This window comes from Levilactobacillus namurensis, assembly GCF_032197885.1.
Classification (GTDB): Bacteria; Bacillota; Bacilli; order Lactobacillales; family Lactobacillaceae; genus Levilactobacillus; species Levilactobacillus namurensis_A.
Genome location: NZ_CP134159.1, coordinates 1,842,496 through 1,900,166, shown reverse-complemented (window position 1 = coordinate 1,900,166; position 57,671 = coordinate 1,842,496). Strand labels below are relative to the sequence as shown.

General features: G+C 46.8%; 50 protein-coding genes, 2 pseudogenes and 1 CRISPR repeat array (2 of these 53 only partly in view). Of the genes and pseudogenes, 44 read left to right on the top strand and 8 right to left on the bottom strand.

What is annotated here, in order from left to right:
• The 4 genes in view from RIN67_RS09210 to RIN67_RS09195 are tightly spaced (at most 18 nt apart) and all read left to right on the top strand, a layout consistent with a single transcriptional unit that may run on beyond the window.
• Positions 1-543 carry the 3' portion of a YveK family protein gene (locus RIN67_RS09210; protein WP_264999328.1) on the top strand. Its footprint begins 258 nt before the window's first position, so 543 of the gene's 801 nt are visible here — the last part of the coding sequence; its start codon lies beyond the left edge, outside the window; the stop codon is at positions 541-543.
• Between the two features lie 9 nt (positions 544-552).
• Positions 553-1,308, top strand: a complete 756-nt coding sequence (locus RIN67_RS09205) for a CpsD/CapB family tyrosine-protein kinase (protein ID WP_264999327.1) — start codon at positions 553-555, stop codon at positions 1,306-1,308.
• A complete protein-coding gene (locus tag RIN67_RS09200) occupies positions 1,305-2,087 on the top strand; it encodes a tyrosine-protein phosphatase (RefSeq protein WP_264999326.1) in 783 nt (260 codons plus the stop codon). The genes RIN67_RS09205 and RIN67_RS09200 overlap by 4 nt, the downstream gene beginning before the upstream one ends.
• 18 nt (positions 2,088-2,105) lie before the next feature.
• On the top strand, positions 2,106-2,360 hold the full coding sequence (locus RIN67_RS09195) for a sugar transferase (RefSeq protein WP_264999325.1): 255 nt from the start codon (positions 2,106-2,108) through the stop codon (positions 2,358-2,360).
• A gap of 131 nt (positions 2,361-2,491) precedes the next feature.
• Here RIN67_RS09195 and RIN67_RS09190 read toward each other — a convergent pair whose 3' ends face one another.
• Positions 2,492-3,718, bottom strand: coding sequence for an IS110 family RNA-guided transposase (locus tag RIN67_RS09190; RefSeq protein WP_313872918.1), 1,227 nt, complete (start codon positions 3,716-3,718; stop codon positions 2,492-2,494).
• Between the two features lie 231 nt (positions 3,719-3,949).
• Between RIN67_RS09190 and RIN67_RS09185 the strand changes: the two are divergent.
• The 13 genes and pseudogenes from RIN67_RS09185 to RIN67_RS13420 all read left to right on the top strand — a co-directional run.
• Positions 3,950-4,429 (top strand): annotated as a pseudogene (locus RIN67_RS09185) (sugar transferase); the annotation flags it as partial.
• Between the two features lie 14 nt (positions 4,430-4,443).
• A complete protein-coding gene (locus tag RIN67_RS09180) occupies positions 4,444-5,220 on the top strand; it encodes a glycosyltransferase (RefSeq protein WP_265000368.1) in 777 nt (258 codons plus the stop codon).
• The gene (locus tag RIN67_RS09175; RefSeq protein ID WP_265000367.1) at positions 5,214-6,215 is read left to right on the top strand and encodes a stealth family protein; all 1,002 of its coding nucleotides are present in this window, start codon (positions 5,214-5,216) and stop codon (positions 6,213-6,215) included. The genes RIN67_RS09180 and RIN67_RS09175 overlap by 7 nt, the downstream gene beginning before the upstream one ends.
• Positions 6,216-6,386: 171 nt before the next feature.
• Positions 6,387-7,484, top strand: a complete 1,098-nt coding sequence (locus RIN67_RS09170) for a hypothetical protein (RefSeq protein ID WP_265000366.1) — start codon at positions 6,387-6,389, stop codon at positions 7,482-7,484.
• Between the two features lie 15 nt (positions 7,485-7,499).
• Positions 7,500-8,492, top strand: coding sequence for a capsular polysaccharide synthesis protein (locus RIN67_RS09165; protein ID WP_265000365.1), 993 nt, complete (start codon positions 7,500-7,502; stop codon positions 8,490-8,492).
• The gene (locus tag RIN67_RS09160; RefSeq protein ID WP_265000364.1) at positions 8,489-9,352 is read left to right on the top strand and encodes a glycosyltransferase; all 864 of its coding nucleotides are present in this window, start codon (positions 8,489-8,491) and stop codon (positions 9,350-9,352) included. The genes RIN67_RS09165 and RIN67_RS09160 overlap by 4 nt, the downstream gene beginning before the upstream one ends.
• 22 nt (positions 9,353-9,374) lie before the next feature.
• The gene (gene rfbA, locus RIN67_RS09155) at positions 9,375-10,244 is read left to right on the top strand and encodes a glucose-1-phosphate thymidylyltransferase RfbA (protein WP_265000363.1); all 870 of its coding nucleotides are present in this window, start codon (positions 9,375-9,377) and stop codon (positions 10,242-10,244) included.
• Positions 10,245-10,260: 16 nt separating this feature from the next.
• On the top strand, positions 10,261-11,700 hold the full coding sequence (locus RIN67_RS09150; RefSeq protein ID WP_265000362.1) for an oligosaccharide flippase family protein: 1,440 nt from the start codon (positions 10,261-10,263) through the stop codon (positions 11,698-11,700).
• Positions 11,693-12,274, top strand: coding sequence for a dTDP-4-dehydrorhamnose 3,5-epimerase (rfbC, locus tag RIN67_RS09145; protein ID WP_265000361.1), 582 nt, complete (start codon positions 11,693-11,695; stop codon positions 12,272-12,274). Before RIN67_RS09150 ends, rfbC begins: the two co-directional genes overlap by 8 nt.
• Before the next feature lie 9 nt (positions 12,275-12,283).
• Positions 12,284-13,315, top strand: coding sequence for a dTDP-glucose 4,6-dehydratase (gene rfbB, locus RIN67_RS09140; protein WP_265000360.1), 1,032 nt, complete (start codon positions 12,284-12,286; stop codon positions 13,313-13,315).
• 16 nt (positions 13,316-13,331) lie between these two features.
• Positions 13,332-14,177, top strand: a complete 846-nt coding sequence (gene rfbD / locus RIN67_RS09135; RefSeq protein WP_265000359.1) for a dTDP-4-dehydrorhamnose reductase — start codon at positions 13,332-13,334, stop codon at positions 14,175-14,177.
• A 98-nt stretch (positions 14,178-14,275) separates the two neighbouring features.
• Positions 14,276-15,307: an LCP family protein gene (locus RIN67_RS09130; RefSeq protein ID WP_265000358.1), complete on the top strand. Its 1,032-nt coding sequence runs from the start codon at positions 14,276-14,278 to the stop codon at positions 15,305-15,307.
• 487 nt (positions 15,308-15,794) lie between these two features.
• Positions 15,795-16,296, top strand: a pseudogene (locus RIN67_RS13420) (IS30 family transposase); the annotation flags it as partial.
• Positions 16,297-16,616: 320 nt separating this feature from the next.
• Here RIN67_RS13420 and RIN67_RS09120 read toward each other — a convergent pair.
• The 4 genes from RIN67_RS09120 to RIN67_RS09105 all read right to left on the bottom strand — a co-directional run bounded on the left by RIN67_RS09120 (position 16,617) and on the right by RIN67_RS09105 (position 20,637).
• On the bottom strand, positions 16,617-17,288 hold the full coding sequence (locus RIN67_RS09120; RefSeq protein WP_265000355.1) for a glycosyltransferase family 4 protein: 672 nt from the start codon (positions 17,286-17,288) through the stop codon (positions 16,617-16,619).
• A gap of 219 nt (positions 17,289-17,507) precedes the next feature.
• Positions 17,508-18,431, bottom strand: coding sequence for an IS30 family transposase (locus tag RIN67_RS09115; RefSeq protein WP_182151142.1), 924 nt, complete (start codon positions 18,429-18,431; stop codon positions 17,508-17,510).
• A 68-nt stretch (positions 18,432-18,499) separates the two neighbouring features.
• Entirely contained in the window at positions 18,500-18,739 is a 240-nt protein-coding gene (locus RIN67_RS09110; protein ID WP_265000400.1) for a hypothetical protein, read from the bottom strand.
• 926 nt (positions 18,740-19,665) lie between these two features.
• On the bottom strand, positions 19,666-20,637 hold the full coding sequence (locus RIN67_RS09105; protein WP_265000399.1) for a GIY-YIG nuclease family protein: 972 nt from the start codon (positions 20,635-20,637) through the stop codon (positions 19,666-19,668).
• A gap of 617 nt (positions 20,638-21,254) precedes the next feature.
• On the opposite strand from RIN67_RS09105, the gene RIN67_RS09100 reads away from it, so the two are divergent.
• The 3 genes from RIN67_RS09100 to RIN67_RS09090 all read left to right on the top strand — a co-directional run bounded on the left by RIN67_RS09100 (position 21,255) and on the right by RIN67_RS09090 (position 25,075).
• A complete protein-coding gene (locus RIN67_RS09100) occupies positions 21,255-23,270 on the top strand; it encodes an ATP-dependent nuclease (protein WP_265000398.1) in 2,016 nt (671 codons plus the stop codon).
• Positions 23,271-23,287: 17 nt separating this feature from the next.
• The gene (locus RIN67_RS09095; RefSeq protein ID WP_265000397.1) at positions 23,288-23,536 is read left to right on the top strand and encodes a UvrD-helicase domain-containing protein; all 249 of its coding nucleotides are present in this window, start codon (positions 23,288-23,290) and stop codon (positions 23,534-23,536) included.
• Between the two features lie 117 nt (positions 23,537-23,653).
• Positions 23,654-25,075, top strand: a complete 1,422-nt coding sequence (locus tag RIN67_RS09090) for a UvrD-helicase domain-containing protein (protein WP_313825914.1) — start codon at positions 23,654-23,656, stop codon at positions 25,073-25,075.
• Positions 25,076-25,168: 93 nt separating this feature from the next.
• Here RIN67_RS09090 and RIN67_RS09085 read toward each other — a convergent pair whose 3' ends face one another.
• Entirely contained in the window at positions 25,169-26,146 is a 978-nt protein-coding gene (locus RIN67_RS09085; RefSeq protein WP_265000288.1) for a polyprenyl synthetase family protein, read from the bottom strand.
• 104 nt (positions 26,147-26,250) lie between these two features.
• On the opposite strand from RIN67_RS09085, the gene RIN67_RS09080 reads away from it, so the two are divergent.
• The 15 genes from RIN67_RS09080 (at position 26,251) to RIN67_RS09010 (ending at position 45,435) form a co-directional block, all read left to right on the top strand.
• The gene (locus tag RIN67_RS09080) at positions 26,251-27,162 is read left to right on the top strand and encodes a 1,4-dihydroxy-2-naphthoate polyprenyltransferase (RefSeq protein WP_265000287.1); all 912 of its coding nucleotides are present in this window, start codon (positions 26,251-26,253) and stop codon (positions 27,160-27,162) included.
• 101 nt (positions 27,163-27,263) lie between these two features.
• Positions 27,264-27,839 carry a xanthine phosphoribosyltransferase gene (locus RIN67_RS09075; protein ID WP_265000286.1) on the top strand — a complete coding sequence of 192 codons (576 nt, stop codon included), beginning with the start codon at positions 27,264-27,266 and terminating at the stop codon, positions 27,837-27,839.
• A 116-nt stretch (positions 27,840-27,955) separates the two neighbouring features.
• Positions 27,956-29,122: an ATP-grasp domain-containing protein gene (locus tag RIN67_RS09070; protein WP_265000285.1), complete on the top strand. Its 1,167-nt coding sequence runs from the start codon at positions 27,956-27,958 to the stop codon at positions 29,120-29,122.
• Positions 29,123-29,421: 299 nt separating this feature from the next.
• The gene (locus RIN67_RS09065) at positions 29,422-30,738 is read left to right on the top strand and encodes an AAA family ATPase (RefSeq protein WP_369075931.1); all 1,317 of its coding nucleotides are present in this window, start codon (positions 29,422-29,424) and stop codon (positions 30,736-30,738) included.
• Positions 30,739-30,780: 42 nt separating this feature from the next.
• The gene (locus tag RIN67_RS09060; protein WP_265000283.1) at positions 30,781-31,326 is read left to right on the top strand and encodes a hypothetical protein; all 546 of its coding nucleotides are present in this window, start codon (positions 30,781-30,783) and stop codon (positions 31,324-31,326) included.
• 272 nt (positions 31,327-31,598) lie between these two features.
• The gene (gene pcrA, locus RIN67_RS09055; RefSeq protein WP_265000282.1) at positions 31,599-33,854 is read left to right on the top strand and encodes a DNA helicase PcrA; all 2,256 of its coding nucleotides are present in this window, start codon (positions 31,599-31,601) and stop codon (positions 33,852-33,854) included.
• Positions 33,855-34,336: 482 nt separating this feature from the next.
• Positions 34,337-36,388, top strand: coding sequence for an NAD-dependent DNA ligase LigA (gene ligA, locus RIN67_RS09050; protein WP_265000281.1), 2,052 nt, complete (start codon positions 34,337-34,339; stop codon positions 36,386-36,388).
• The gene (locus tag RIN67_RS09045; RefSeq protein WP_265000280.1) at positions 36,381-37,547 is read left to right on the top strand and encodes a CamS family sex pheromone protein; all 1,167 of its coding nucleotides are present in this window, start codon (positions 36,381-36,383) and stop codon (positions 37,545-37,547) included. The genes ligA and RIN67_RS09045 overlap by 8 nt, the downstream gene beginning before the upstream one ends.
• A 176-nt stretch (positions 37,548-37,723) precedes the next feature.
• Positions 37,724-38,029 carry an Asp-tRNA(Asn)/Glu-tRNA(Gln) amidotransferase subunit GatC gene (gene gatC / locus RIN67_RS09040; RefSeq protein ID WP_024748224.1) on the top strand — a complete coding sequence of 102 codons (306 nt, stop codon included), beginning with the start codon at positions 37,724-37,726 and terminating at the stop codon, positions 38,027-38,029.
• Positions 38,030-38,032: 3 nt separating this feature from the next.
• Positions 38,033-39,502 carry an Asp-tRNA(Asn)/Glu-tRNA(Gln) amidotransferase subunit GatA gene (gene gatA / locus RIN67_RS09035; protein WP_265000279.1) on the top strand — a complete coding sequence of 490 codons (1,470 nt, stop codon included), beginning with the start codon at positions 38,033-38,035 and terminating at the stop codon, positions 39,500-39,502.
• On the top strand, positions 39,502-40,923 hold the full coding sequence (gene gatB / locus RIN67_RS09030) for an Asp-tRNA(Asn)/Glu-tRNA(Gln) amidotransferase subunit GatB (RefSeq protein ID WP_024748226.1): 1,422 nt from the start codon (positions 39,502-39,504) through the stop codon (positions 40,921-40,923). The genes gatA and gatB overlap by 1 nt, the downstream gene beginning before the upstream one ends.
• A 20-nt stretch (positions 40,924-40,943) precedes the next feature.
• Entirely contained in the window at positions 40,944-41,975 is a 1,032-nt protein-coding gene (locus RIN67_RS09025; RefSeq protein ID WP_056944619.1) for a diacylglycerol kinase, read from the top strand.
• A gap of 80 nt (positions 41,976-42,055) precedes the next feature.
• On the top strand, positions 42,056-43,426 hold the full coding sequence (gene rlmD, locus RIN67_RS09020) for a 23S rRNA (uracil(1939)-C(5))-methyltransferase RlmD (RefSeq protein WP_265000278.1): 1,371 nt from the start codon (positions 42,056-42,058) through the stop codon (positions 43,424-43,426).
• 1,136 nt (positions 43,427-44,562) lie between these two features.
• Entirely contained in the window at positions 44,563-44,724 is a 162-nt protein-coding gene (locus RIN67_RS09015; protein ID WP_313872919.1) for a hypothetical protein, read from the top strand.
• A gap of 183 nt (positions 44,725-44,907) precedes the next feature.
• Positions 44,908-45,435 (top strand): GNAT family N-acetyltransferase, encoded by a 528-nt coding sequence (locus RIN67_RS09010; protein ID WP_265000276.1) that lies wholly within the window; start codon positions 44,908-44,910, stop codon positions 45,433-45,435.
• A 307-nt stretch (positions 45,436-45,742) separates the two neighbouring features.
• On the opposite strand, the gene RIN67_RS09005 is transcribed toward RIN67_RS09010, so the two are convergent.
• The gene (locus RIN67_RS09005; RefSeq protein WP_313872918.1) at positions 45,743-46,969 is read right to left on the bottom strand and encodes an IS110 family RNA-guided transposase; all 1,227 of its coding nucleotides are present in this window, start codon (positions 46,967-46,969) and stop codon (positions 45,743-45,745) included.
• Positions 46,970-47,361: 392 nt separating this feature from the next.
• Positions 47,362-47,633: direct repeats of the CRISPR family, unit length 28 nt; unit sequence GTGTTCCCCGCGTATGTGGGGGTGATTC.
• A 193-nt stretch (positions 47,634-47,826) separates the two neighbouring features.
• Between RIN67_RS09005 and RIN67_RS09000 the strand changes: the two genes are divergently transcribed.
• The 4 genes from RIN67_RS09000 to RIN67_RS08985 all read left to right on the top strand — a co-directional run bounded on the left by RIN67_RS09000 (position 47,827) and on the right by RIN67_RS08985 (position 52,023).
• On the top strand, positions 47,827-48,108 hold the full coding sequence (locus RIN67_RS09000; RefSeq protein ID WP_146155116.1) for a hypothetical protein: 282 nt from the start codon (positions 47,827-47,829) through the stop codon (positions 48,106-48,108).
• A 165-nt stretch (positions 48,109-48,273) separates the two neighbouring features.
• A complete protein-coding gene (locus RIN67_RS08995) occupies positions 48,274-49,854 on the top strand; it encodes an amidase family protein (protein ID WP_313825916.1) in 1,581 nt (526 codons plus the stop codon).
• Positions 49,855-49,860: 6 nt separating this feature from the next.
• The gene (locus RIN67_RS08990; protein ID WP_313825917.1) at positions 49,861-50,508 is read left to right on the top strand and encodes a DUF5776 domain-containing protein; all 648 of its coding nucleotides are present in this window, start codon (positions 49,861-49,863) and stop codon (positions 50,506-50,508) included.
• Positions 50,509-50,631: 123 nt separating this feature from the next.
• Positions 50,632-52,023 (top strand): MFS transporter, encoded by a 1,392-nt coding sequence (locus tag RIN67_RS08985; protein WP_265000251.1) that lies wholly within the window; start codon positions 50,632-50,634, stop codon positions 52,021-52,023.
• A 68-nt stretch (positions 52,024-52,091) separates the two neighbouring features.
• Here RIN67_RS08985 and RIN67_RS08980 read toward each other — a convergent pair whose 3' ends face one another.
• Positions 52,092-52,961, bottom strand: a complete 870-nt coding sequence (locus tag RIN67_RS08980) for a LysR family transcriptional regulator (RefSeq protein WP_265000250.1) — start codon at positions 52,959-52,961, stop codon at positions 52,092-52,094.
• Positions 52,962-53,077: 116 nt separating this feature from the next.
• On the opposite strand from RIN67_RS08980, the gene RIN67_RS08975 reads away from it, so the two are divergent.
• The 5 genes from RIN67_RS08975 to RIN67_RS08955 all read left to right on the top strand — a co-directional run.
• Positions 53,078-53,968 carry an aldo/keto reductase gene (locus RIN67_RS08975; RefSeq protein WP_265000249.1) on the top strand — a complete coding sequence of 297 codons (891 nt, stop codon included), beginning with the start codon at positions 53,078-53,080 and terminating at the stop codon, positions 53,966-53,968.
• A complete protein-coding gene (locus tag RIN67_RS08970) occupies positions 53,965-54,831 on the top strand; it encodes an aldo/keto reductase (RefSeq protein ID WP_056944604.1) in 867 nt (288 codons plus the stop codon). Before RIN67_RS08975 ends, RIN67_RS08970 begins: the two co-directional genes overlap by 4 nt.
• Positions 54,832-55,092: 261 nt before the next feature.
• Entirely contained in the window at positions 55,093-56,529 is a 1,437-nt protein-coding gene (locus RIN67_RS08965) for a gamma-glutamylcysteine synthetase (protein ID WP_265000248.1), read from the top strand.
• A gap of 27 nt (positions 56,530-56,556) precedes the next feature.
• A complete protein-coding gene (locus RIN67_RS08960) occupies positions 56,557-57,450 on the top strand; it encodes a LysR family transcriptional regulator (RefSeq protein WP_107740442.1) in 894 nt (297 codons plus the stop codon).
• Positions 57,451-57,598: 148 nt separating this feature from the next.
• Positions 57,599-57,671: the beginning of a flavodoxin gene (locus RIN67_RS08955; protein WP_265000247.1), read on the top strand. 476 nt of this gene lie beyond the right edge of the window; the window shows 73 of its 549 coding nt (coding positions 1-73); its start codon is at positions 57,599-57,601; its stop codon lies beyond the right edge, outside the window.

Below are 57,671 nucleotides of genomic sequence, written 5' to 3'. Positions count from 1 at the left end.
CCGACAGTGCTGAAGAGCGTCCAGAAGAAAGTTGGAAATTATCCGGGGTACCCTGGCTCACTTGGTAAGCTAAAAAGTGCCATCTCAATTAGTAGTCAACAAAATTCTCAGGTCTTCTCGGTGACGGTGAAGACTAGTGATGCGCGAACTTCAGCAGCGATTGCTAATGCAACAGCTAAGGTCTTTAAGAAAAAAGTTGTTAAGATCATGAGTGTACATAATGTCTCGATTGTTTCAAAAGCAGCGCCAAATTTTGATGCTGTAAGTCCGCGGAAGAAACTTAACCTAATGGCGGGATTTGTCATTGGAATCATCTTGGGAGTTGGTTTTGCCTTTGTTCGCGAATTAAGTGACAAGACCGTTTCCGATGATGCGTTTATTACCGATGATTTAGGTCTAGTGAGCTTAGGACTGGTAAGCGAAATTGATGAAAAAGAGATTACCAAGCATCAACAACGGAAGCAACGGCGATTCAAACAAGATGTCTTAATTACTGGAGACAATGGCACGATTGAATCACGGGAACAACATAGAAGGGTCTAGGTGAAATAAATGGCATGGTTTAAACGTAAGCCTAAAAAGCTCGATAATAATAGTTTGAAGTATGGTGTTGGATTGGTTACCTACGATGATCCTTCCGGGATGGTTTCAGAACAGTTCAAGACGATTCGGACGAATATTCAATTTTCTTCAGTGGGTGAAGAACTGCATTCGATTATGTTTACGTCATCAGAGCCTTCCGAGGGTAAGTCAACGGTTAGTAACAATGTTGCAGTTACCTATGCGGATCAAGGTACCAGAGTAATTTTGATGGATGCTGATTTGCGGTGTCCTACGGTACATAAAACCTTTGGGGTTAGTAACCGGTTTGGTTTGTCGGGGTATTTAGCCGGTAATGCGTCATTGGATGAAATTATTCAACCAACTATGGTGGACGGCTTGTCTGTGATTTCGAGTGGACCAGTTCCGTCTAATCCATCTGAGCTATTGACGAGTTCTAAGATGGCAACTTTACTGGATGATTTAAAAGAGAAAGCAGATCTTCTGATTGTCGATGCACCACCGGTAAATACGGTTACGGATGCGCAATTACTGGGCGCACGGGTTGACGGCACAATCTTGGTGGTCCCGCAGGGAATCGCTGTTAAGGCAGGTGTCCGGCGAGCAAAGAAGTCTCTGGAGATTGTTCATGCTAACATTTTAGGGGCCATTATGAATCGTGTGACGGCACAGAAGTCTGGTGGCTATTATGGTGGTTATTATGGGGGTAACTACGGTGGCTACTATGGAACGGAAGATAAGAAATGAACGGATTAATTGACTTACATTGTCATATGTTACCGGGGGTTGATGATGGGGCAAAAGACTTACCCTTTGCTTTAGATATGGCTCGGGCAGCAGTTGACGAGGGAATTAGTCATATCTTACTGACACCGCACCATATGGATGGCGATTATACCAATCATCGGGCAGATGTTTTGAATCGGGTTGCTAACTTTCAGCAATCCATCCGGAATGCCGAAATCCCACTAACGGTGTTTCCGGGACAGGAAGTACATCTAACAGGGGATTTGTTAAAAGCTATTGATGCTAACGATGTTCTATATATGGATGAGGGTGGACGATATCTTCTGCTTGAGTTGCCACATAGTGGTGTTCCAGAGTATACAGAAGATATGATCTTTGAATTGAAAACTCGGGGAATTACACCAGTAATTGCACATCCAGAGCGAAATCATGGTTTCCAAAAGCATCCTGATAAATTATATGATTTTGTCACGATGGGATGTCTAACACAACTGACGAGTAGTAGCTATTTAGGAATTTTTGGCAAAGATGTTGAAAAGCTGACGTCAAAAATCATTGATTCTGGAATGGGATATATCTTTGCTTCAGATGCCCATAACTTCAAAGGTCGTCGATTTGTGATGAAAGAGGCTTTTGACAAGCTGGTAAAAGAAAAGGGTAAGGATTTTGCGGAGCACTTCAATGCCAATGCAAAAGCAATCATCAATGGGGATGATGTATCACGGGGAACGGCGCAGCGAATCTCGTCGTTGAAGAAAAAAAGGTTCTGGCTATTCTAGTGTAGGAGCTGGCAGTTTATGGAATATAGCGAAGGAAAGGTTAGACCAGTTGCGGTTGATACCGAATATCAACAACATCGTTATGGATACCGAGTTGTTAAACGAGTCTTTGATTTTATAGCCAGTCTCATTGGTTTAATTTTATTGTCTCCGGTTTTTTTGATTGTAGCAGTAGTTATTAAGATTGAAAATCCACATGGACCGATTTTTCTACGTTTTGTCAATAAAGATGTTGTTAAATCAATGTTTTATGATGAGAAATTTAGGGTCTAGGTTCCGGAACGATGTTCTTCGTTCCGGAGCCTAGGCCCTATTGCTATTATTTTAGTGATTTATAGCCAGCTAAATAAGCCTTGGAGGTATCAAATTTTTTTCAAGGCTGGTATTATAAACTATAATGAATGTTACTTCGATTGAGGGCTCAGCTCATAGGAGTAAGGTTGATTCGTTTTTATCAGGTATAGGATTGTTTTAATAAGACGATCCATTTGACGGACGATGAGTTTCTTCTTTGAAGAAGAAGCTTCTCGTCTTTTTTCGTATGCATCGCGAATATGATTGTCGCCCATCTTAGGATTAAGCATAAGAACGACCGTCCAATACAAGATTCGGCGTGCATGGGGATTACCGTGTTTGGTGATATGGCGAGCGGATTGATGGTCACCGGAGTCAACTTCCGTTGTGTCCAGGCCGACATAGCTGTTCAATTGCTGACGGGTATTGAACCGTCGGATATCACCTAATTCACTAATTAGCCGAATGGCGGTACTGCCACCAATACCAGGGATTGTTTGAAGAAGCGTAAACTCTGACAAGGATTTACCTAAGGCCATCATGCGCACGACCTGCTGGTCCTGCGCTGCTTCTAGGGTGAGAACTTGTTCCGCCAAAGCTTTCATTTGCCGCGTGTTATCCGAAGTAACGGGTACGGCGTCACCATTCTGAGCGGCCAGTTTCCATAACTTTCGTGCGGCATCGTGAATACGCCTAGCGTTCATCCCTTTGAAATGTGCTGCTGATATTCGTGCTTCTAACGCGTTAAGGTCGCCAATTTCACGAACGATTTGTGCATGCGGGAAGAGTGTTAGGATCTTCCAAGCCAGCTTTGTATCGAAGTTAAAGCCACCCTTGGAGGCCCCAAATGACGCAAATACAAGCTGTAAGACACGATGAGCTCGATTGCGGGCCCGTTTCTTATCCTCATTGAGTTGGTCGTAATAACGGTTCATATCCGTTAATTCACGATAGATGGGATCCTGTTTGTAAGCTAGAAGATAGGGCTCTAACTGTTCGGTAAACTCGGTAATCGCCAATCGGCGCGCATCACGTTGATCGTTTTTTCTCATTCGCGTACCAGTGGCGATGCGATTCTTAGCCGCCAGGGGATTTAAAATATGGTAATTCAAATTTTCTTGTTGAAGGAAATACTCTAAGCGCCGGGAGTAAACACCAGTCGCTTCAAAGACGATTTCCGCTTTTCCGCCGAACTGAAGCACGACGTGTTTCAGTTCATTAAATCCCAGTGCATCTAGAGGGACGGTCAGTTCTTTGGCGACGATTAAATCCGTCGCCACCGCAACGTTAGCTTTGTTTTTACTGACATCGATTCCAATAATTGTTCGCATAATCATATACTTGTCTTTCTGAAGTCTTCACGTCAGTTTTAGTAATCTCGTTTTCAAAACACGGCTTCGAGAGCCCAAATACTTTGATCAAATTGACTAAAACCAGTGAAGCGGCCATTTTTTATTACGGTCTCAAGGACCCAAAGCGCCCACGGCCTGTCTTCACTACCACTATAAAGTAATAGAGGCATAGGAGCACCCCGTCGGGTAACTTCTATGCCTCTAAGCTTAGTATTTTTTTATTCGCAAATTCGTTTGGGAAAGCATAAGGCACCTTTTAAAATGTATAAATTTCGTTCAATGGTAGTGGATGCTGATAAGATGCTCAATAAACTTGTTGATAAAAACGAAGTCGATGGTGCAATGTTTAAGATGAAAGATGACCCTAGAGTCACGAAGGTTGGAAAATTCATTAGAAAATACAGTGTTGATGAGTTACCACAATTAATGAATGTTCTTTTAGGACAAATGAGTTTGGTTGGGCCACGTCCGCCTCTTCCTAGAGAGGTTAAAGAATATACAGATTATGATAAACAGCGGTTACTTGTTAAACCAGGGTGTACGGGATTGTGGCAAGTTACTGCAAGAAATAGTGTTGGATTTAGTGAAATGGTTGATCTAGATCTGAGGTATATAAATCAACGTAGTTGCCTTTTTGATTTATATGTATTGGTTAAAACAGTAACTGTATTTTTTAAACCCAATGGGGCATATTAGTTAAGGAGAATTTGATGGTATCTGTTTCTGTAACTACAGTTCTTTATAATAATAGCAATGATCAAATTGAAAAATTTGTTCTCAATATGCTATCTGTTATGCGAGATTTCGATTGCAAAATTTATCTAGTAAATAATTCTTCTGAAAATGATAGACTTAGAAAGTTCTTAAAAAAATACAAGGATAATAGAATATGTGTAATTAACTCTTCTAAAAATGGGGGGGTTGCATACGGTAATAATGCGGTACTAAGTAATCTTAAAAGTGATTATCATTTTGTTGTTAATCCTGATGTGTACGTAAGTGATGATGTTCAAATAAAAAAGATGATAAATTATATGGAAAGTAATCCACAATATGGATTGCTTTCTCCATTGATTAAATTTCCGAGTGGCAAAATCCAACACTTATTAAAAAAAGAAGCGACTATTGCAGATATGGCGCTTAGATTTATTGGGCTTCCAATTTTTAAGAAGAGAAAAGCCCGATTTGTTAATTTACCGGATGGATATTCTAGTATTCATGATGCCGAGAATGTTCCCGGATCTTTTATGCTTTTTAGAACTAGTATATTTGAATCAATTGGCGGCTTTGATGAATCCTATTTTTTGTATATGGAAGATAGTGATATAACAAGGAAAGTTAATCAGGTATCCAAATCTGTTTTTTTCCCAGATGCTTTTGTATATCATGAATGGCAACGGGAAAATAGGAAGTCTGTACGTGGCGTGATTCAAATGTTGCGTAGCATGAAAATCTATTTTAATAAGTGGGGTTGGAAGCTTTGGTAGAACATTTTAACGTTGATTTTGTTGTTACTTGGGTTAATGGACAAGATAAAACCTGGCTTGAAAAGTATAATAAATATAGTGACGAAGATACTTTAGATGTAAAAAATGCTAGATTTCGTGACTTTTACATATTTCAGTATTGGTTTAGGGCCGTGGAGAAGTATGCTCCTTGGGTTCATCATATTTTTTTGGTTACAGATCGTCAGGTTCCAACATGGCTAAATGTTGATAATAAAAAATTGACTGTGGTGGATCATTCACAATTGATTGATGCTAAGTATCTTCCAGTTTTTAATTCAAGTGCAATTGAACTTAATTTATATAAAATCCCCTCTTTGTCAGAGCATTTTGTTTACTTTAATGATGATATGTTTTTGAATAGGCCCATCAAAAAAACAGACTTTTTTTCGAAGTCTGGATTGCCAAAAGACACTGCAGGATTAAACGCGATTCAACCCATGTTTGATTTCGATTATATTCATGAAAATAATATGCGAATAATCAACCAAAACTTTAATAAAAAAGAAGTTATGAAAAAACACTTTTTTAAATTTATTAATCCTGTCAATATGGAACTAAATATTTACACAATATTGCTGTTTTTCTGGCCTAGATTTACTCGCTTTTTTGATTTACACTATCCTTACTCATTACGTAAGTCTAAAATGAAAATGGTAATTCAAAGTAACCATTCTGCTTATGTACAAACTATGAATGATAGATTTAGGTCTAAACAAGATATTACAATTTGGCTAGTGAGATACTACTCCTTGGTTAATGGGGAGTTTTCAGTTCGAAGTCCTAGAGTAGGAAAAATATATGATTTATATACTAATTTTGATGCGGCAAATAAAGATATAAGAAATGGAAAACATAAAATGATTGTTATTAATGATGATGCTAATATTGATCATAAAATGTTTAAGAAAATATCACATTCATTACGGCAGACTTTTGAGGGGAAATTCCCCGATAAGTCATCTTTTGAAAATTGAGGTATGATTTTGGGAAAATTCGACAAAACTTTTTTAGCATTTTTTTTACTAATTCAAGCTAATCTATTTGATTTGGTTAATTTACGATCGGTGTCGGGTTTGATATCGTATCCGCAAAAGAAACTACTGGTTTTGATTATTTTTATATATATTTTTTTAAGAGCTATTTTTGTGAAGTCCAAATCTGATTTCAGAATTGATAGACGTTTCACCTTATTTACTAGCCTGATGTTATTTACTTGGGTTTTAGTTTTGTTTGGAACTAGCTCCAAATTTGATCAATCACTATTTTCGACATTTCTAGTAGGGTATTTTTTCTTAATTTTGTTTTTATACTTTCCTTATACTAGTTTTCTTAATAATTGGGATGCGTGGGTAGATTTTGTTAAAATGTTTTCCGTGTTCTCTTTGATTTTATCTATAACCAAGATGCTACAATCTTGGTTAATTGTTCACTCTGATGTTAGGTATCCTTTTTTAAATTCTAATTTAGACTTTATGTCAGCTTCTTCTTTGAGGTATGTGAAATTAGGATTCACGCGTATTCCTTCAGCGTCAGATTTTGTTTTTTACGCAACTCTTTTCTTATTGATTTTTCATCTTATTCATAAAAGAGTGTTTTCAGGTATGACTACATACCTAATTTTAGGAATAAATACGCTGTATATAGTATTCGTAGGTCAAACGCGGTCGTACATTGTGTTATTGCTCATAGTATACATAATAGCAGCCTTTATTAGGATTAAAGAGAAATTTGATTTTTCTTTAATCTTAATGATAATAATTACATTATCTGTTCCTGTAATACTACTTATATTGTATGTTATTAATAGGCTTTTGTATGGGGATGCTAATCGAGTAAGTTCTCTTTCTATTCGGTTAGAAGCGGTTAAATATTATATATCTAATCTGAGATTTAGTGGTTGGTTTTCAATGGGATTTGCTAGAGACTCTGTTTATGGTAATTTAATTCACAATCAATATGTTACTAATTTAGGGCAAGTGGTTACTTATAATTATGACGATGTAGGTATAGTTGGTTTTCTAGCACAATTTGGCTTAGTTGGTATTGTTGATATGGTCATATATGCTGTTACTTTGATGGTAAGCTTTATCAAATCCAGAAAAAAGGAAATTAGTTTTTTGATAATTGTGGTGATTCTTGGAAGCTGTATTAATCTTTCTCTACTTGATCCCCAACGAATATTCTACTTGCCGATGGTGTTAGTGATGCTGGACTTTATTTCGTCAAGTAAGTATAGCTCTTAGGAGGGAGCGCTGGTTATGAAAAAGGTCAGTATTATTATCAAATGTTTTGGTATTGTAAAAGGAATTAAGTATATTTCTATAAAGTTAATTGGGCTGTTCTTGCGTATGATTTTTAGATTACTAGGTAGTAAAATGGATGGATTTGCTTCTGTTTTGAAGAGAGTAGCTTCTAAGACCGATGAAATGATAGAAGATTATATTTATGAAAAATATAAGCCCATATTTTATAAATACTCAAAATACCGTGAGGAGGGGGTAGTACCTTCCCAGAAGATATTATGGACGGTATGGCTTCAAGGAGAGGCAAATCTTCCTTATGCAGTTTCTGAATGTATAAAGTCTATGAAGCGTAATGCAGGTGAGTATACTGTACAGGTAGTGTCTTTGGAAAACTTGAATCGATATCTAGATGTTGACTCAAGTGTTATTGAAAGTTTTAATGAAGGACATATTTCTGCTGCCCATCTAAGCGATTATTTACGGGTTATGCTTCTGAAAAGATATGGTGGGGTTTGGTTAGACGCTACTCAGTACATGGTTCGACCGCTTCCGGATGATATATGGAACTTTGAATTGTTGGTCTGGAATAAAGTACGCGACATTACCTCCCGTAATATGTATGTGGCAATTCCGTTTGTTGAAAAATTCAACAATGGTTTTCTAGTTGGTAAAAGAAACTCATTATTTTATAGCTTTGCAGCTGATATAACGTTTGAATTACTTAGTGATCCTATTTTAAAAATCGATTATTTTTCTAATTTCAAAGCTTATTTTGCAGGTGTAAAAAGGATTCCTGAATTGAAGAAGCAATGGAGTAGAATGGAACCTGTAAATCAGTATGGACTACTTACAAGGCAACTTTGGAATAAGCCAATAACGCAGAATGTTGCCAATTTGATTGATAAGGATGAAAATATCTTTTTTGTTTTTACATATAAGCTCGTTTGGAAGAATAGTGTTAATGGTGTAAAAACAGTACAAGAATATATATTGGAGAGTTACCAATGAAAATCGCAATTTTATTGAATTATGTTAATTATAGACAGACGGTGGCATGTTGCGATAATCTATTAATTTCGGGAATGGACGAAGTTGTTATTGTAGATAATGCATCAAATAATGGATCATATCAGTTCTTGAAAGATAAGTATGGGGTAAGTGAAAGTGTTCATGTTATAAAGTCGAAAAAGAATTTCGGGTATGCTCAGGGAAACAATATTGGGCTTAAGTATGCTGAAAGTCGATTCCAATTGCATGAGCAAAATTCCATATTTATTGTTAATCCGGATGTCGTAGTTTCAGAAAAAACGATTAACTATTTGGATAATTTCGTAATGAGAACACCAAACGCTGGTGCTGTGACTGCGCTGATAAACGGAACGGTTAACTCAGCTTGGCATCATATGACCCCATTGAGTTCTTTTATATATAATTCATGGATATTGAAGTGGATTTTATTAAAAATGGGATTTAGGGAAGGTAGTTTTTATAGGGAGAGTAGTAATGAGGATGCATTTATCCCAGTAGATGTTGTTACGGGAGCTTTTTTTTGCATTAAACAGAGTGTTTTTAAAAAGATTGGGTACTTTGATAGTGGTACATTCCTTTATTATGAAGAAGAAGCATTATATTGTAGATTGCTGGATGACGACTTTCAAAATTATTTATTAAATTGCGTGAATTTTGAACATGTAGGTCGAGGATCTACTAGCTTGAAAAAATTGTCCTTTAAAAAGATAAATGATTATAGCAGGCTATATGTAGTTTCAAAATACTATAATGCGGGAAGTTTTTACAAGAGAATGTACCATGTTGTAAATGCTGTAGATAATTTCATTCTAATTTTGTTGAGAAGAGTGTCTTCTTGAAATGCAAGGGAGTAATTAAAGTATGAAAGGAATAATTTTAGCGGGTGGATCAGGAACCAGACTTTATCCGATAACGAAGTCAATATCAAAACAATTAGTGCCAGTATACGATAAACCCATGATATATTATCCGCTGTCCACTTTAATGTTAGCAGGGATTAAAGATATTTTAGTTATATCCACGCCGAGAGATCTTCCTCGGTTTGAGGATTTATTTGGTGATGGTAGTTTTTTGGGATTAAATATTTCCTATAAGGTTCAAGAACAACCTAAGGGGTTGGCTCAAGCATTTATTATTGCCGAGGACTTCATTGATAATGATACGGTGTGCTTGATACTGGGTGATAATATTTATTATGGTGGTGGATTATCTGAACTTCTTCAAAGTGTTTCAAGTAAGAAGGTTGGAGCAACTGTATTTGGGTATCATGTTAATGATCCTGAGAGATTTGGTGTGGTATCTTTTGATAAAGATAAACATGTAAAATCTATTGAAGAGAAGCCAAACCATCCAGCTAGTAATTATGCTATAACAGGAATGTATTTTTATGATAATCAGGTCGTAGATATTGCTAAAGGACTTAAACCGTCTAGACGTGGTGAGTTAGAAATAACAGATATTAATCAAACATATTTGCGTGAGGGCTTGCTGGATGTGAAATTGATGGGACGTGGTTTTGCATGGTTAGATACGGGAACCCATGATTCACTTCAGGAAGCTAGTAATTTTATTGCAACGGTTGAGAAAAGGCAAAATTTAAAAATCGCTTGCCTAGAGGAAGTAGCTTATCGTATGGGGTATATTGATAAAGAAGCAGTCTATAATTTGGCTCAGCCTCTAAAAAAGAATGACTACGGTCAGTACTTGTTAAGACTTATAAATCGTGTATAGAAAGAAGGTTTGATATTTGAAAGTCATAAAGAATTATTTCTATAATAGTTCATATCAAATTTTCTTAATTATTTTACCAATTATTACGCTTCCATACGTGTCACGAATTTTAGGCCCAACGTATTTAGGGATAAATTCATACACGTATTCCCTGACTAATTATTTTGTCTTGTTTGCGGTTTTAGGAACAACCGTTTATGGGCAACGCGAAATTGCATATTTAAGAAATAATAGGCGAGGAAGATCAGTCCTATTTTGGGAATTAGAGTTTTTAAATCTGCTCACTACAGGGATTTCTTTCCTCGTACTAGTGATGGTAATATTTGGAATGCCTAATTACCATATCTTTATGTGGGCTTACTCTATAAACGTGATTGCTAACGTTTTTGATGTGTCTTGGTTATTTATGGGTACTGAGCGATTCTCGGTTTTGGTAATCCGAAATTTTTTTGTTAAAATCACCTCGGTCGTGTTGATATTTACTTTAGTTAAAAGTAGTGATGATTTAATTACCTATGTGCTAATTAACTCGCTATCTGTTCTTTTCTCTAATCTTTTGTTGTGGCCGTATTTAAAGGAATTAATATCGTTTGATGTAAAAGTATTATTACCGGATATGCACCCATTTCAACATCTTAGAGGTACGATTGCACTGTTTGTCCCGCAGATTTCCATAACGTTGTATACCGTATTAAATAAGATCATTCTAGGATATATGGGTAAAATTAGGGAAGAAAGTTATTTTGACAATTCTGATAAAATTGTGAGGTTAGTATTTACTGTTTTGACATCGTTGTCCACTGTTTTAATGCCCGTTGTTGCAGGTGAAATATCTAAGGGAAAAAGTGAAAATGTTCAAAAATTGTTAAAGTTATCGTTATCATTTAGTTTGTTTATTGTCTTCCCCTTATGTTTTGGATTAATTGCTTTGTCTTCACAATTAATCCCCTTGTTTTTAGGTAATCAGTATAGGGGAGCTATTATTTTACTTCAGATACAGTCCGTTATATTGATACCGATGACTATTGCTAACGTGATAGGTAATCAATACTTGGTTCCGTCAAGAAAGAGTAGACAATTAAACGTATCGATTATCACAGGGAGCATCTTTAATATTCTAGTAAGTTTTCCACTAATTTATTATTATGGAGCTCTAGGTGCTGCTTATGCAATACTTATGTCTGAATCATTAGTTACTGTTATGCAAGTAATTCAGGTAAAAGGTATGTTGTTATTTAAGGGAATGGGCGGAGATTTAGTGAAAGCTTTTATGTCTGCATTGGTTATGGGGCTGGTGGTTTTACTTGAGCAATCATTGCTCTCCGGTTGGATATCGATTATCTTTGGAATAGGATTGGGCGTAGTGGTTTACGCTTGTGTGTTGTTAATGTGTCGAACGCGTTTAGTAAAATATGTAGTAAAGGAATATAAAATTAGGAGGAAAACTTTTGGGTAAATTAAAAATTACAACAACTAAATTACAAGATGTTAAAATTATTGAACCAGCAGTTTTCGGTGATCACCGAGGTTTCTTCACGGAAACTTATTCTGATCGAGACTTTAAAGAAGCTGGAATTAATTTCAACTTTATTCAAGATAATCAATCATTATCCGCCCATGCTGGCGTGTTGCGGGGATTGCATTTTCAACGTGGTAAGGCGGCTCAAACAAAGCTAATTCGGGTTGTTACAGGCGCTGTATTAGACGTGATTGTTGATGTTCGTAAGGGTTCACCTACATATAAGCAATGGGAAGGTTATATTATTTCTGCAAGTAACCATCGTCAATTGTTGGTTCCTAAGGGATTTGCACATGGTTTTGTAACGTTAACGGATAACGTTAACTTTCTATACAAGTGTGATAATTACTATGATGCGGAAGCTGATGGTGGTTTTTCATTTAAGACGCCGGAATTAGGAATTGATTGGCCAATTGATTTTGATAAGGCGATTACCTCTGAAAAAGATGCTCAGCAACCAACTTTTACTGAATTTGAGAAGAACAATCCGTTTGTTTATGGTGAAATCTAGGAGGCAGTTATGAATAATTTAATTGTTACTGGTGGAGCTGGGTTTATCGGTTCGAACTTTGTCCATTATGTTGTTAAGCATCATTCCGAGGTCAAGCATATTACGGTACTTGACAAGCTTACCTACGCAGGAAACCGAGCTAATTTAGCGGGACTTCCGAAAGATCGGGTGGAGTTGGTTGTCGGGGATGTCTGTGACGCTCCCTTAGTGGATAAATTAGTTCAGAATGCAGATGCGGTTGTGCATTATGCAGCTGAAAGTCATAATGACAATTCATTATTGGACCCGTCACCATTCATTCAAACCAACATCATTGGAACTTATACCCTTATCCAGGCTTGTCGTAAGTATGATGTCCGGTACCACCATATTTCTACAGATGAGGTCTATGGTGACTTGCCACTACGAGAAGACTTGCCAGGTCATGGTGAGGGCAAAGGTGAGAAGTTTACGCCTGAATCACGATACAACCCTAGCAGTCCTTATTCTTCATCTAAGGCTAGTTCTGACCTATTGGTTCGAGCCTGGGTTCGGTCTTTTGGCTTAAGAGCAACAATTTCTAATTGTTCGAATAACTATGGTCCTTACCAGCACATTGAGAAGTTTATTCCTCGGCAAGTAACGAATATTTTAAGTGGAATTCGACCAAAACTTTATGGTAATGGTAAGAACGTACGTGATTGGATTCATACAAACGATCATTCTCGTGCGGTTTGGTTGATTTTAACTCAAGGTGAAATTGGCGAGACCTACTTAATTGGTGCCGATGGGGAGAAGAATAACAAAGAAGTTTTGGAAGCAATCCTAAAACTAATGGACCAACCAGCGGATGCTTATGATCAGGTTAAGGATCGTCCAGGGCACGATATGCGGTATGCTATTGATTCCACTAAATTACGTCAGGAGCTAGGGTGGGAGCCGGAATTTACAGATTTTGAAAAGGGACTTCGGCACACTATTGATTGGTATCGTGAGCACGAAGACTGGTGGAAAGCTGAAAAGGCCGAGGTAGAAGCCAAGTATGCTAAGAATGGACAGTAGACAGTGAGGGATTAAAGTGACAATTCTAGTTACAGGAGCTTCTGGGCAATTAGGAACGGAACTTTGCCATTTATTAGATTCTCGAAACATTGAATATATGGCTACTGATTCTAAACAGTTGGATATTACGAATACGCAGGCAGTTAATCAATTCTTTGATGACTATAAGCCTGACTTGGTTTATGATTGTGCCGCCTATACGGCTGTAGATGCAGCCGAGGAAGAACCGGGAAAGACGATCAATCAACGGGTAAACGTTGATGGAACTCGTAACTTAGCGGTGGCGGCTGAACGGGTTGGGGCAACGTTAGTCTATATCAGCACAGACTACGTTTTTGATGGAACAAATACGGGAATGTATGATGAGTCGGCGCAGACTAATCCGAAGAATGAATATGGACGGGCAAAACGTGATGGTGAAAATCTAGTTCGTAAAATTATGTCTAAGTACTATATTGTACGGACTTCCTGGGTTTTTGGTCAGTATGGTAAGAACTTTGTATACACGATGCTCAGATTGGCTGAGACACATGATGAATTATCCGTCGTTGATGATCAAGTCGGTCGGCCTACTTGGACTAAAACGTTGGCTGAGTTTATGACATTTCTGATTGAGAAAAGTCCGGATTACGGATCATATCAACTGTCGAACGAAGGACAATGTTCTTGGTATGAATTTGCTTGTGAGATTTTGAAGGATAAGGACACTGTGATTCATCCGGTGGATTCTACCCAATTTCCGCAGAAGGCGTATCGGCCGAAGCATTCTGTTATGGGCTTGAAAAAGGTGCAGACGCTTGGTTTCAATATTCCAAGCTGGCAAGAAGCTTTAGCAATGTTTAAGCATAATGTTGAAATGTAGTTTATGATTCAGTGGTAACATTAAAATAGTTGCTTAAGGGGTTCATGTGTAACTCGGCTGATCTTTTGAGCAATATAGAATGTTTGGAGGGGTTAGCTATGCAACATCGAAGAAAATCACATAAATTGAGAAATACCATTTTAGTAATTATTTTGGTTCTTATCGTTGGTGGGGGAGCGTATGCAGCCCACCGTTACCGAAGTGTTAAGGATTCAATTAACAGTTCTTTTAAAGCTTCAGGGGTTACTAAGCAGCGAAATGTTAGTGAACAGATTAAGGATAAGAAGCCAATTTCAGTTCTCTTAATGGGAACCGATACGGGTGCCTTAGATCGTACATATAAAGGCCGGACTGATAGCATGATGGTTATCACGCTTAATCCGCAAAACGATAAGACTACGATTACCAGTATTCCGCGGGACACAGCCGTTTCCATTCCTGGATTTGAAGGTCGTGCACCTTCTAAGATTAATGCGGCCTATGCCTGGGGAAGTTCGAAGACTAGCATTAAGACCGTTCAACAGATGCTTAATGTTCCCATTGATTTCTATGCTTTGATTAACATGGGTGGCATGAAGAAGGTTATCGATGAAGTTGACGGTGTCGATGTTACGCCAACGTTAACGTTTAAGTATGAAGGGTACACTTTCAAGAAGGGCGCTAAGACCCACATGGATGGTGCGAAAGCCTTAGCTTACTCCCGGATGCGGTACGATGATCCTAACAACGACTATGGTCGGCAGACACGTCAACGGACGGTATTGATGGCTTTGGTCAAGAAGAGTGGGTCTATTTCCACCCTGATGAACCAATCCTTCATCAACTCCTTATCCAGCCAAATTCAGACCGATTTGACGTTTGATAACTTGACTTCGTTAGCCAAGAATTACCGTTCCGTCGATAAGACAGTTAAGGAAACCCACTTGCAGGGTCACGGTAAGGAAATTGGCGGCCAAGATATGGAAGTCATGCACAAGAAGGAATTACAACGGGTGACGAACTTTATTCGTAAAGGCTTAGACTTGAAGCACGCGGATACTGGATCAGCCGCAATCTTCACGTCAACGTCTGATAGTTCCAGCAGTTCTAGCAGCTCTGAGAGTTCTACTACGACGAACTACGGCTACTAAAAGGTACGTACAACAAAGCGAGAGCATCTCAATCGAGGTGGCTCTCGCTTTGTAAGCAGTAAACAACCGACCGGATTTAAAGCCAGCTCAATACGTTCTATGATTACCTCATCATAATTAAATGGTGAGGTGTTTTTGATGAGTGAAAAACCAGATATTGTTCAAGTTCGAGTTGGTCATTACCAATCCAGTTTCGAATACACGTCCAACTAAAGCGCTACAACTTAAAATAGATGACAATAAATCAGTGATTGTTTACAACGGCGAGTTTTAAAATCAAGTTAGCCACTTGGACAAAATAAATACACCAAGACAGAAAAGTCCGGTATCGTTGGAGTTCCTACAACAAACAATGAAAGAGGCCTTTTGTCTTGATGCAAGAACAGCTTACCATATCTCGCCCTAAGGGTCACCATCTAACTGCGTTTGAACGCGGAGAAATCGTTACGATGCACAATGGCGGTGACTCTAACTAAACAAGTGTCCGTTGCTTGGGCACAGCGTTGACGAACGACCAGTTGTGGCGAATACGCGCCATGAATTCGGCCACTTCGAGATTGATACCGTAGTCGGTAAGTGTAACGGTCATGAGAGCGTTGTCCTAACGCTGATTGAACGCCAAACTCGAATGGCCATCTTGCGACTCATCAATAGTCGTGAAGCGGACTCAGTGGCGTATGCCATGCAAGAAATCAAGCAATAGTACGGACCTGTCATCCAGTCCATCACGGCCGACAACGGCCCTGAGTTCACCACGCTTACTGAAGTCATGGACGATATCGCACCGGTCTATTTCGCTCATCCTTACACGTCTAGTGAGCGCGGGACCAACGAAGTCCATAACTGGATGATCCGACAAGACTTACCTAAGGGGCTGTCGTTAGACGCGGTCAGTCCCGCACAAGTCGCCTGGACGCAAGCTTCCCCGGCGACTGTTCGGTTATCAGACACCAGCCGAACGCTTTCAAACCGCACTCGGTGGTAAGTAGATTCATTCAGTGATACCTATTGGTTTGATTAAGTTTTGACTAGTGGCTAACTTGTTCTTGTAATTCTCGGGCGTTAATTAACTGCCCAAAACCCACATTTTTAAACCGCCATAAACCTACATTTTATAACTGCCCTTGACAGTTGGTAGTCTTTTGTTGGGTCCATTTATGGGCTGCCGCGTGTGATGAGTCCTTCTAGGGCTGTAAAAAAACCACCAGCTATGCTGGTGGTTTTTATTGAATGCAAGAGCTTTAAGTTCATTAATACCATAAATTCAGCACAAGGCAATACGGTTGGTTATTTGTTGCTTATGAAATGTCTATTTCTGTATGATTTGTAGCATTCTTTTGGCAACCGAATCCCATGAATAACTTTCGGTAATTTCATTAGCCTTTTGTTCAGCCATTTTTTGAAAGATTAAGTTATTAAAAATCTCTTTCATTGCCTGATAAGTTTGTTGAATTTCATCGTTCCCGGGGTTAATTAAAATACCACTACCTTCTTTTACAAAGTAAGGCATTTCAAAGCAATTTCGTGCGATTATTGGCAATCCATTTTCCATAGCTTCTACAAAAACCAAGCCAAATGCTTCAAAACGAGAAGGCATAACAAAAAAAGTTGCTTGCTTCATCAAACGGGATACTTGTGAATAATTAATTGGGCCTAAAAATTGCATTCCAGAAATATTCTGATATTTGTTAGGAATTTCTTCAGGCCCAGCTATAATTAATCGAAATTTGGGATCTTCCGTATGTAATTTTTTAAAGGCTTCTATAACGATATCCCCACCTTTTCTATAAAAATCATGACCGATAAATAAGGCGGTGTGGTTATTTCGTAGAATATTATTTTGAGTTATGGCTGGTATGTTGGCACCAGCACCAACATAGTGGACATCATATTTTCCTTGGCTTTTTAAAAATTTTTCTAGCCAATGTGACATTGTAAAAATGTGGGTATTTAGACTGTAAAAATTTTCTTGCCATTCCATTCGTTTTTGAAAGTGCAATTAGTTAATATTTTGAAAACCGCTGTAATTATACATCTCTGGATTGTGTTCTTTAAGATATTCTAAGGCACTAAAGCTTAAATCTTGATAGATATAGGAGTTAGGTAGTTTTACCATATCCCCGATTTGGATTATATTTTTAGTGTTTGAAATTTTTTGAGCTAAGTAATTGGCAGATTGCAAGAAATAACTTGAACGAATTTAGTGACGTAGATTAAGCAAGAAGATCTCGATTGGTGTATGCCAATTAAGACATTTAAGTGGCCGTGAATTCAGATACCAATTGATTTGAACCAGTTGGTAATCACTTAGTTCTTCAATGGCTTGTCCCTTGGGAATAAACCGTCGCAAAACTCGGTTACGGTTCTCATTACTACCGCGTTCATGTGGTGAATAAGCATGGGCAAAATAAACCTGAGTACCTGTTAGCTGTTCAATTGTCTGGTAGTTAGCGAACTCTTTACCATGATCCACAGTAAGCGTCTTGAGCTTGTCTTGAAGTTGACTAGCTAGTTCAAGTACGGCTTGAGTCATGGACTGACTGTCGCGACCATGGAGCCGTTTAACAATTGTCAGGCGACTTTTACGCTCCACAAAAGTAGCCACAGCTTGACCTTTACGTTTACCAGAAAGTACGGTATCAGCTTCAAAGTGGCCGAATTCCTGGCGAGTTTCGACTTTATGAGGCCGCTCCTCAATGGAGCGGCCGTGATTGAACGTACCACGCTTTTCTTTAGCACGATGACGACGAATTCCATGATCAGGCAAATCGGGCAACTGTATATCAAGCCATCCTTGATCAATCCAGTTATAGACTGTCTTGTAGGCAATCCCCACCACATGGGCAACTTGTTCAGGGGACCACTTCTGGACTTGAATCTTTTCCTCGATCAAGTGTTTAAGGTTTTTAGTGAGCGAAGACTTCCGCCCCCGTTGACTAACCTTTCGTTCAAAGTCAGTTTGCGCTAGCCCAGCCTGGTACTCACTATTTAGCCGGTGAAGTTCGTTAAAGATGGTGGTCTTACTAAAGTCTAAGTAGTTAGCGATGTATCGCAAGGAACGTCCTTCCTTATGAAGCGTTTCAATGACAACACGGTTCTGGAATGATAAAATAGTGGTGCTCATCAAGGTCCTTCTTTCTAATGGATTGTGTGGTAACACCATTAAAGACCTTGATGGGTTTTTCTGTCTACTTAAATGTTCAACTTAAATTTTACAATCTGCCAATTACTTTCTCTGTTGAGTGTTTTTATATCAAAGTGGTTATTTGTTCTCATTAGTTTTAGCCTTACTTTTTGTAAGAAGTTTTCTTGTGGTGCATCAATGCGATTTACGTTAGTGTATTTTTTTAAAGCTTCATATAGAGAGTATGTAGTACCTGACCAAGTGCTTTTCTCGTCATTTATGTTCCAACGTGCAATATAGTTAATCATGGGTTAGTTCTCCTTTGTGGAATGTGTCATTTATGTATATATTACATGAATATTGTGGTTCTCGACCTGAGAATTAGTAAACTTGTTGGATAGGAAAATTTAATTATCCGAAGTGTTTTTTGGGGAGTGCTGTAGGGAAGCTGATTTTTTGCGAATCTCTAAAACCTAACTATTTTAATTATTGCACTTTAGACTGATTTGTGGAACGTTAAACTTTAAGAACACTAAATTATAAAAGCGTTAGATTAGAGTATGAGACTTGGAAGGGTATGGTTAAAATCGAAATTATTAGTGTCGATTAATTATTTATTAAATGCGTATTTAATATGTAAAATATTCTTTAGAAGTATAACGATAAGCTTGAATGTTACACTAATAGTGAATTAGGTAAAAGCTTAAGCGGAGATTGGACATTACATAAATTTATTCGTGGAACTTGGTGGCATTGTGATCGTAAAGGGCATTACAGTAAAATCAGGTTAACGGCCCAAAAATCAAGATGCGCCAAAGCGGGCAACACTTTACAGAAACGATGCATAGTCGCAAGGCGGACGCCTCATCGAGTAAGGGATTCCATCCGTACTGGGTCTTCATTTCACAACGGATTCATGGCTGGACTAACGTCTATGGTTGGAATCAAGGGTCTGGCGATGGGGATTACTATAAAGTAGTTCACAAACGTTACCACGGTAAGCAAATACGCGTTTTGAAGCAAGGTGGGGGCTCCGGAATTGTCACCAGCGAACGTGACTATCCTACTAAGCAAATAGCTAAGCATTTTAAGAGTAACCACACAGCGTATTAAATTGAAAACAGGCAATGAACTCCCAGTTAGTCCATATGGCGGTTCATTGCCTGCTTTAGGTTATTCTAATGTGCTGAGTACTAAAGAGATTGTGCCGGGGATTGATGGCAATTTATGTAATCTATTGTTTGGAGTAACTTTCACGGAAAACAACGTGCTTATTTTTCTCTAGTTCCTTTTGTCGGCAATCTAAGTAGGCCTCTGCGTCGTGACTGTTGGCACAGTCAGTTAAGATAACGGCTTCTTGAACCGTGGTGAACGGATGTCCTGAGTCTAAGGATGGTGTGATATTAAAGTTATCGGTTGCCAATCTTTTAAAAGCAAAATTAAGGCTTTTGCGGAGTCGGTGGAAGAGTAAGTAGTTGTTATTCTGAGAAATCGTGATAGCGATAATAGCATCAGCCGGGGCATTCATAATCGCTGATTGCCGTTGTTTGGGCAGGTATTTTATGAGGTAGTCAACTGATGACGTTGGAGTATCGGTTGAGGGGGTGGTTGTAGGCGTAATGCCGACTTCTTGGGCCGTATAGCCAAACTTGTGCTGGTTGTCTGGAAGGCTCAAGAAGTATTTGAGCTGGCTGGCTTTGGTGGCAGTGAAGGCCCCACCTCTGACAGCTTGATAGCCATATTGTCTCATTAACCGTAGTGTTGCTTGGGTTTCCGCCTTTTCTAATTTGGGGCGTTCAATGTCACTTGGAAACTCAGTGAGTCCAATTACTTTGAGGGGATGGTGAGCTGTGGTCCAGTAAGCACATTTGAAGCCATTCTCGTTTTCACCCATGAAGTGTTCTTGCAAGCGACGACGGAGACGGCTGGTTGAACCCACGTAATAGTAGTTGTCCGCTAAACGCAGTTCGTAGACGTAGCAGTGGGGGTCCTCATCCTTTTCGAAAAAGTTCCACGCGGATAGTTGATGATTTTGTTCTATGAGTCGTTGGTCATCATCGAATAGTTTCTGGATATGAACCGAGGCCTGATCGTATCGCGCTCGTGCAGCCTGCAAGTTTTCGGTCAGTGTGTCGATTCGTTGCCGTAGTTGTTGGTTTTCTGTTCGCAGTTCAGTGGTATTTGAATGGTTACCAAAAAGTCCCATAACTGTTTCACTCCAATCGTAGGTTTTGATACTTTAATCATACCGCATTTAGCCTGATGAGGTGATTAGAACGGTGTGTAAATCAAATGACCTATATGGTGTAGTGTAAGGGATTTGGGCAGTGCGGCGCTTTTGACGGATATCGATTATTTTAAACTTTGAAGATTCAGGATCACATAGTGCTTTGTTTTTTAATGCGCTGTTTAGTGTGCTTAAGAACGTTACAGAATTACGGGTAGTTCAAGATATTATTTTAGAAAGCGAAACGCAGTTAGATACCGATACTTATGGTCGGAGTAGGGTGGAATTTCTGGAGAAGTAGTCGTGCTTGTGCTGGAGGCGAACGTATTAAGACTGGTTTCTGGTTAAGCTTGAGTGGTGCTAGCAGATAATATTTTTCAATTTATTCACAAAAATAAGTTCCACTTAGATTATTGTGAAGTTACTACAGCAGTATAAAGCGTAAGAAGGAGTCTTCGATGAATAGCTTGCCGAAAGCATTTACTCAAATCTTAGAAATAATTGGTTACGTCAGTGTGTTAATTAAACAATTGTTTTATAATGAAAATGATTGGTGGATGAGGGGCAAAATCTGAGAATCATAGGAGATGCTTCAAATGTTTTTATCTGAATTAAAATTATATAATTTTAGACGCTTTTCTGGTTCAATCGAGAAAAAGCAGCCGGGACTAACCGTCCACTTTCATAAGGGATTGAATATTATCGTTGGTGAGAATGATGCTGGTAAAACGGCTATCATTGATGCAATTCGATTGATGTTGGGTGATGTGAGTGATGAATTTCAACGTATTGTAGATGATGATTTTTATTGTGACGAGTCTGGAGCATATGAAAATATGTTTCGAATAGAAGGAAAGTTTTGTGACTTAAGTGAACGTGAGGCCGGAATATTTTTAGATTGGCTTTCGTTCGATAAGGATGATAATTATACACTTCAGTTAACTTTGTCAGTTGAAAAGAAGATAAACGATAATAATCAGGCTTATATTAATCATAAATTAGTAGCGGGCATCTCTACTACTGCGACGGCTTTGAGTGCAACTGCACGTTCATTTTTAAAGACTACATATTTAAAACCATTACGCAATGCAATTGATGAATTAACTCCAGGTTTTCGTTCACAGTTGCCCAAGATATTAATGGCTCATTCTACTTTTAATGGAGATACTGAAAATAAAGAAAATTTAGTTGAAATTATGAGACATGCTAACTCAGAAATAGAGAAATTTTTTGGTAGCGAGTCTCAGGAGTCTGACTCATCTTCTCATGTGGCTTTAAATAAAGAATTATCACAGGTTTTGGCGCAGTTATACGATCGGCAGGACCAATCGAAGAGTAAGGTGAGTTTGAAACTTCCCGAGGCAAGTCTTTCACAGATTTTAAAACAGTTGAGCCTTAATCCGGAAAAACGGAATTTAGGGCTAGGAAATATGAACTTACTTTATATTGCAGCGGAACTTGCCCTTTTAAATGATCATTTAAATCATACAATATATGGTCCTAATATAATGTTGGTTGAAGAATTGGAAGCTCATTTGCACGTACAAGCGCAGATTCGATTGATAAAGTATATTGAACAATACCTGAAAAACTATCAGTCCAAAGCAGCTATGCAGTTTATTCTGACTTCTCATAGTGTTGCTCTTACAGCCTCGGTTGATCAAAGGTTGCTTATTTATTTGCATGATGGACAGTCATATGAAATGGATCCGTCCCATACACTTTTGGAAGATAAAGAATATGGTTTTTTAAATCGATTTCTCGATGCAACGAAAGCTAATCTTTTCTTTGCGAAAGGATTGATTTTTGTAGAAGGGTATGCTGAAAATATTTTGCTTCCAGCTTTAGCAGATTTAGTAGGTTATCCATTACATGAGTACGGTGTGTCCATAGTAGATGTTGGAGGACGCAGTTTTGATAATTATGTCAAATTATTTGCAAGAAGGCCGGATACGCCCAGAGTTGATTTACCGATTGTGATAATAAGAGATTCTGATATTAGACCGTATACTTTTTGCATTAATAATGAAAATGTTAACGAGATAAATCGCCTGCTTGTTTCTAGACAATTAACCCGTGATGATTTTGGAAAAAATTTTTTGGCTTTTAATCAGCTTCGAAAAAGAATGAACTTAAATTTTTTGAGTGAAAATTCAGATACTATTGCGAAATTAGCATTCCAAATGTTAAGTGAAGATGAACTAAAGGACGCTCAAGAAAAGAAAGAGTTTAAACTTCAGAGACAGTATGATGATTTGAATGTTACGCAAAGGGTTTTTGTGTCTCCTGCGTGGACTTTAGAATATTCATTATTGAAGAGTCCTATGCGTGAGCTCTTGTTAGAGTCCATGACAGATGTAAAGTTTGACGGTAAGAGCGTCTCTGAGGAGAAAAGAAGTGATTTTATTGAAAATCTCCGCAAGTATAATTTAGTTAAACTATATATTTGGTTTGAAAATAGTACATTGTCAAAAGCTGAGACTGCCCAAATTCTTGCCGAAAGAATACACCATTTGAAAGGCGAGAGAAGAAATGAGCTAAAAAAATCAGTATTGCAGGATAGTTACTGTGCATATCTTATAAATGCAATTATGTTTGCATGTGGCAGTTAATTACATTGGAGAGAAAAATGGATGATATTGAAAGTATCGGGCGTATTGAACGTATTTTGTTGCCAGCAGGAGAACACTTTTCTTTGGAGCAGATGAAGGCTATTATTGCGGGGGGAAATATTAATGTTGTAGCAGGACCAGGATCGGGGAAAACGACAATTTTAGCCGCTAAGCTAATTTCACTTCTAACAAAGCAAAAACGGGGTGATAAAGGTATATGTTGTATCACACATACAAATATTGCTGTAAAAGAAATTAAAGATTGAGTTGAGCTTTATGGATTACCCAATATTGAGTATCCAAATTTTATTGGTACGATTCAAAGCTTTTTTGATCATTACTTTGCGGGAAAAGCGTTTGAGATTTTATTTCCTGAAACAAAAATGCGAATACTTGATGGTGATCAATATTCTGAAATATATTCTCAAAAATTTTTATCTTATTTTTCTAACTGGCGCCACGGTGCACCTAGTTATAAAAAGAGAAACGCACATTTAGTTATTGATAAAAATCATGCTGTTACGTTTGAAAATGATGAAAAAAGATCTTATGCCTCTGGTATTAATAACGCACTTAAATGGATTCTTGATCATGGAATTATTAATAGTGAACAAATGACTACTTTAGCTCAGTGGTATATTTCGTGTCATACAGATAAGCTAAAAGCGGCTATTGGAGAACGTTTCGATTTTTTGTTATTAGATGAAGCTCAGGATACGAGCAGTAAACAGTATCGGTTGTTAATGCAGTTGACAGAAGGCACGAATGTACAGTTTCAAAGATTTGGTAATCCGTATCAGGCACTATATACTATATATGGAAATGAGACAGTAGATGCATGGAATCCTATAGTTGAGGCTGAAAAAGGGGTTGCACAAGTTGAAGAAATTTCTACAACAGTACGGTTTGGGCCGCACATAGCTAATCTTGTTAAGAACGTCTGTTGTGAAAATTACCCCACATTTCATCCTAGTAAATCTAGCTCTTCATTAGAAAATTGTTTAATTATATTTGAGGATGAAGAAGATTTAAGAAGGAAGTATCAGCGGCTTATACATCGATGTGTAACCGAAAATACCGATTTTTTAGAATGTCATAAAAAGGATGAAATTGTTGCGCCGTTGCACGAAGATTTGAAAAGATGGTTTCCTGATTATGATAGGTCGTTGAGTGCATCTATAGACCATAATCAGAAGTATAAGGATGTGTTTAATGCGGTACAAAATGAACTTGCACATTTAAACCGGATAACTAGAGCTGAGGAACATGTACTATTACAGCAGAATTTAGACTTAGCGTCATTGGTTGGGAAGATGGTTAGGGGATTAGTTACAGGTAATATGACTAGGGAGGAGTTGGAGCGATTTATAGTCCCGATTATAACCCCCAATTCTCGTAAAGAAGCAGCTGAGTTGAGTGATACATTGTTAGCAAAGTTTATGTATGTGCCGGACGAAATATCGGGAACTCTAAATAAATCGGAACAACAGATAAATTTGTCTACAATTCATGGAGCTAAAGGGGAGACTCACCGCTCTACATTTTTGTTGTTAGATTCTGAAATCTATTGGAATAAAAAAGATCATGAAAATCTCTTTTTTAAAACCCTATATCCTTTTCTGATTGGAAAGCGTAGGGATTACGGAAATGAGCTTGATTCAAAGTTTATTAAAGATTGTTTGAAGTACGCATATGTGGCACTAAGTCGACCTAAGTTTCTTGCAGGGGTAGCCATTCCAATTTCCAGTATTACAACATCACAGAAACAGGAAATGCTGGATTATGGATGGGAAGAAGCGAAATAAGTTTGTAGTTCTTAATCCAGTAGAGTCAGTTTTACATGCTTATTAGACTTAAAGGGAATCTCTAGCGAGAAAGATGCTAGAGATTCCCTTTAATTAATGATCCCGCCTCAACAACATCCCCGTCAACCGCGCCAAATCCGCCCGGGCCGGGACGTTGGGCAACTGGGCGATTAAAGCCAGTGCCTTGTTGGTCCATTCGGTGGCGAGTTTTTGTGCGGCGGCGACGCCGTGGTATTGGGTGACCAGGTCTCGGACCGCTTGAATATCTTCGGCGGTCATGGCCTGTTTTTTCTTTAAGTAGTGGTGGAACTCCGCTCTAGCCTGGGGCAGTGCCAGCAACAGCGGCAGTGAGTAGACCCCGGAGCGCAAGTCTTCCAGAATTGGCTTCTTGGTCTTTTTAGGGTCGCCCGCGTAGTCCAAGATGTCGTCTAGCATCTGGTAGGCGCTTCCGATGGCCACCCCGATGGCCCGGGCGTTGGCCTGAACGCTCTGGGGGGCGTGGGTCAACACCGCCCCCTGGTAGCAGGCCAGCGCGAACAGTTCGGCCGTCTTGCCCGCAATCTCGCTTAGATAGGCGTCCAGCGGCGCGTCCTCTTGGTAATTCAGCGCCATTTGACCCAATTCACCGGTTAAAATCTTGTGCATCGCGTCGATGTGGGCCTGAATCAAGGCGACGTCGTGGGTCGACTTCAAGACCTGGTCGAAGTAGACCGTGAACATGAAGTCGCCGGCGTAAATCGCGTTCTTCTGCCCGTATTTCATCTGAATCGTCCGCACCCCGCGGCGGGTGGGGGACTGGTCGATCACGTCGTCGTGAATCAAGGTCCCCACGTGCAGAATCTCTAGAGCCGCCGCCCCCGCGCGCAAGGCCGCCGGGGAGGTCGGTTGACCAAAGGCCGCAAATAAGTAAAAGTATCCGGGACGTAAGAACTTGCCGCCGGAGGCCATTAAGGCTACTATTTTATTGTGAATAGGTCGGTTGGTCAGGTTTACCGCATCCAGCAGATAGGGCTGTAACGCGTTGAGTTCTGGCTCAACCTGCGGGAATTGCCGCCAAAGTTGTCGATCCATACTGCACCTCATTCGTTAGTCAAAATTAATCTTACCGACAACCGAAAACGTTGTCAAACAAAGCTAGTCAAAACTTACATATCACGCATTAGGGGATGGCATTAGTGACACTGAACGTGTTCTTAGAATTAGTAGAAATCAAGGCCAAAATTGCGTCCGTTTGGCCGTTCTTGTTGGGGCTGCTCTTCGTGGCCCATAACTTCCAGCACCTCAATTGGGGCGTGGACGGGTTATTCTTCATCGCCATGTTGCTCTTCAACATGGCCGTTGACATCAACGACAATTACCAGGACTACACCCGCGCCGACGACACGCAAGCGGCCGAGTGGAAACGCCACACCAACGTGATCGGCGTCCACCACCTCAGCGTGCGGGGCATCTTCGCGTTGATGGCCAGTTTCGCCGGAGTCGCCGGTGTAATCGGGTTATACCTGGTCTGGCTGACCGGGTGGCCGTTATTGGTCATGGGCATCTTTTGCTTTCTGGTAGGGTACCTCTACGCGGGCGGCCCGCAGCCGCTGTCCGGCACGCCGACCGGGGAGTTCTTCGCCGGCTTCACCATGGGGTTCATGATCATGGCCATCACGGTCTACCTGAACCTCTACCAGACCAGCGCACTGACCCTGACACTGTGGCTACGGGTCTTATTGGCTTCGGGGATCGCGATGGCGGCCATCGCCGCGTTATTGCTGGCCAATAACATCTGTGACGCCCAAGAAGACCTGAACCTGAACCGGAAGACCATCGTCTATTATCTGGGCGTCCAGCGCGCGTTATGGCTGTTTGCGGGCTTCTACGTTTTAGGCTACCTGGCCCTGATCGCCAGCGTGGTCCTAGGCGACCTGCCGGTGTGGACCTTGTTGGCGTTAGTTAGTGTCTTTCCCGTGGTGCGCAACGTCCGCGGCCTGTTCCGGGTCCAAGTCAAAAAGGAAACGTTCATTCTAGCGGTCCGCAACCTGGGGATCCTGGCGCTGACCACCACGCTTGCGGAGGCGCTGGGGATGCTTCTAGCTTAACGCTTCCTAAATTTTCCGGTGCGGGCGTTGTGTTTTGGAACCCAAGTCGGGTAGAATAAAGGATAACTTAGGAAACGGCATATTATGGAGGTTATATACAGATGAAAATTTTAGAGGACCGCATTCGGCAAGACGGCACGATTTTACCCGGAAACGTCTTAAAAGTGGACAACTTCTTGAACCACCAAGTTGATCCGCAGCTGATGGACCAATTAGGCGCGGAGTTCGCGCGGCAATTCGCCGATGCGGGCATCACCAAGGTCCTCACGGTGGAGTCCTCCGGTATCGCACCCGCCGTCATGGCCGCCTTACACCTGGGCGTGCCGATGATTTTCGCGCGGAAGCACAAGAGCCTGACGCTGACCGACCACCTCTACACCGCCAAGGTCTACTCGTACACCAAGCAGGTCAACAACGATATTTCAATCGACCGGCGGTTCCTAGACCCCGACGACAAGGTCTTGATCATTGACGACTTCTTAGCCAACGGCCAAGCGGTCCAAGGATTGCTCGACATCGCCGAATCCGCGAACATCAAGGTCGCCGGTGTCGGCGTGGTCATCGAGAAGCGTTTCCAGAAGGGTCACCAACTGGTCACAGACGCCGGAATCCCACTGGTCGCCTTAGCCAGCATCGTAGCCTTCGAGAACGGCACGGTGACCTTTGCCCAGGACTAAGGGGAAGTGTGGCATGTTGCTTGTGTATTCGGCGGTCAAACCTTAGAATAAATGATGAAGCGTATGCTTGATTTAATCATGTATAAAATCTGATAAGTGGAAAGTAGGGAAGACTATTGGCGAATACGGTCTTATATCCAGGCGATACGATTGGGGTCATCGGCAGCAGCGCGAACGCCGCGATGCTGGTCACGACTGCTCGGAAGATGGGGTTAAAGGTCGGGGCGTACGGCTCCGATGAAACCAGCGAGGCGTTACAACTGGCCGACTTCAAAGCGGTCGGCGACGGACGCGACAAGGCGAAACTACAGCACTTTGCGGAGAGTTGTGCCGCGGTGGTCTACGATTCTGCCCACGTCAGCACCGACGTCGTGAAGTTCTTGGCGCAATACACCAAGATTCCGCAGGGCAGCGACCTGTTGGAAATGATGCAGGACCGCTTACTTGAGCGGGCGTTCTTCGAACAACTCAACGTCAACATTGCCCCTTACGCCACGATTATCGACTTAGACGACGTTTACCAATCCGTCAACTCGATCGGCTACCCCTGTGTCCTGAAGCCCATCCAAAAGGAATGGTCCAAGGGCCGTGAGCTAGTGATTCGCACGCAAACGGACATCGCTAAGGCGGCAGGGCTACTCGACTGGGGGACTTACATCCTGGAATCCCAGATTGCCTACGACCGGGAGTACTCGATCGTGGTCGCACGCGACCAGGAGGGCAACCAGCAGTTGTTCCCAATCACGGAAGGCGAATCGGCTGATGACCAGCCGTTCAAGACCTGGGTCCCGGCCAACGTGGACCCGGCCGTGGCCAGCGAGTTGCGGCGGATTGCTTCCGAAGTGGGCCAACACGTCAATTACGTGGGGGCCTTCGAGGTCGGCTTCTACCTGACCAAGAACGGGTCCATCTACGTCAAGAAGATTGTTCCGGCACCTAGCGAAAACGGCTACGTGTTCGCGGACGCGGCGTCCGTCGACGAGTTCGAGGAACACCTGCGGGCCATCTGTGGTTTACCGTTGGCGGTTCCCGCCATTTTGACGCCGGCCGTGACCATCACCTTCACCAAGGCACAGTTACCGGCCATGCGGACCCAGTGGCAGATCAAGCCTAACTGGCACTTCAACTTCTATCACTTGCGGCACGCCGACGATGACACGGTGGTCGGGCACGTGGCCATTCAGGGCCAATCCGTGAAGACCATCTTGGACCAACTGAACGACACCGGTATCTGGACGGATGGCCCGGTCTTACCGGACAAGTCTGACCAGGAGACGGATTAAAGCGTAGCCCCCCACAGATTGATGGCGCGGGCTGATGAATCTTCTAAAATCTAAACAGTAACTCGTGAGGTCCCAGATTGTGAATCGGCAATCCGGGACCTCATTTTTGAATGCAATACTGGAAGTGAACATTGGGGATTCTTGGTTTATCTTGAGAATATCGATGGGGAAATTAGCACCGTTATGGTAAGATGGTCTTAAATAATGGTGATTTGTCTGTAAAATCATACAAAATGTATGATTCGGAGGGATAATAAGTGTTTACATCTCTATATTTTGAAAATTATAAGTCGTTTAAGATGATGGAACTAAATCTGGAACAGGCCCAATTGCCTAAAAGGATTGTGGCAATTTATGGTGAAAACGGGAGTGGTAAATCGAATATCATTTCGGCCTTGATTAAGTTAGAGCAGTCGGTGTCTACTAGAACGACCCAGCACCGGTTAACAGAGTTGCAAGCGAAACTTGCGACGGTGGCGGACGATTCTCCTAAGAAAACGGCAAAGCTCATGGATTTTATGAACTATCGCAGTCTGGGCCAGGATGAGTTGTCGGCAATCTTCAAGGATACCTATCGACGTGGTGCTAGTGGGCCCATGGTTATTCGCTACAATTTTAAGTTGGACCAGAATGATGGCTGGTATGAGTTGAAATTTACGCAAAATCAGGATGGATTGCACCTGGTTTCGGAGACTCTACACTATCTGATCAAATCGGCGACAGGAATCAATTTTAAGATAACGGGCGATGAACAGGGACACATCAAGCCATATTGGAGCCCGAGTCTCTTTAAAGGGAACATGAAAGATATTGCCGAAGATGCAACGGATAGATTTTGGGGCAAACACACATTTTTAGCCATTTTGACGGAGCTTATGCGTGAGAGTAATCAAAACTATGTCCGTAAGAATGTCGCGGATCCAGTGATTGCGGTGAATAGAAGTTTCCATCAATTGGCCTTCAAGAGTGACCATACGATGGGGGTGAATCCCATTAGCGGTCTCCTGCCAGATCTTCAAGGTGGAACCCTGCCGGCGACTTCTCGTAACGCCGAAAAGATTAAGTTGACACAAGCAGCTCTTAATCAGTATTTTGTCCCGCTTTATAGTGATATGGTGCAGGTCTTTTACCAAACGGATCGTCATCAAGGAGATTTAGAGTACCGGCTATTCGAAAAGAAGCGAATCAGTGGTCAAATAACCGAGCTTCCCTTTAGGTTGGAGTCGCACGGGACTAAGCAATTGCTAAAACTCTTCCCGTTATTCTTGGATGTTGTCAAGGGAGATACGGTCATCATTGACGAGATTGACAATGGTGTCCACGATTTATTAATCGACCGGTTGATTGAAAATGTTCGGGATGATATTCAGGGACAGTTGATCTTTACCACGCATGATACCCAGATTATGAAGCAACTCGAGGCTTCCGCACTGTATGTGATTCAGACGGACACTGATGGCAATAAGCAGGTGATTAATTTGTCCAAGAACGGGAAAGTAAACATTGCTGCGAACAATAACGTTCAGAAGATGTATTTGGATGGCTATTTTGCGGGAATTCCGTATTCAGATGATGTCGACTTCTATGCAATCTTAAACGATTTAGAGGTCGATTAAGTGGTGGGGCGGGGGACCTGTGCCGTGGTGATTTGTCACGGCATGTCAGAATACAAATTCGCCTCATCGATCAAGTCCAAGCTAAGGTTAAATATAAAGCTATTAGCACGGGACAAAGGCGCCACAAGTATTCAGATTGATGGCTTACCAGATTATTTTCACAACAAGATTCTTCGCAATAAGCGGGCATTGGTTCGGCAGTATCCTGGTATCCTACAAGATAAGCAACGGTTAGTGGATTTCAAGATTTTTACGTTGATGGACGTCGATGACTGCAAGGATATCTCGGTCAGAAAGAATTATTTGGCGGGGCATATTTCGGGCTTGGGTCAGCATGATTTAAAGCCGTATCTCCATCCTATCTATTGTCGGGAGAACCTGGAAGATGCCCTAACCGATATTGATTTCGCATACGTGGCGGCGACTGATCGTCAGAAAAGGCACTACCTTAAAGTCTTTGATCCGGTTAGCGGGGTGATTGCTGACGAAGCCACAATTGTGGGATTGCGGGACCGCTTTCGGCACTCGAACCGGTCTAATTTTGACGAATTCTTGGATTATTGTTTAGCCCATCAATTTAGGTTGTGACCAGCGACGACCACGCTTATAATGGTGAAATTGTGATGAAAGGCATTCGGGTTGTCAGCGACTTTGAGTGCCTTTCATGTTTGTTTAGGGATCATGCCAGAACGTGGATGCGTAGCAATTTTGGCGTAAGTGTAAGCCGCCCGGTAAGGCGTCATAAGCTTCCAAGTGGCTGTGAACCGCCAGCATGACCTGAATTCTGAGTTAAACTCAGCAGAACGTATGTTTCTTTGCTATAATAGACAGGACTAATGACAGAGAGGATTGTGTTCAGGGTGGCAGGAGAAGAATTATTAACAGGCATGAATGACAAGCAGACGGAGGCCGTCCTTCAAACGGAGGGTCCCTTACTGGTCTTAGCGGGTGCCGGGAGTGGTAAGACGCGGGTCTTAACCCACCGGGTCGCCTACTTGATCGAGCATAACCACGTGTTGCCGTGGCACATCTTGGCAATCACCTTTACCAACAAGGCCGCTAAGGAAATGCGTGAACGGGTCGCCAAGCTCTTGGGACCCGACGGCAACGACGTCTGGGTCTCAACGTTCCACGCCCTGTGCGTGCGGATCTTACGCCGGGACGCGGATAAGTTAGGCTACAACCGGGCGTTTACGATTGCGGACACTGGGGAGCAGCGGACGCTGATCAAGCGGGTCTTGCGCGACCAGAACTTAGACGTTAAGAAGTTCGACCCCCGTTCCGTTCTGGGGGCCATTTCGAATGCCAAGAACGCGCTACAAACGCCAGCCATGATGGCGGAGAACGCGGCCACACCATTTGAGACCACGATCGCCAGCGTCTATGACAGCTACCAACGGGCCCTCCAGGCCAACCAAGCCATGGACTTCGATGATCTGATCATGCTGACCATCAAGCTGTTCAAGCAGGAGTCCAGCGTGCTGGGGTACTACCAGGACAAGTTCCAGTACATCCACGTGGACGAATACCAAGATACCAACGATGCGCAATACATGCTGGTCAACATGCTAGCCAAGAAGCACAACAACCTGTGCGTGGTCGGGGATGGGGACCAGAGTATCTACGGTTGGCGGGGCGCCAACATGGAGAACATCCTGAACTTCGAGAAGGACTATCCAGACGCCCACACCACCTTATTGGAACAGAACTACCGCTCGACCAAGACCATCTTGCAGGCGGCCAACGACGTGATCCAACAGAACGTCAACCGGAAGAAGAAGGACCTGTGGACGGAGAACCCCGAAGGCGAGAAGATCGCCTATTACCGCGGGCAAAACGAAAACGACGAGGCCCACTATGTGGTGGCCAAGATTCAAGAAGAGATCGAGAAGAACCACCGCGGGTACGGCGACTTTGCCGTGTTGTACCGGACCAACGCCCAATCCCGGGTGATCGAAGAAACCCTGGTCAAGGCCAACATTCCCTACACCATGGTTGGGGGCCACAAGTTCTACGACCGAAAGGAAATCCGGGACGTCTTGGCCTACCTGACGCTGATCGCCAATCCGGCGGACTCGATGAGCTTGGAACGGATCATTAACGAGCCGAAGCGGGGCATCGGGAACACCAGTCTCGAAAAGCTACGAGACTTCGCTGACATGAACGACTGGAGTGAGCTGGAGGCCACCCAGAACGTGGCGTTGGCTAACGGCATCAGTTCGCGGAGCCGTAACGCCATGGAGAAGTTCGGGATGACCATCAAGGCCATTCAGGACGCGGCGCCGAAGAACAACGTCTCCGACATCACCAACGACATTTTGGACCGGACGGGCTATCTCCAGACGTTGAAGAACTCTAAGTCGCTGGAAGCTGAGACGCGAATCGAAAACATCGAAGAATTCCTGTCCGTGACCCAGAAGTTCGATACCGACTGGGACCAGGAAGACCACGATGAGACCGACAACCGGTTGGTCGAATTCTTGGCCGACTTGGCCTTGGTCTCCGCCCAAGACGACGTGGATGAGGACCCGGCCGAGGTCACGTTGATGACCTTACACGCGGCCAAGGGGTTGGAATTCCCAGTCATCTTCTTGATGGGCTTGGAAGAGGGCATCTTCCCACTATCCCGGGCCATGCTGGAAGAGGACCAGTTGGAAGAAGAGCGCCGGTTGGCTTACGTGGGAATCACGCGGGCCCAATCCAAGCTCTACCTGACCAACGCCTACTCCCGGATGCTGTACGGGCGCCGGCAAAACAATCCGGAGTCACGGTTCGTGACCGAGATTGCGCCGGAGCTGATCCACAAGGACTACAGCGAAAGCCAGAGCGGCTTACAACCGCAACGGCGTGACGTGCCCTTTGCCCGGCGGACAGCCAGTGCGGTCGCCAAGCCGTACCACGGCAAGACCGGCCGGATTACGACCGACACCGGGACCGGTGCCGGTAAGGTGGCCTGGTCCGTGGGTGACAAGGCCAGCCACAAGAAGTGGGGCATCGGGACCGTGGTCAAGGTCAACGGGACCGGTGAAGACGCCGAACTGGACATCGCCTTCCCAGAGCAGGGCGTTAAGCGGCTGTTAGCCGCCTTCGCCCCAATCAAGCGGGTGGACGACTAGGCCGTTGGGGCAGTCGCCTTACCGGACGGCCAGACAAGGCTGGAACGCCGTGGGCGCAACTTGAAGCCCAAAATGCAGGTCTTCAAGCCTGGCCTTTTCCTAGGCGAGCTAAGGAACGCTCACCAAGGAAAATTTCACGGCTGAGCCTTGTCTGGCCGTCCTCACGGCTTACATTTGCTTAGTCATCATGATTATTAGCCGTTCCAGAGGGCCTTTAAGCTTTTGGGGTCAGTCTAGCTTGGGTTTTTAGATGCGGCTGACGGCCACGCTAAATTTAAAAATTGATAAAATCGATAATCAATCACGCATTTTAAGAGCCCTGAAGCGGGTTTAATGGGTGATGTGCTGTATGATGGACATGACTTAGAAAACCACCGATAAATGAAGCACGAATCAAGTTCGGCGGGTGACTACCGGACTAACAGAGCACCAGATTCTGTGCTTGCACGGGACTGGGGCTTTTGTTTTGGAGATGATAAAAAATGGAATCAGAGAGTCAGAAACCCGTTAAAGAACTCACGCAACACCAAGCGGCCGAAGAAGCGGCCGACTTGCGACCACAACTGATCGACTGGGGGAAGCAGTACTACGACGCGGACGCACCGGCCGTCGAAGACGACGTGTATGACCGGGTCTACGCCCGCTTAGTGGCCTTAGAGACCGCCTTTCCCGCCATCGTCACGGCCGATTCACCGACCCAACACGTCGGCGGGAGTGCCCGGGGCGACCTGCCTAAGGTCCGCCACGAGATTCCCATGCTGTCGCTAGGGGACGTCTTCTCCATCGACGAGTTAAAGGACTTCGATGCCCGGCTCCGGGAGAACGTTCCCGCCGATTACGCCGGCTTCGACTATAACTGCGAACTAAAAATCGATGGCCTAGCCATCAACCTGCATTACGAAAACGGGAAGTTCGTCCAGGGGTCGACGCGGGGTAACGGGCAGATTGGTGAGGACATCACCGCGAACCTGGCTACGCTACCGTCGATTCCCAAGACCCTGACGCGGCCGTTGACCATTGACGTGCGGGGCGAGTGCTACATGCCGAAGCAGGCTTTCCTCGACCTGAACCAACGGCGGGAAGCCCAGGGCCAAGCGCCATTTGCCAACCCCCGGAACGCCGCGGCGGGCAGCCTGCGTCAACTCGACGTCCAGGTGACTGCCGACCGGAAACTCGCGACGTTCATGTACAACATCGCCGACTATGACCCGTTGGACACCCGGACCCAAAGCGGGCTTCTCGACGAGCTGGCGGAGCTGGGGTTCAGTACCAACCCGACCTACCAGGTCGCCCATGATATGGACGACGTGCAGGCCTACATCACCACTTACACGGGACAGCGGGCTGACCTGGCGTACGGCATCGACGGCATCGTGATCAAGGCCAACCCCTTACCGCTGCAGCGGGCCATGGGGGCTACGGTCAAAGTTCCCCGGTGGGCGATTGCCTACAAGTTCCCGCCCGAAGAGGTGGAAACCGTGGTCACCGACATCGAGTGGACGGTCGGCCGGACGGGTATCGTGACGCCGACCGCCGTGATGAACCCGGTCCAACTGGCCGGTAGTACCGTTGCACGGGCGTCGTTGCATAACCCCGATTACCTGGAAGCCAAGGACATTCGCTTGGGCGACACGGTCCTGTTGCACAAGGCCGGGGACATTATCCCCGAGATCTCGCAGTACGTGGCGGCCAAACGTCCGGCTGACGCGCAACCGTATCCGATCCCAACACACTGCCCGTCCTGTGGGGCCGAACTGGTTCACTTGGATGAGGAAGTGGCGTTGCGCTGCATCAACCCCAGTTGCCCCGCGCAGTTGGCGGAGGGGATGAACCACTTTGCGTCCCGGAACGCGATGAACATTGCCGGGTTGGGACCACAGATTGTGGCTCAGCTCTTTGACCGGCACTTGGTCACCGACGTGGCCAGTTTGTACCAACTGACCAGCGACCAATTATTAACTTTAGATAAATTTGGGGAGAAGTCGGCCCAAAACCTCTTGACAGCTATCGACAATAGTCGCAATAATTCACTAGAACGGTTGCTATTTGGGTTAGGGATTCGGCACGTGGGCGCTAAGGCCGCCCGGTCGATTGCGGCGCACTTCGGGGACATTCAACACCTGATGGCCGCCGACGCGGACGCCATCGTGGCCATCGACACCATTGGCCAGATTATTGCCGACAGTGTGGTCACCTACTTCAGTACCGACCAGGTGCACCAGTTGATCGACCGGTTGGCTGCGGTTGGCGTCAACCTGACCTATACCAGCGGCGCCGTGGTGACGGCTAGCGATAGTCCGTTTGCCAACCAGCGGGTGGTCCTGACCGGGAAGTTGCAAGAGCTGACCCGGCCGGAAGCCACGGAATGGCTGGAGCAACACGGCGCGACCGTGACGGGCAGCGTCTCCAAGAAGACGGATCTCCTGATTGCGGGGGAGGCGGCCGGCAGTAAGCTGACCAAGGCCCAGAAGCTGGGGATCACCATCTGGAACGAGGCCCAATTACAAGCAGCCATGACTGAAAATAATGGATGACTTAGGAGGATACATCGTGAAACGGTTACGAATGGTTATTGCATTAGCCGCCATTCCGCTTTTCCTAGCGGGGTGTGGGGACCTGGGAAGCTCGAGCATGTCTTCGGGTTCTAAGGGTAGTACGTCCGGGACTCAGCTGACGGGGCAGAGTACGGATAGCGACTACGAAGGGGTCATTCAAAGCGGCCACTACCGGGTCAGCAAGTCCCGTGGGGTGACCAACACCCAGGATTCCGGGAACACCTATAATTTGAAGAGCTTCGAGAACGGGATGTTGAACGTTTCCAAGAAGGTCTTCTCGACCAAGAACTACGTCTTCCAGGAAGGGCAGTACCTGAGTTCGGATACGGTCCAGGATTGGTTGGACCGGAAGTCCAAGACCAACGCCACCGGGTTGAACCCCGTGGATAACGGCTCGAAGTCATCGACTAAGCGGAACCCCGTCTACATCCAGGCGTTGGAAGAACAGGATTACATGACCCAGAAGAACAATAAGCTGTCCTTAGCCGGGGTCACCGTGGGAATCGCGGTCAACTCGGTCGACTACTACAAGAAGGAACAGTACGGGGCAACCTACCAGACCAAGATCTCCAAGGCGGATGGTGAAGCCTACGCCAAGAAGACGGCCAACACGGTCCTGAAGCGGATGCGGCAGAAGTCGGCGCTCAAGAACGTACCAATTGTAATTGCCATTTACCGGCAGGCCTCCAACGACAGTCTGGTCGGCGGGAACTTCTTAGCTTACTCGAACAACAAGGCGGGGACCACCAGCGTTTCCAAGTGGACGGCGTTGGCCCAAAAGAACTACGTCTTCCCGTTGGAGAGCGGCCAGTCGAGTCCTAACAGTAACGATGCCAGCTCCTTCTCCAACTTTAAGAGCCAAGTCGAGAACTTCTTCCCGAACTTGAGTGGGGTCACCGCTCAGGCCCAGTATGACGGGAAGAACTTGCAGGGGATGCACATCAACATCACCACGCAGTTCTACAGTCAGACGGAAATCATCAGCTTCACGCAGTACCTCCAGACGGCGGCGCAGAAGTACCTGCCATCGGGAGTCCCAATTGACATTACGGTCTCCTCAACGGACGGGATCCAAAGCTTCCTGTCCCGGAAGGCCAGCGAAAAGACCTTCAGTAGTCACGTCTTTAACAGCTACTGATCGGGTCTTAAGATGAGATGAATGGGCGGCGGTTTTTCGATTAAGGAAAAACCGCCGCCTTTTTGGTGAGAATCTTTGGCGTTAGGGCGATATATGGTAAAATAGCAATGTGTGTTTATTCGCAGAACTAAGCGGGTAAACGGGTCATACGGATAATTAAGAAAGAAGGATAATTGATGGCTAATCGAATTAATCGTGAGCAAGTTCAACACGTCGCTGAACTGGCCAAACTCGAGTTCACTGATTCTCAGCTGGACGCGTTAACCCCGCAACTCGATGACATCATCGGCTTGTTTGAATCACTCAGTGAGGTGGATACCACCGGCGTTGAACCAACCAGCAGCGTTACGGATCAGATCAACGTGATGCGTGACGACGTAGCGGACAACTGGGGTCAAAGTGCGGCCCTGCTGAAGAATGCACCGGATGCTGAACGCGGCTACATCAAGGTGCCAGCCATCATCGATGAAAGTGAGGACTAATTAATGGATTACTTAAAGCAAGACCTCGCCAGTCTGCATGCCGATTTGGTGGCTAAGAAGTACAGCGCTAAGGAATTAACGCAACAGACTTTTGCCAATATCAAGGCTACGGATCCCCAAGTCGATGCCTTCTTGCATTTAAATGAAGATGAAGCTTTGGCGCAAGCCGACCAGATCGACGCGGCCGGCATTAGCGAAGACCAGCCCTTAGCTGGGATTCCGATGGCGTTAAAGGACAACTTGGTGACCAAGGACGTCACGACTACGGCGGGTTCGAAGATCTTAGGGAACTTCAAGCCGGTCTACGACGCCACGGTGGTTCAGAAGTTGGCCAACGCCCAGATGATTTCTGTGGGGAAGACCAACTTGGATGAATTCGCCATGGGGAGTTCGACGGAAAACTCCGCCTTTAAGACCACCAAGAACGCCTGGGACCACACCAAGGTCCCCGGTGGGTCTTCGGGTGGTTCGGCAGCCGCAGTGGCGGCCGGAATGGTTCCCGCATCCTTGGGGTCCGATACCGGTGGTTCAATTCGCCAACCGGCCTCCTTCAACGGGGTCGTTGGGATGAAGCCAACTTACGGCCGAGTTTCCCGGTGGGGCCTGATTGCCTTCGGGTCTAGCTTGGATGCCATTGGCCCCATGACGCGGACCGTTAAGGATAACGCCTTGATGCTCAGCGCGATTGCCGGGCACGACCAACACGACCTGACCAGTTCCGATAAGGCAGTGCCGAACTACGCGGCAGACTTGACGGCTGCAACTAGCGTCAAAGGCTTACGGATTGGGTTGCCGAAGGAATTCCTGGGTGACGGGATCGCCGATGACGTGAAGCAGGCCATCTTAGCGGCAGCGGACACTTACCGGAAATTAGGGGCAACGGTCGACGAAGTCTCCTTACCGCATAACAAGTACGGGGTCGCGGCTTACTACATCATCGCTTCATCCGAGGCGTCCTCGAACTTACAACGGTTCGATGGGATTCGTTACGGTTACCGGGCGCAGGACGTCAAGAACCTGGAAGACGTCTACGTGAAGTCCCGTTCCGAAGGCTTTGGTGAAGAAGTTAAGCGCCGGATCATGTTAGGGACGTTCTCCTTATCTGCTGGGTTCTACGATGCCTACTTCTTGAAGGCGGCTCGGGTCCGGACGGTCATCTTGAACGACTTCAAGGCCATCTTAAAGGACCACGACTTCATCATGGGCCCCGTTACGCCTACCACGGCGTTCGGCATTGGTGAAGAGATCACCGACCCGATGACCATGTACATGAACGATATCTTGACCATTCCGGTCAACTTAGCGGGCTTGCCAGGGTTGTCCTTACCAGCCGGCTTCAGCCAAGGGTTACCGATCGGGATGCAACTGATTGGGCGGCCATTTGACGAAAGCACGCTCTATCAAGCTGGTTACGCCTTTGAACAAAACACAGAATTTCATACCAAAGTTCCAACGTTAGGGGGTCACAACTAATGAATTTTGAAACGACTATCGGACTGGAAGTCCACGTTGAATTAAAGACGAATTCGAAAATCTTTAGTCCATCACCCGTTGAATTTGGGGATGACCCTAACGCCAACACCAACGTGATCGACTGGGGATATCCAGGGGTTCTGCCGACCACCAACAAGGGCGTTGTCGCTGATGGGATCATCGCGGCACTGGCCTTACATGCGGACGTGGAACAACACACCCACTTCGACCGGAAGAACTACTTCTATCCAGATAACCCCAAGGCTTACCAGATCACGCAAGCGGACAAGCCAATTGCGCATGATGGATGGGTCGAGATCACGGTTGACGGTGTGAAGAAGAAAATCGGGATCGAAGAAATGCACATCGAAGAAGATGCCGGGAAGAACACCCACGAACGGAATTACTCCTACGTGGACTTGAACCGGCAAGGCACGCCACTGATCGAAATCGTGTCGAAACCCGATATTGCTTCTCCAGCGGAAGCCTACGCTTACCTGGAAGCCTTGCGGCAACGGATCCAATTCACGGGGATTTCTGACGTGAAGATGGAAGAAGGGTCCATGCGGGTCGACGTCAACATTTCGGTTCGGCCGGTGGGTCAAGAGAAGTTCGGGACCAAGACGGAATTGAAGAACTTGAACTCCTTCACTTACGTCAAGCGGGGCCTGGAGTACGAAGAAAAGCGGCAACAACAGGTCTTGATGTCCGGCGGTAGCGTACGACAAGAGACGCGGCGGTTCGACGAAAAGACCGGCGAGACCATCTTAATGCGGGTCAAGGAAGGGTCCGATGATTACCGGTACTTCCCAGAACCCGACTTGCCAGCGCTGAACATTTCCGATGACTGGATCAAGGACTTACAGGCAGCGATGCCGGAAATGCCTGGGAAGCGGCGTGAACGTTACGTCAACGACTTAGGCTTGACCGACTACGACGCCATGGTCATTACCCAGACCAAGGAAATGTCCGACTTCTTCGATGCCATGATCGCTTTGAAGGCGGATCCGAAGATGGCGGCCAACTACCTGCAAGGGGACGTGAACGCCTACCTGAACGATAACCAAGTTGATCTGTCCGCCACTAAGTTGACACCAGCCAACTTAGCCGGTATGATTAACCTCATTTCCGATGGCACGATTTCGACCAAGATGGCCAAGAAGGTCTTCAAGGCCGTGACCAAGGGTGAGGAACCTAAGGCCTACGTGGAAGCACACGGCTTGGTTCAATTATCCGATCCAGCTAAGCTTCAACCAATCATCGATGATGTGTTGGACCAGAATCCACAATCCATCGAAGATTTCAATAACGGGAAAGACCGGGCAGTCGGTTACCTGGTGGGTCAGATTATGAAGCAGACCCACGGGCAAGCTAACCCACAAGTGGTCAACAAGTTATTGATGGCTGCTTTGAAACACTAGAGAACAATGGAGGCACCAGCATGCGTAAACGGGCACGGGTGATTTACAACCCAACCTCAGGCCGTGAGGCGTTAAAGAAGGATTTAATTGATATTTTGGCAGTGTTCGAGCAGGCCGGCTATGAGACCAGTGCCTACGCGACCACGCCAGCGCCGAATTCGGCTCGTGACGAGGCAACTCGGGTAGCCCGGGCCGGTTTCGAGCTCATCGTGGCGGCGGGGGGCGACGGGACCATTAACCAAGTGGTCAATGGGATCGCCGGCTTACCGCACCGGCCCAAGATGGCCATCATCCCGGCCGGGACCACCAACGACTATGCGCGCGCACTGCACATTCCACGGGAGGACCCCTTGGCAGCCGCTAAGGTGGTCTTGAAGGAACAGACGGTGAACATGGACATCGGCCAGGCCGGTGACCAGTACTTTATCAACATCGCGGGTGGTGGCCTGTTGACCGAGTTGACCTACGATGTACCGTCCAACCTGAAATCCATCTTCGGTTACCTGGCTTACCTAGCCAAGGGCGCCGAACTCCTGCCGCAGATCAAGCCCATCGAGATGGACCTGACCTATGACGGGGGCCATTTCCGGGGAAAGGCGTCGATGTTCTTGCTCGCGCTGACGAATTCCATCGGGGGCTTCGAAAAGATCGTGCCCGATGCCGCGTTGGATGACGGGAAATTTACTATGATCATCGTCAAGACGGCCAGTCTGCCGGAATTGCTCCGGTTGATGGGGCTGGTCTTGAATGGCGGGAAGCATATCAACGACCCGCACATCATTTACGTGAAGACCAGCAAAGTGGTCGCACGGCCGGTGGAAGACCGGATGATGATCAACTTAGACGGTGAATATGGTGGCGATGCGCCGATGAAGTTCCGCAACCTGCGGCAACACATTGAGATGTACGCCAACCTGGACGCCATTCCGGATTCCGCGGTGACCATGGAGTCGCCAGAAATGCTAGAAGCAGAACAGAAATTCGTCAAGCAGGTGGAAGAACTGCCTGCAGACCCGGCGACTGATTCGACCGATGCGGCCGCCAAAAAATAGATAATCGTTTACGGAAAGGGGATTTTGCGTCATAATGGTGCAAAGTCCCTTTTTTAACGCTTAGAAAATATGAGGTAATTATGAAAAGCACAGCACCAGTAAAGAAGAACCAACAGTTAGACGTCACCATTACGGACCTGACCTACCAAGGGTTAGGCTTAGCTAAGGTCGACGACTTTTCCCTGTTTATCGAAAACGCCTTACCCGGCGAAGTGGTCACGATTCAGGTGACTAAGGTCCAAAAGCACTACGGGTTCGCGCGGGTCGTGGCCTTCAAAACCACGTCACCTGACCGGGTCACCGATGTCGATAAGACTTACCGGCAGACGGGCATCGCGCCTTTGCAACACCTGAGTTATCCGGCACAATTGGCGTTCAAGCATGATCAGATCGCCGAGTTGTTCAAGAAAGCCCACATTGACGTGGCCGTGGCCCCGACTTTGGGGATGGATCACCCGACTCAGTACCGGAACAAGGCCCAAGTGCCGGTTCGGCAGATCAAGGGCCAACTGGAGACTGGTTTCTACCGGCAACACAGCCATGACCTGATTCCGCTGGAAGACTTCTATATCCAAGACCCCGAAATCGATAAGGCCATCGTGAAGGTCCGCGACCTGTTACGGCAGTTCCAGATTCCCGCTTACGATGAAATCAACGATAAGGGTGTCATCCGCAACATCATGGTGCGGCGGGGCTACTACAGCCACGAGATGATGATCGTCTTGATCAGTCGTCAGCAGAAGATTCCCAGTCAGGCTCAACTGGTGGAGCAGATTCACCAGGCGCTACCTGAGGTCAAGAGTATCGTGTTAAACGTCAACGCCAAGCGGACCAACGTGATCATGGGGAACGTGACGCGGGTCCTTTACGGCAAACCGACGATTGAAGACCAATTGATGGGCTTAACGTTTGCAATTTCGGCGCGGTCCTTCTACCAAGTGAACCCGCAACAGACGGAAAAGCTCTACCAGATGGCCATTGATAAGGCCGGCCTGACGGGCAACGAAACGGTGATTGATGCTTACTGTGGGATTGGGACCATTTCACTGGCCCTGGCCAAGCACGCCAAGCAGGTCTACGGGGTCGAAATCGTCCCTGAGGCCATTGAGGACGCGAAGGTCAACGCCCAGAAGAACCACCTGACCAACGTGGACTTCGCCGTGAACAAGGCGGAAGACCAGATGGCACAGTGGCAGGCAGATGGTGTCAAGCCGGACGTGATCGTGGTCGATCCGCCACGGAAGGGCTTGGCTCCTAGCTTGATTGAGAGTGCCGCTAAGATGGCGCCGCGCAAGGTGGTTTACGTTAGCTGTAACCCATCGACGCTGGTCCGTGACGTGGCCCACTTCGAAGAACTGGGATACGCAATCGATGGAGACATTCAACCCGTCGACCAGTTTCCACAGACGCCGCACGTGGAATCGGTGACGGTGCTGAAGCGGAAAGACTAAGGATATGTCAAAATGAAGCGTGCTCGTAGCATCTGACGGTCGTCAGGTGAGCGGGCACGCTTTTTGGGTGAGATGGATTATTGGAATACTTGTGAGAGATTGTGTTTTTGGAGACCATGCATTTGCCGGCTAACTCGGTGGCAGGTATAATCGTAAGTGATTAAATTTGGTGGATAGCCGTTTTGTGAATGCTTATTTGGCGGCGTTTGTTTAGTGTGTTCCCCGTGTGTGCGGGGGTGATTCTGACAAGTAGTCGGTCTTGTATTGATGACGTGGGTGTTCCCCGTGTGTGCGGGGGTGATTCTTGGCAAAGGGGTGCACCCCCTGCAACCAAGTTGGTGTTCCCCGTGTGTGCGGGGGTGATTCGGAAAGATACGCGGATCGGACAATGGCTTGTCAGTGTTCCCTGTGTGTGCGTGGGTGATTCCAGGACGCTCCAGATACCTTAGTATGGGTTGCCGTGTTCCCCGTGCGTGCGGGGGTGATTCTGCCGTGGTTTTAAAAACGGCGATCAGTCTTTGGTGTTCCCCGTGTGTGCGGGGGAAATCTTCGCAACAGCGAATTATTAAATGGCGTCTTTGCGTCTACGCGTGAAGGTGCTATTTTTTAGGCCATGATATACATAATTCAAATTGAAAAACGCTTAGACACTGACTAAAATGAAGGGGGGGCGATATAAAGGGAGTGGTGAGATTTAGCGGAGATGATGAAATGATAACGGTAATCTTTGATCAGCACGGATGCAAGGCGTTTTTCAAACGCTACGCGCATCAACAAGCAATCATTGAACGACAAATTTCAGATGCCGTTAATCGGGAAATCGCAACTGGAATGACGAAAGTCAAGCTGGCAACCCGTACTAAGGTATCTGGAACTTTCTGTTACGAATTTCGTACAAACTTAGGTAAATTGGGATCTGCGCGCCTAGCTTTTATACATCGAGGTCACCGCGCCACCGTAGTGTTTATCAGTCACGACTTACAAAAGTCCACGTTTAGTCACGAGCTCATCCAAATTCTGGGGGTGACTAAATGAAGTGTATCCCCTTGAAACAAGCGACTACACTGATGAAGCAAATGCTTAAAACGTCGCGCCCTGGGCGGTTGGTGCTACTAACGCGCAAGAAGGATCGGTCGGTGACGCTAAAGATTACACAACAACGGGTAACGTTGGTTGAACAGGGGTATCGCAACGTTACGACTACCTATCCCGTGGCTATTGGTACGGCCAAACATGCTGCCCAAGCTGCTTTCAAGCGTGAATTTCCCCGAAGCCACCAAGTGTATGTCGGAGAATAATCTAAAAAAATGATGATGGTCTGCCAAGATATAGTACGGGGAATGCTTTTCTTGGGTAGTGATGATACATAGTAATTGTGAAAAGTTGTTATGGCCTGTCACTTTTTGTGGTGTAGGTGTTCGGTGGTCATGCGTGTAAAGATGGTTTAGGGAGCAATTCTTAGTGAAGGAGGAAATAAATCGATGACTTTCGATGCAGTTAGGGCTTTAACGTCAGCTGATTTGGAACTCCTTATCCAGTTTTACCAAGCTGTATGTGCCCAGCAATCTGGGGGAGACAACCCAGATTGGCATTGGGGTGAGTATCCTAGCCGGAACCTGTTGCGGGAGGCTTTACAGACTCGGCGTGTCATAGCTGGGTTCATCGACCAGAAGATTGTGGCAGCCGGTATCCTATCAGTTGGGGACGATGAAGATTATCAAGGTGTGAACTGGTCTTACGTTGTTGATCGTCAGATTGCGGTCCTACACCTTTTTGCCGTCCATCCGGATTTTCGTCGTCGAGGGTTGGCTACGGCACTCATGCAAACGCTGGTTCAGGCAGCTCGAGATGCGGGGCAGCGGGTCATTCACTTAGACGTATTGACTCGTGATACGTCAGCAGAGCAGTTTTATCGCCGATATGGATACCGTTTTGTGGAGGAACGAATCTTAAATTACGATGACATTGGTGAGACAGCAGCGCGAATGTATGAGCTGATGGCGGATTGATTAGCCGTTGGTTTTAGATGAAAGAGGAGTAGCGAACCATCATCCGCTACTCCTGAGTGTGATTAGGGAGTAAGAACGATTTAGAACAAGCTAGCCTTTGTGGTTAGCTTTTTCTACGTTTTGTCAATAAAGATGTTGTTAAATCAATGGCCCTATTGCTATTATTTTAGTGATTTATAGCCAGCTAAATAAGCCTTGGAGGTATCAAATTTTTTTCAAGGCTGGTATTATAAACTATGTTTTATGATGAGAAATTTAGGGTCTAGGTTCCGGAACGATGTTCTTCGTTCCGGAGCCTAAATGAATGTTACTTCGATTGAGGGCTCAGCTCATAGGAGTAAGGTTGATTCGTTTTTATCAGGTATAGGATTGTTTTAATAAGACGATCCATTTGACGGACGATGAGTTTCTTCTTTGAAGAAGAAGCTTCTCGTCTTTTTTCGTATGCATCGCGAATATGATTGTCGCCCATCTTAGGATTAAGCATAAGAACGACCGTCCAATACAAGATTCGGCGTGCATGGGGATTACCGTGTTTGGTGATATGGCGAGCGGATTGATGGTCACCGGAGTCAACTTCCGTTGTGTCCAGGCCGACATAGCTGTTCAATTGCTGACGGGTATTGAACCGTCGGATATCACCTAATTCACTAATTAGCCGAATGGCGGTACTGCCACCAATACCAGGGATTGTTTGAAGAAGCGTAAACTCTGACAAGGATTTACCTAAGGCCATCATGCGCACGACCTGCTGGTCCTGCGCTGCTTCTAGGGTGAGAACTTGTTCCGCCAAAGCTTTCATTTGCCGCGTGTTATCCGAAGTAACGGGTACGGCGTCACCATTCTGAGCGGCCAGTTTCCATAACTTTCGTGCGGCATCGTGAATACGCCTAGCGTTCATCCCTTTGAAATGTGCTGCTGATATTCGTGCTTCTAACGCGTTAAGGTCGCCAATTTCACGAACGATTTGTGCATGCGGGAAGAGTGTTAGAATCTTCCAAGCCAGCTTTGTATCGAAGTTAAAGCCACCCTTGGAGGCCCCAAATGACGCAAATACAAGCTGTAAGACACGATGAGCTCGATTGCGGGCCCGTTTCTTATCCTCATTGAGTTGGTCGTAATAACGGTTCATATCCGTTAATTCACGATAGATGGGATCCTGTTTGTAAGCTAGAAGATAGGGCTCTAACTGTTCGGTAAACTCGGTAATCGCCAATCGGCGCGCATCACGTTGATCGTTTTTTCTCATTCGCGTACCAGTGGCGATGCGATTCTTAGCCGCCAGGGGATTTAAAATATGGTAATTCAAATTTTCTTGTTGAAGGAAATACTCTAAGCGCCGGGAGTAAACACCAGTCGCTTCAAAGACGATTTCCGCTTTTCCGCCGAACTGAAGCACGACGTGTTTCAGTTCATTAAATCCCAGTGCATCTAGAGGGACGGTCAGTTCTTTGGCGACGATTAAATCCGTCGCCACCGCAACGTTAGCTTTGTTTTTACTGACATCGATTCCAATAATTGTTCGCATAATCATATACCTGTCTTTCTGAAGTCTTCACGTCAGTTTTAGTAATCTCGTTTTCAAAACACGGCTTCGAGAGCCCAAATACTTTGATCAAATTGACTAAAACCAGTGAAGCGGCCATTTTTTATTACGGTCTCAAGGACCCAAAGCGCCCACGGCCTGTCTTCACTACCACTATAAAGTAATAGAGGCATAGGAGCACCCCGTCGGGTAACTTCTATGCCTCTAAGCTTAGTATTTTTTTATTGTGGGGATATTTAGATAATTGTGGGAAACTGTGTTTTTTAAGATCATACTAGTGGTGGTTGGCTTGAGGAGTAAGTATAATTATGGTTAGATTAAGTGATTAAATTTATTGGGTTATTGATTTAAAAACGTTGATTTGGCGGCGTTTGTTTAGTGTGTTCCCCGCGTATGTGGGGGTGATTCCCAAGACCGCCAAAGAAGTTGCAACTACTGGTAGTGTTCCCCGCGTATGTGGGGGTGATTCCGCGAACGCCTGGCAGTTCTCTTCGTCTTGGCAGTGTTCCCCGCGTATGTGGGGGTGATTCCTGACTGAGTTCAGCAGGTTGGCAATGTTGCTGGTGTTCCCCGCGTATGTGGGGGTGATTCGTACAATGTTCTACAGGCGCTTAGTTGCCCAGGGTGTTCCCCGCGTATGCAGGGGAGAGTTCCCACTTGTATTTAGTCTATCGGGTGGTATGATAAAGCCAAGAATGTTATCCCTTACAGTGCGGTAAGGTGATATCAGCCATAAAAGTTGTTGTATAGAATGCAACGACAGTCGGTTTCTATAAGGTGGACTATCCATCAGTGGTGGTCCGTTTCGTGTGCTCAGGTGATTAACTTAGTCCGAGGAGGCTAAAATGATGCAAGCACAAATGGTGACCTATCCCGTCATTCTTCATCCGGATAACGGCGAGTACAATGTTGAGATTCCCGATATCAATCATGGCACGTGGATTCGCGGCACCAGCGCGGCACAGGCTTTGATTGTTGCACGCGACATTATCGGTAAGACGTTGGCGCGGGTGACGGATTTACCCGCCGCTACGCCATCCGGTGAGTTAGAGTTAGCGGAATATGACGTGGAACATTTGGTAACGGTCAATTTAGCGGACTTTCGGATTCCTGAGACCAGCAGATAAACGAAGATTTAACGGGCATCCAGTGACGACTGGGTGCCCCTTTTTTGTGCTTTAAGTAGACTGAAAAATTGAATTTATTATATAAATCTGAGAAAGCGCTTTTAATGAAACGCAAAAACCCGTAAAATATTGGATGGTGGTATAAAAGTTTAAGGAGGAAAAGGTATGGTTAAGAGAAGTTGGCAGACTGACCGTGGTGGTCGTCTGTCAGGGTTGAGTAGGTGGTTCCTACTATTAGTAACGGTTGTCACATTGGGAAGTGTGAGTGTTTCGGCTCACGCCACGCCCGTTACAGCTGAATCAGTTACGGCTGGCCAGCTTCAAAAAGCAGTTGGTGTTGATGGTGCCGTTGCGACGCCGGTAACCCAAGCAAGTGGGATTTCGGCGCAAGTTTATCGAAATAGCTCCGCGCTAGATTTGGCGCAGCAAGTACGGTCAGGTAAGGTGACTAGCACGCAGCTGGTGCAACAAGCAATTGCCAAGGTCAAGGCCGATAATCCGCAGCTTAACGGGGTGATCACGTTACGAGAAGATGCTGCGCTCCAGGAAGCTGCGGCCTTGAAGGATACCGGGCAGCCCTTTTTAGGTGTGCCCATCCTGATTAAGGGTCTAGGTCAGACGATTAAAGGCGGTCAAAATACGGATGGCCTTTACCCAAATCGAAATGCGATTAGTGGTTATACGGGCATCTTAGTTCGTAACCTGCAATCGGCAGGGTTCATCGTGATTGGTCAAACTAATTTTCCCGAGATGGGATTGCTGAATGTGACGACCTCTAAACTCTATGGCGCAGCGCATAGTGCCTGGAATACTGATTATCAACCGGGTGGTTCGTCAGGTGGTTCGGCTACTAGTGTTGCTGATGGCATGGTGCCAATTGCGACCGGTAACGATGCCGGTGGCTCGGTTAGAATCCCCGCGGCCTGGTCTGGACTAGTGGGCCTAAAGCCGACCCAGGGCATGATTCAGGGGGATGGCTCAGCGGTCACAGCGCATACGGTAAACTTTGCCGAAACGAAGACCATGGCGGACACCCAGCAGCTTTTTGACGCCCTCAAGCAATCTAGGGCCAGTGCACCAGCTGCGCCTAGTCAGCTAAACAAACTGACGATTGCGTATACGACGAAATCCCCGGTGGGAACACCCGTTAGCGCGGATGCCGTTAAAGCCGTTCAGCAAGCGGTATCCTTCTTAAAACAGCAAGGATTTACGGTAAAGGAGGTCAATCCGCCAGTGGACGGGAAGGCCTTAATGCGAGCCTATTACATCTTGGATACGTCGGCTGGCAGTGTTGCCAACTACGTGATTCAAACGGCCACCAAGAAGGCCATGACTAAGGACGATGTGAGTCCACTGACTTGGGGACTTTACCAGGCCAGCAAGAACTTGACCAAGGAGCAGGTCGCACAAGCCAATGCCACGATTGCGGATGGCGCCGCTAAGATGGCAGCCTTCCATCAGACTTATCCGCTACTCCTAACACCCACGGTAGCTACGACGGCACCACTAGTCAGTGATCCCGCAGTCCTACCACAGTATGAAGCTAAGTTGAAGAATATGGAGAACGTCCCCGTTGATCAACAGATGCCTTTGATTTATGATGCTTGGCTACATGGGTTAAGCATGACACCATTTACCCAGCAAGCTAATTTGACCGGGGAACCTGCGATTAGTTTACCAACCTACGTGTCTGCTAAGGGCTTACCGCTAGGAATTCAGTTTACGGCAGCTAAGAATCAGGATTGAACGCTGATGGCGATGGGTGCGCTGTTTGAGCAACATCATCTTTTTAAGACGTTAGCAGACGCTCAGGCAACGCCCGAACCATCCCCGTCGACCGGTACGGGTTCTTCGACGACGGGAGCCTCTAGTCAACCGCAAGTCACCGAACCCAGCGTGACGCCAACGGCCCCCGTTGTTCGACCGACAGCGCCCGACCAGCAAACCGCTAAGCCAGCCAAAAAGATAGTTAAAGTGGTCTACGTGACGTCACCATTTAAGCTGTACCGAGACGCAGCCCGGCACCAGGTCAAGCGTCAGTACAAAGCCCATTCACGGACTACGGCCCCGAGCTTTAAAGTGCTACAAGTCATCAAGACGGCTACGGGTCAGCGCGTGTACCGGGTTAAAGGCGGCTATCTGTTAGCAGGCCATGGCGTTTATAATCGTTACTACCAGCGAGTGCCGCAAAAGTCAAAGCGGGATATTCGAGTCATTGCGAAGAAGGGCGTTTATGAGTACCGGACGGTGCACCTTAAGCGTCAACAGCGCATTAAGCATGTAAAGGTTAAGAAAATTTTACACGTTAAGAAGATTGTGAAAGTCGGTCACGTAACACGTTATCAGTTGAAGAACGGGCATTACGTCACCGCCAACCGTCAATTTGTTCACTGGAACTAAAAAATGATTAACCACCATAAAAGCACGTTAGGGATGTCGGTATCCCCAACGTGCTTTTTCAGAAGCAACTGGACACCCCGTGCTAAAATAAACTTAAACACAAAACAAAGAGGGCATCAAACCATGGAAAATCAGATTCATCCCCGCACCTGGGGCGCCATCTTGTCGGTGGCTTTGCTTAGTTTACTAGGGATCATGACCGAGACGTCGATGAACGTCACGTATCCGGAACTCTCCCGGGAGTTCGGGATTTCGCTAGACATGACGCAGTGGATCACCACGGCCTACCTACTCATGGTGACTATTATGATGGGGACCACCGCGTATCTCTTGAAAAAGTATCATCCCCAGCACCTGCAAGTTGTCGCGGTCATCACGTTCATGGTCGGCGACGTGGTCTGTGCCGTCGCCCCCAGCTTCACCATCCTGCTGGTCGGCCGGTTGGTCCAAGCCACCGCGACTGGGTTAGCCACGCCAATTTTATTTCACCTAATCTTCACCCAAGTACCGCGCGCCAAGCTGGGGATGATGACCGGCATCGCCGGGATGATTATTTCCCTAGCCCCCGCGTTAGGGCCAACGTACGGTGGGCTAGTCTCATCGACCATGAGTTGGCGCATGATCTTCTGGTTCCTGTTACCGTTCGGTCTAGTCAGCTTGATTGGTGGTCAGATCTTTGTCCGGGGTGAAGTCATCGCGCATCCCAAGCCGTTTAGCTGGCCCAGCTTCATTGCGTTAGCCTTAGCGATGCTGACCTGGGTCTACGCCTTTTCCGTGATCGGTAAGCAAGGCTTTAGCCTAAGCTTCTGGGGCTTACTGGCGTTGGCCGTGGTGCTCTTTGGCGGGTTCGTCTGGCAAAATAACCGGGGCGCCGCGCAATTAGTCAACCTCCAAGTCTTCCGGCACGCGGCGGTCCGCGACGATGCGCTGACCTACTTCGGTCTCCAGTTCTTAAACATCGGCATCTCCGTGGTGATTCCCGTTTACGCCCAGTATGTTCTCCATACCGGGGCCCTGTTAGCCGGGATTATCCTCTTGCCGGGGACGCTGGTTGGGGCGGTCATCTCGCCACTGGCGGGTCACCTGGCCGACCAACGCGGGTTCCAACTGCCGATACGTATCGGGACCAGCCTGTTAGTGGTGGGGGCGCTGTGTTTCTTAGCCTTCCAGCCGAAACTCACGGCAATCTGGCTACTGGTCTTCTTTATCGTCCTACGAGCCGGGTTCAACTTCTGCTTCTCCAACACGATTTCCAACGCCACCACGCAGGTTCCCGTCCAAGCAGCGACCGATATCAGTTCGCTCTTCAACATGGTTCAACAGTTAGCGGGGGCGACCGGCGTGGTCTTCTTGACGGCCCTAATGGCGATTTTTCAAAATCAAGGCCAGGGCAGTCTGGCGACGCGCACCTACCAGGGTGGCCGGGTCGACTTCTGGATCACCTTGCTCCTGGCCGTGGCCATCGCGGGCATCAGTGCCGTCAACTATCACCGGCAGAGTCACGCAACGAACTAACACTGAAGGCGTCTGGGACTATCCCGGACGCCTTTTTTCTTGACGAGACACCGCCTCGGGTCCCACGCTTAATCGTCCGGCCAATGCGCACGCAACGCCGCCAGCACTGGCGCCACCCGTTGCCGGTCAGCCTTGAGGTAGCTGGCGTAGATGGGCATCTGGGCGACCGCGTCACGGATGGGGCGGCATACGCGGTGGTCCGTCGGGGTGACCACGTGCGGGTCGAAGCGCGAGAGGTTGGTACTGAAATAGGGAAAGTCGGAGTAGGTGGTGATTTCACGAAAGGCACTGGGCTGGGTTTGGTAGAGGAACTTAGCCTGCGGGATTTCCCGTTGGATCACGTCGCGCCAGCTGCCGATGTCTTGGAGCACTAGGAAGCTCATCCCCCGAAGCTCCGCAAAGGTCACGGTGGTCTGATTGGCTTGGTACATGAACTGGTCGAGGTTGACCGCGAGCTTTTCGCGTCCTAAGTAGCGCGATTCCAGTACCGGTGTCTGTAACTCCCGTTGGGTCAAGACCAGGGTCGCTTGGTGCGTGGTCAACAGGTCGGTAGCTTGGTCGCTGGGCGAAAAGGTCGTGGTCACACTCAGTGCCTGGTCGGTGTGCTGGGCAATTTTACGGGCCAACAGGAGTGGTCCGGGCAGGGTCGCGGTGATGGTCAGGACCCGTTGGGCGTGGTCGAACGCCTGGACCTGAGTCGAGAACGCTTGATGTTGCGCCATGAGCCGGGTCGCCAGTTTCGCGGCGCGGCGTCCAGTGGCCGTCAGCGTGATCCGGTTGGGCTGCCGGTCGAAGAGCTGCACCCCCAGGTCGTCTTCAAGCTTTTGCATTCCCCGGGTCACCGTGGGCTGGGTGACGTGCAGTTGTTGGGCAGTTTTCGCCAGTGTCCCGGTCTGACTAAAGGCCACCAGTTCTTCCAGTAAATAGGGCTCAATCATAAACTCAACTCCTTAGTATACGTTATCTGTATACTAGTATAGCCAACGGGTAATTTTCAAGCCATTGGTTTGGCAGTAGGATGGAATCAATCAAGTGATACGGAAAGGATGATTCGATGGCAACGATTCCTACAACTACCTTAAGCAACGGGGTCACGATGCCTCAGTTGGGCTTCGGGGTGTTCCAAGTCCCGGACCTCGCCGAATGTGAGACAGCGGTCACGACCGCGATCCAAGCCGGTTACCGGCTGATTGACACGGCGACGGCCTACCAGAACGAAGAGGCCGTGGGGCGCGCGATTCAAAAGAGTGGCGTTCCCCGGGAAGACTTCTTCGTGACGTCGAAGCTCTGGGTCTCTGATTTTACCTACGAACGAGCCAAGCGCGGCATCGATGCGTCGCTTCAGCGGTTAGGCTTAGACTACCTGGATCTCTACCTCTTACACCAACCTTATGGTGACGTGATGGGGGCTTGGCGGGCGCTTGAAGAGGCCTACCACGCCGGGAAGATTCGGGCCATCGGGGTCTCGAACTTCTACGCCGATCAGCTGAAAAACTTGGAACTGACCATGACGGTTCCGCCAGTGCTCAACCAGATCGAAGTGAACCCCTGGTACCAGCAAGCCGACGAAGTACGCTTCAATCAAGGCGAGAACGTCCGGGTCGAAGCCTGGGCACCGTTCGCCGAAGGGCAGCACGACATCTTCACCAATCCGACCCTGCAACAGATTGCGGCGGCTCACGGCAAAACGACCGGCCAAGTCATCTTGCGCTGGTTACTCCAACGGGGCATTACCGTGATTCCTAAGTCGGTTCACGCCGACCGGATGGCCCAAAACCTCGACGTCTTCGACTTTGAGTTAACCCCGGATGAGCTGACCACCATCGCGACGTTGGACCGCCACGAAAGCCAATTCTTCGACCACCGCGACCCGGTCACCATCGAGCAGATTTTCGGGTCCAGCCTAGCGCAGTTACACGATGAAACTAAAGGAGGAAATAAATGATGACAACCCCTAAGATTCAATTAAATGATGGTACTCAGATTCCCGCTATCGGGTTCGGGACCTTCCAGATTCCCGCCGATGGCAGTACGGTCAAGGCCGTCAAGGAAGCCTTAGCAGCGGGGTACCGCCACATCGATACGGCCGTGGCGTACTTCAACGAAGCCGAAGTCGGCCAAGCGATTCGCGAGAGCGGCATTCCTCGCGAAGACATCTGGGTCACCAGTAAGTTGTGGCTCCAAGACTTCGGGTACGAACCCGCCAAGAAAGCCATCGACCTGTCCTTAAAGAAGTTGGGGCTAGACTACCTGGACCTCTACTTGATCCACCAGCCTTACGGCGACGTACCGGGGGCTTGGCGGGCCATGGAAGAAGCCCAGCAGGCGGGGAAGCTCAAGTCCATTGGGGTCTCCAACATGACGCCTAAGATCTGGAACCAATTCGTTCCGCAATTTACGGTCAAGCCATCGGTCAACCAAGTCGAGTTCAACCCGTACTTCCAGCAACGCGACTTACGGCAGATCTTGGCGGCTGACGACGTGAAGCTCGAAGCCTGGGCACCGCTGGGTCAGGGTAACCGCGACCTGTTCAATGAACCGGTGATTCAACAACTCGCCCAGAAGTACGGCAAGGACGCTGGTCAGGTGATCTTGCGGTTTGAGAACCAAGAAGGTATCATCGTCTTCCCGAAGTCCGTTCACGCCGCACGGATCAAGAGCAACCTGGACATCTTTGACTTCCAGTTAACGGATGCCGAACTGGCCCAGATGCGGGCCTTAGACCAGGGCCACGGCCAACACGATCCCGACGCCCCTGGCGTTCAAGATATGCTGTTGTCGGCCTTTGACGTCCACGCCAACGATTAAGCTAAAAGTTACCCAACGTTCCCAGCTCAAGTGCGCGTGAAATCGCATGAGTGGGGACGTTTTTTTGACGGTCACGGGCGGCTTAATTGATGGCAGGTTTTCGAACATGGGGGACAGTTCCGGTGGGGAAGCATGCTATAATAACGTCATCAGTAAAAATATTGTGTACGTGGGGAATCATGGGCTGAATTCGTGACAGGGCGGTCGTTAGTCGCTAGAATTTAGGTAGAATGGTTCTTGCAGTCAGGGGATGTTACCGCGATGTTAGAAAACTTATTAGCGGTTATTCGAGAAGAAAATTTATCAGAACAGCTTTACCATAGTTTAGTGGGGATTGAATTGACGGAACACCGGGTCGACCAGCAGGGTCACTTGAGTCAGCGTCCTCAACCGCTGCCTTGGCGGAATCGCCCGACTCATCCGTATCTGCGAACGGGAAAGTTACCCAGTCAAGTGGAGTTGATCACGGAGCCGAACCCCAACATCGGCGGGACGTTGGACCGCTTAGATACGTTACAAACGGTGGTCTACCGTTCTTTGGAGGGGGAGGACCGCATCTGGCCGCTCAGCCTGCCACCAGTCTTGGCCCCTTCGGAGTTGACGCAACTAGGCTCGACCTGGCAAGCCGACTGGTTGACCGGCGTCCAGTTCCACTACAGTTTACCGGATCCGGTGGTTCATCGCCTGTACAGCCATTACACGGCCGACTTCGATTCCGTGGTGGCGTTTAAAAACGAGCTCTACTTCCGCTTAGCGCAGAACTTCGTCCGGTACCAGTGGCTCCTGACGTACCTCTTCGGGGCCAGTCCCCTCGTGGAGGATGGCTTCTTCGAGACGGTCCCGGCGGCCCTGAGTCATCCGGTGCGCAGTGTGCGGCAGAGCGGCGTCTTACCTAGCGGAACGCCCGTGACCTACACCTCGCTGGCGGCGCACCTAGGGAACCTCCAACGGATCATGGATGCCGGCAAGACGGTCATCAACGGTCCCGTGCGGTTACGGGGGCAGGTCAAGCCCCAGGACTTCTTGACCGGGGGCATCGGGTACCTGGAATTCCGGGGCTTTGACAACACGCCCTTTACCACCAATGGCGTGAGTCGCCACGCCATGTACTTCCTGAAGACCTTCTTGATCTACCTACTGACCCAGTCCTCACCGACCACCAACCTGGCCAGTGACTTAGCGACCGCCCGGGATAAGAATACCGCGGTGGCACTGGAGAATCCCAACGCGGCCACGCAGTTCCAAGCCCAAGGGCAGGCCATCTTCAAGGCCATGCGGACCATGCTGGACCAACTGCACGCCCACACCGAACAGCAACGAGCCCTCGACGACCTAGAAGAGGTCTTGATGCACCCCGAGTTGACGCCCGCGGCCAAGCTGTTGACGCATATGGTGCACGGCAGCTTGATGGATTACGGCTTACGGGTCGCCAACGCGTGGCGCTACCAACGGCTGTCGTCGACCGCGCTTTTGCCGGTCTACCAGACGCTCTCCGAACGGTGCCAGCGCTTCATCTTAACGGCCATGCAAGCCGGTGTGCAATTCTACCAGGTCAAGGATGAGTTCGGCGCCGACCTCTTGCTCTTCACGTACCAGGGGGTCACCCAAGTCTTGCAGGAGCAGGACACCCTGATGCGTGATCCCCGAGCGCGGTTGCGTCAGCTGTTCCCGGATCTACCGGAAGCGGGCAACCACTAGAACTCAGATAGTAAAGGAGACGGTTTCGTGGAGTTGCGGCTTTTACGCTACTTTTGGACGATTGCTGAAGAAGAGAACATTTCCCGGGCCGCCGAGCGCCTGCACGTGACGCAGCCGACCCTGAGTCGCCAGCTTCGCGAACTCGAACAGGAGCTGGGGACACCCCTCTTTGAACGCCAGAGCAAGGGGTTAGTCCTGACCGATGCCGGGTTGTTCCTGAAGAGTCGGGCGGGGGAAATCCTCCGGTTGACTCAGCAGACCACCCAGGAATTCGTGAATCGACGCCAGCAGTTGTTCAGCGGGCACGTGGCTATCGGGTGTGTCGAGGCGGATAATTCGGACACCTTAGCCATGATGCTCGAGGACTTCGTGAGCGACTATCCCCAGGTCACGTTCCACATCTTCAGCAGTGCCAGTGACATTATCACCGACCAGCTGGACAAGGGGTTGTTAGACCTAGCGATTCTATTGGAACCGGTCAATACTGACAAATACGCGACGTTGACGTTACCGCGGACCGAGCAGTGGGGGTTGCTGGTCTCCAAAGACGCATTCGTGGCCCGGCAATCCAGCGTACATCCGGCCGACTTGGCGGGGATGCCCTTGATGCTGTCGAACCGGCCCGAGGTCCAGCAACTCATCTTGGATTGGTCGGGGCTCACGCGCGACCAGTTAAACATCATTGGCACTTACAACCTGAGTTTTAACGTGTTGCCCTTAGTGGCCCACCAGGTTGCGGCGGCCTTGATGATCGCTGGGGCCTTGTCGAACCGGCAACCGGCAGACACGCGGTTTATTCCGTTAGCGCCCACCATGCAGACCAACTGCGTGCTGGTCTGGCGGCGCGACCGGCTCTTAACCCCGGTCGTTCAGGAATTTATTCACTACTTCCAACAAGCCTTTGGTTCAGCCAAGGCGTAAAGGGTCACCCCCAGCGGGTGGCCTTTTTTAAACGTCATGGGATGCTTACTAGGCATATCATAAATAATAAGAAGCATTAGACCTATATCGATCCGGGCTGTAAACTAGGCTTTGTTGTTTAGGCAACGCAAGAAAGGATGTGAGACGGATGGCCGTGATCTTGGTGTTCTCATCCCCCGGAGAAACCCTATTACGGGGACGTCCCGTACCGGTAACGGTAG

Excerpts from the sequence above, each read along its gene's own strand:
- RIN67_RS09205 (WP_264999327.1), top strand. The coding sequence starts at position 553 with ATGGCATGGTTTAAACGTAAGCCTAAAAAGCTCGATAATAATAGTTTG.
- RIN67_RS09110 (WP_265000400.1), bottom strand. The coding sequence starts at position 18,739 with ATGATTAACTATATTGCACGTTGGAACATAAATGACGAGAAAAGCACT.
- RIN67_RS09190 (WP_313872918.1), bottom strand. The coding sequence starts at position 3,718 with ATGATTATGCGAACAATTATTGGAATCGATGTCAGTAAAAACAAAGCT.
- rfbB (WP_265000360.1), top strand. The coding sequence starts at position 12,284 with ATGAATAATTTAATTGTTACTGGTGGAGCTGGGTTTATCGGTTCGAAC.
- RIN67_RS08995 (WP_313825916.1), top strand. The coding sequence starts at position 48,274 with ATGGTTAAGAGAAGTTGGCAGACTGACCGTGGTGGTCGTCTGTCAGGG.
- RIN67_RS09000 (WP_146155116.1), top strand. The coding sequence starts at position 47,827 with ATGATGCAAGCACAAATGGTGACCTATCCCGTCATTCTTCATCCGGAT.
- RIN67_RS09100 (WP_265000398.1), top strand. The coding sequence starts at position 21,255 with ATGTTTTTATCTGAATTAAAATTATATAATTTTAGACGCTTTTCTGGT.
- RIN67_RS09095 (WP_265000397.1), top strand. The coding sequence starts at position 23,288 with ATGGATGATATTGAAAGTATCGGGCGTATTGAACGTATTTTGTTGCCA.
- RIN67_RS09115 (WP_182151142.1), bottom strand. The coding sequence starts at position 18,431 with ATGAGCACCACTATTTTATCATTCCAGAACCGTGTTGTCATTGAAACG.
- RIN67_RS08975 (WP_265000249.1), top strand. The coding sequence starts at position 53,078 with ATGGCAACGATTCCTACAACTACCTTAAGCAACGGGGTCACGATGCCT.
- RIN67_RS09180 (WP_265000368.1), top strand. The coding sequence starts at position 4,444 with ATGGTATCTGTTTCTGTAACTACAGTTCTTTATAATAATAGCAATGAT.
- ligA (WP_265000281.1), top strand. The coding sequence starts at position 34,337 with ATGGAATCAGAGAGTCAGAAACCCGTTAAAGAACTCACGCAACACCAA.
- RIN67_RS09130 (WP_265000358.1), top strand. The coding sequence starts at position 14,276 with ATGCAACATCGAAGAAAATCACATAAATTGAGAAATACCATTTTAGTA.
- RIN67_RS09005 (WP_313872918.1), bottom strand. The coding sequence starts at position 46,969 with ATGATTATGCGAACAATTATTGGAATCGATGTCAGTAAAAACAAAGCT.
- gatA (WP_265000279.1), top strand. The coding sequence starts at position 38,033 with ATGGATTACTTAAAGCAAGACCTCGCCAGTCTGCATGCCGATTTGGTG.
- RIN67_RS08965 (WP_265000248.1), top strand. The coding sequence starts at position 55,093 with ATGTTAGAAAACTTATTAGCGGTTATTCGAGAAGAAAATTTATCAGAA.
- gatC (WP_024748224.1), top strand. The coding sequence starts at position 37,724 with ATGGCTAATCGAATTAATCGTGAGCAAGTTCAACACGTCGCTGAACTG.
- RIN67_RS08980 (WP_265000250.1), bottom strand. The coding sequence starts at position 52,961 with ATGATTGAGCCCTATTTACTGGAAGAACTGGTGGCCTTTAGTCAGACC.
- RIN67_RS09060 (WP_265000283.1), top strand. The coding sequence starts at position 30,781 with ATGTCAGAATACAAATTCGCCTCATCGATCAAGTCCAAGCTAAGGTTA.
- RIN67_RS09160 (WP_265000364.1), top strand. The coding sequence starts at position 8,489 with ATGAAAATCGCAATTTTATTGAATTATGTTAATTATAGACAGACGGTG.
- RIN67_RS09085 (WP_265000288.1), bottom strand. The coding sequence starts at position 26,146 with ATGGATCGACAACTTTGGCGGCAATTCCCGCAGGTTGAGCCAGAACTC.
- RIN67_RS09090 (WP_313825914.1), top strand. The coding sequence starts at position 23,654 with ATGCGAATACTTGATGGTGATCAATATTCTGAAATATATTCTCAAAAA.
- RIN67_RS08970 (WP_056944604.1), top strand. The coding sequence starts at position 53,965 with ATGATGACAACCCCTAAGATTCAATTAAATGATGGTACTCAGATTCCC.
- RIN67_RS09025 (WP_056944619.1), top strand. The coding sequence starts at position 40,944 with ATGCGTAAACGGGCACGGGTGATTTACAACCCAACCTCAGGCCGTGAG.
- RIN67_RS08985 (WP_265000251.1), top strand. The coding sequence starts at position 50,632 with ATGGAAAATCAGATTCATCCCCGCACCTGGGGCGCCATCTTGTCGGTG.
- RIN67_RS09195 (WP_264999325.1), top strand. The coding sequence starts at position 2,106 with ATGGAATATAGCGAAGGAAAGGTTAGACCAGTTGCGGTTGATACCGAA.
- rlmD (WP_265000278.1), top strand. The coding sequence starts at position 42,056 with ATGAAAAGCACAGCACCAGTAAAGAAGAACCAACAGTTAGACGTCACC.
- rfbA (WP_265000363.1), top strand. The coding sequence starts at position 9,375 with ATGAAAGGAATAATTTTAGCGGGTGGATCAGGAACCAGACTTTATCCG.
- RIN67_RS09075 (WP_265000286.1), top strand. The coding sequence starts at position 27,264 with ATGAAAATTTTAGAGGACCGCATTCGGCAAGACGGCACGATTTTACCC.
- RIN67_RS09045 (WP_265000280.1), top strand. The coding sequence starts at position 36,381 with ATGGATGACTTAGGAGGATACATCGTGAAACGGTTACGAATGGTTATT.
- gatB (WP_024748226.1), top strand. The coding sequence starts at position 39,502 with ATGAATTTTGAAACGACTATCGGACTGGAAGTCCACGTTGAATTAAAG.
- RIN67_RS08990 (WP_313825917.1), top strand. The coding sequence starts at position 49,861 with ATGGCGATGGGTGCGCTGTTTGAGCAACATCATCTTTTTAAGACGTTA.
- RIN67_RS09010 (WP_265000276.1), top strand. The coding sequence starts at position 44,908 with ATGACTTTCGATGCAGTTAGGGCTTTAACGTCAGCTGATTTGGAACTC.
- RIN67_RS09120 (WP_265000355.1), bottom strand. The coding sequence starts at position 17,288 with ATGGAATGGCAAGAAAATTTTTACAGTCTAAATACCCACATTTTTACA.
- RIN67_RS09165 (WP_265000365.1), top strand. The coding sequence starts at position 7,500 with ATGAAAAAGGTCAGTATTATTATCAAATGTTTTGGTATTGTAAAAGGA.
- RIN67_RS09105 (WP_265000399.1), bottom strand. The coding sequence starts at position 20,637 with ATGGGACTTTTTGGTAACCATTCAAATACCACTGAACTGCGAACAGAA.
- RIN67_RS09065 (WP_369075931.1), top strand. The coding sequence starts at position 29,422 with ATGATGGAACTAAATCTGGAACAGGCCCAATTGCCTAAAAGGATTGTG.
- RIN67_RS09200 (WP_264999326.1), top strand. The coding sequence starts at position 1,305 with ATGAACGGATTAATTGACTTACATTGTCATATGTTACCGGGGGTTGAT.